At 32.4% G+C, this 53,922-nt stretch carries 52 protein-coding genes and 1 rRNA gene; 20 read left to right on the top strand and 33 right to left on the bottom strand.

Translation table 11 applies throughout. The features are described 5' to 3' along the window. From N4A31_02320 to N4A31_02295, 6 genes are all read right to left on the bottom strand, one after another. The coding region (locus N4A31_02320) for a hypothetical protein (GenBank protein ID MCT4635069.1) at window positions 1-955 on the bottom strand (955 nt) is incomplete at its 3' end. Further along, window positions 942-1,949 carry an L-histidine N(alpha)-methyltransferase gene (locus N4A31_02315; GenBank protein ID MCT4635068.1) on the bottom strand — a complete coding sequence of 336 codons (1,008 nt, stop codon included), beginning with the start codon at window positions 1,947-1,949 and terminating at the stop codon, window positions 942-944. The genes N4A31_02320 and N4A31_02315, both read right to left, overlap by 14 nt. A 374-nt stretch (window positions 1,950-2,323) precedes the next feature. Next, window positions 2,324-2,668 carry a divalent-cation tolerance protein CutA gene (locus N4A31_02310; protein ID MCT4635067.1) on the bottom strand — a complete coding sequence of 115 codons (345 nt, stop codon included), beginning with the start codon at window positions 2,666-2,668 and terminating at the stop codon, window positions 2,324-2,326. 6 nt (window positions 2,669-2,674) lie between these two features. After that, entirely contained in the window at window positions 2,675-3,421 is a 747-nt protein-coding gene (gene lepB, locus N4A31_02305; GenBank protein MCT4635066.1) for a signal peptidase I, read from the bottom strand. Between the two features lie 2 nt (window positions 3,422-3,423). Next, window positions 3,424-4,971, bottom strand: coding sequence for a 2,3-bisphosphoglycerate-independent phosphoglycerate mutase (gene gpmI / locus N4A31_02300; protein MCT4635065.1), 1,548 nt, complete (start codon window positions 4,969-4,971; stop codon window positions 3,424-3,426). A gap of 1 nt (window position 4,972) precedes the next feature. Continuing rightward, a complete protein-coding gene (locus tag N4A31_02295; protein ID MCT4635064.1) occupies window positions 4,973-6,373 on the bottom strand; it encodes a nitronate monooxygenase in 1,401 nt (466 codons plus the stop codon). Window positions 6,374-6,592: 219 nt separating this feature from the next. Between N4A31_02295 and N4A31_02290 the strand changes: the two genes are divergently transcribed. The 5 genes from N4A31_02290 to N4A31_02270 all read left to right on the top strand — a co-directional run bounded on the left by N4A31_02290 (window position 6,593) and on the right by N4A31_02270 (window position 13,272). Next, on the top strand, window positions 6,593-7,420 hold the full coding sequence (locus N4A31_02290; protein MCT4635063.1) for a peptidylprolyl isomerase: 828 nt from the start codon (window positions 6,593-6,595) through the stop codon (window positions 7,418-7,420). 71 nt (window positions 7,421-7,491) lie between these two features. Then, complete coding sequence (locus tag N4A31_02285; protein ID MCT4635062.1) at window positions 7,492-8,115, top strand: ribonuclease D; 624 nt, start codon at window positions 7,492-7,494, stop codon at window positions 8,113-8,115. 21 nt (window positions 8,116-8,136) lie between these two features. Next, window positions 8,137-9,114, top strand: coding sequence for a KpsF/GutQ family sugar-phosphate isomerase (locus N4A31_02280; GenBank protein MCT4635061.1), 978 nt, complete (start codon window positions 8,137-8,139; stop codon window positions 9,112-9,114). A gap of 2 nt (window positions 9,115-9,116) precedes the next feature. Then, window positions 9,117-10,124 (top strand): hypothetical protein, encoded by a 1,008-nt coding sequence (locus N4A31_02275; GenBank protein MCT4635060.1) that lies wholly within the window; start codon window positions 9,117-9,119, stop codon window positions 10,122-10,124. Then, window positions 10,117-13,272 carry an FAD-dependent oxidoreductase gene (locus N4A31_02270; protein ID MCT4635059.1) on the top strand — a complete coding sequence of 1,052 codons (3,156 nt, stop codon included), beginning with the start codon at window positions 10,117-10,119 and terminating at the stop codon, window positions 13,270-13,272. Before N4A31_02275 ends, N4A31_02270 begins: the two co-directional genes overlap by 8 nt. Window positions 13,273-13,275: 3 nt before the next feature. Here the strand turns inward: N4A31_02270 and N4A31_02265 are convergent, their stop codons facing one another. From N4A31_02265 to N4A31_02255, 3 genes are read right to left on the bottom strand one after another with little or no spacing between them, the layout of a single operon-like run. Further along, window positions 13,276-13,593 carry a cell division protein ZapA gene (locus N4A31_02265; protein ID MCT4635058.1) on the bottom strand — a complete coding sequence of 106 codons (318 nt, stop codon included), beginning with the start codon at window positions 13,591-13,593 and terminating at the stop codon, window positions 13,276-13,278. Beyond that, a complete protein-coding gene (locus N4A31_02260; GenBank protein ID MCT4635057.1) occupies window positions 13,580-13,852 on the bottom strand; it encodes a DUF4164 domain-containing protein in 273 nt (90 codons plus the stop codon). Before N4A31_02260 ends, N4A31_02265 begins: the two co-directional genes overlap by 14 nt. A 15-nt stretch (window positions 13,853-13,867) precedes the next feature. Then, window positions 13,868-14,017 (bottom strand): DUF1674 domain-containing protein, encoded by a 150-nt coding sequence (locus tag N4A31_02255; protein MCT4635056.1) that lies wholly within the window; start codon window positions 14,015-14,017, stop codon window positions 13,868-13,870. 27 nt (window positions 14,018-14,044) lie between these two features. Between N4A31_02255 and N4A31_02250 the strand changes: the two genes are divergently transcribed. After that, window positions 14,045-14,758, top strand: coding sequence for a 16S rRNA (uracil(1498)-N(3))-methyltransferase (locus tag N4A31_02250; GenBank protein ID MCT4635055.1), 714 nt, complete (start codon window positions 14,045-14,047; stop codon window positions 14,756-14,758). Between the two features lie 5 nt (window positions 14,759-14,763). Here the strand turns inward: N4A31_02250 and glmS are convergent, their stop codons facing one another. Further along, window positions 14,764-16,590 carry a glutamine--fructose-6-phosphate transaminase (isomerizing) gene (glmS, locus tag N4A31_02245; GenBank protein MCT4635054.1) on the bottom strand — a complete coding sequence of 609 codons (1,827 nt, stop codon included), beginning with the start codon at window positions 16,588-16,590 and terminating at the stop codon, window positions 14,764-14,766. Window positions 16,591-16,939: 349 nt separating this feature from the next. Between glmS and N4A31_02240 the strand changes: the two genes are divergently transcribed. Further along, window positions 16,940-17,434 carry a hypothetical protein gene (locus tag N4A31_02240; protein MCT4635053.1) on the top strand — a complete coding sequence of 165 codons (495 nt, stop codon included), beginning with the start codon at window positions 16,940-16,942 and terminating at the stop codon, window positions 17,432-17,434. Here the strand turns inward: N4A31_02240 and N4A31_02235 are convergent. The 6 genes from N4A31_02235 to N4A31_02210 form a co-directional block, all read right to left on the bottom strand. Next, complete coding sequence (locus tag N4A31_02235) at window positions 17,431-18,069, bottom strand: 3-oxoacid CoA-transferase subunit B (GenBank protein MCT4635052.1); 639 nt, start codon at window positions 18,067-18,069, stop codon at window positions 17,431-17,433. The two genes, N4A31_02240 and N4A31_02235, sit on opposite strands and share 4 nt — an antisense overlap. 17 nt (window positions 18,070-18,086) lie before the next feature. Further along, window positions 18,087-19,055 (bottom strand): NAD(P)-dependent glycerol-3-phosphate dehydrogenase, encoded by a 969-nt coding sequence (locus tag N4A31_02230; protein MCT4635051.1) that lies wholly within the window; start codon window positions 19,053-19,055, stop codon window positions 18,087-18,089. 91 nt (window positions 19,056-19,146) lie between these two features. Beyond that, complete coding sequence (locus N4A31_02225) at window positions 19,147-20,058, bottom strand: MBL fold metallo-hydrolase (protein ID MCT4635050.1); 912 nt, start codon at window positions 20,056-20,058, stop codon at window positions 19,147-19,149. A 315-nt stretch (window positions 20,059-20,373) separates the two neighbouring features. Beyond that, on the bottom strand, window positions 20,374-21,189 hold the full coding sequence (locus tag N4A31_02220) for a hypothetical protein (GenBank protein ID MCT4635049.1): 816 nt from the start codon (window positions 21,187-21,189) through the stop codon (window positions 20,374-20,376). Window positions 21,190-21,301: 112 nt separating this feature from the next. Beyond that, window positions 21,302-22,756, bottom strand: coding sequence for an NADP-dependent isocitrate dehydrogenase (locus N4A31_02215; protein MCT4635048.1), 1,455 nt, complete (start codon window positions 22,754-22,756; stop codon window positions 21,302-21,304). A 177-nt stretch (window positions 22,757-22,933) separates the two neighbouring features. Continuing rightward, the gene (locus tag N4A31_02210) at window positions 22,934-24,130 is read right to left on the bottom strand and encodes a pyridoxal phosphate-dependent aminotransferase (protein MCT4635047.1); all 1,197 of its coding nucleotides are present in this window, start codon (window positions 24,128-24,130) and stop codon (window positions 22,934-22,936) included. A gap of 120 nt (window positions 24,131-24,250) precedes the next feature. Between N4A31_02210 and N4A31_02205 the strand changes: the two genes are divergently transcribed. From N4A31_02205 to N4A31_02190, 4 genes are read left to right on the top strand one after another with little or no spacing between them, the layout of a single operon-like run. Continuing rightward, window positions 24,251-25,264, top strand: coding sequence for a methyltransferase domain-containing protein (locus N4A31_02205; protein MCT4635046.1), 1,014 nt, complete (start codon window positions 24,251-24,253; stop codon window positions 25,262-25,264). 42 nt (window positions 25,265-25,306) lie between these two features. Next, window positions 25,307-26,041, top strand: coding sequence for a VacJ family lipoprotein (locus tag N4A31_02200; GenBank protein ID MCT4635045.1), 735 nt, complete (start codon window positions 25,307-25,309; stop codon window positions 26,039-26,041). Window positions 26,042-26,048: 7 nt separating this feature from the next. Beyond that, window positions 26,049-26,675: an ABC transporter substrate-binding protein gene (locus N4A31_02195; GenBank protein ID MCT4635044.1), complete on the top strand. Its 627-nt coding sequence runs from the start codon at window positions 26,049-26,051 to the stop codon at window positions 26,673-26,675. Window positions 26,676-26,700: 25 nt separating this feature from the next. Beyond that, window positions 26,701-27,222 (top strand): winged helix-turn-helix domain-containing protein, encoded by a 522-nt coding sequence (locus N4A31_02190; GenBank protein MCT4635043.1) that lies wholly within the window; start codon window positions 26,701-26,703, stop codon window positions 27,220-27,222. Between the two features lie 10 nt (window positions 27,223-27,232). On the opposite strand, the gene N4A31_02185 is transcribed toward N4A31_02190, so the two are convergent. From N4A31_02185 to rnhA, 7 genes are all read right to left on the bottom strand, one after another. Then, the gene (locus tag N4A31_02185) at window positions 27,233-28,876 is read right to left on the bottom strand and encodes a YABBY transcription factor (GenBank protein MCT4635042.1); all 1,644 of its coding nucleotides are present in this window, start codon (window positions 28,874-28,876) and stop codon (window positions 27,233-27,235) included. A 50-nt stretch (window positions 28,877-28,926) separates the two neighbouring features. Next, entirely contained in the window at window positions 28,927-29,088 is a 162-nt protein-coding gene (locus tag N4A31_02180) for a hypothetical protein (protein ID MCT4635041.1), read from the bottom strand. A gap of 55 nt (window positions 29,089-29,143) precedes the next feature. Continuing rightward, window positions 29,144-30,619 (bottom strand): UbiD family decarboxylase, encoded by a 1,476-nt coding sequence (locus tag N4A31_02175; protein MCT4635040.1) that lies wholly within the window; start codon window positions 30,617-30,619, stop codon window positions 29,144-29,146. Continuing rightward, window positions 30,620-31,693 (bottom strand): LptF/LptG family permease, encoded by a 1,074-nt coding sequence (locus N4A31_02170; GenBank protein MCT4635039.1) that lies wholly within the window; start codon window positions 31,691-31,693, stop codon window positions 30,620-30,622. A 63-nt stretch (window positions 31,694-31,756) separates the two neighbouring features. Further along, window positions 31,757-33,262 carry a hypothetical protein gene (locus N4A31_02165; GenBank protein ID MCT4635038.1) on the bottom strand — a complete coding sequence of 502 codons (1,506 nt, stop codon included), beginning with the start codon at window positions 33,260-33,262 and terminating at the stop codon, window positions 31,757-31,759. 95 nt (window positions 33,263-33,357) lie between these two features. Further along, window positions 33,358-33,729 carry a nucleotide pyrophosphohydrolase gene (locus N4A31_02160; GenBank protein MCT4635037.1) on the bottom strand — a complete coding sequence of 124 codons (372 nt, stop codon included), beginning with the start codon at window positions 33,727-33,729 and terminating at the stop codon, window positions 33,358-33,360. Then, the gene (rnhA, locus tag N4A31_02155; protein ID MCT4635036.1) at window positions 33,726-34,163 is read right to left on the bottom strand and encodes a ribonuclease HI; all 438 of its coding nucleotides are present in this window, start codon (window positions 34,161-34,163) and stop codon (window positions 33,726-33,728) included. Before rnhA ends, N4A31_02160 begins: the two co-directional genes overlap by 4 nt. 136 nt (window positions 34,164-34,299) lie before the next feature. On the opposite strand from rnhA, the gene N4A31_02150 reads away from it, so the two are divergent. Both N4A31_02150 and N4A31_02145 read left to right on the top strand, forming a co-directional pair. Beyond that, window positions 34,300-34,947 carry a hypothetical protein gene (locus N4A31_02150; protein MCT4635035.1) on the top strand — a complete coding sequence of 216 codons (648 nt, stop codon included), beginning with the start codon at window positions 34,300-34,302 and terminating at the stop codon, window positions 34,945-34,947. 3 nt (window positions 34,948-34,950) lie between these two features. Then, window positions 34,951-36,240 (top strand): ATP-binding protein, encoded by a 1,290-nt coding sequence (locus tag N4A31_02145; GenBank protein MCT4635034.1) that lies wholly within the window; start codon window positions 34,951-34,953, stop codon window positions 36,238-36,240. A gap of 234 nt (window positions 36,241-36,474) precedes the next feature. Here the strand turns inward: N4A31_02145 and N4A31_02140 are convergent, their stop codons facing one another. From N4A31_02140 to N4A31_02115, 6 genes are all read right to left on the bottom strand, one after another. Next, window positions 36,475-37,698, bottom strand: coding sequence for an MFS transporter (locus tag N4A31_02140; GenBank protein MCT4635033.1), 1,224 nt, complete (start codon window positions 37,696-37,698; stop codon window positions 36,475-36,477). 141 nt (window positions 37,699-37,839) lie between these two features. Beyond that, window positions 37,840-38,562, bottom strand: coding sequence for a metal ABC transporter ATP-binding protein (locus N4A31_02135; GenBank protein MCT4635032.1), 723 nt, complete (start codon window positions 38,560-38,562; stop codon window positions 37,840-37,842). Window positions 38,563-38,630: 68 nt separating this feature from the next. Beyond that, window positions 38,631-40,862 (bottom strand): NADP-dependent malic enzyme, encoded by a 2,232-nt coding sequence (locus N4A31_02130; protein MCT4635031.1) that lies wholly within the window; start codon window positions 40,860-40,862, stop codon window positions 38,631-38,633. Window positions 40,863-41,001: 139 nt separating this feature from the next. Continuing rightward, window positions 41,002-41,754 (bottom strand): class I SAM-dependent methyltransferase, encoded by a 753-nt coding sequence (locus tag N4A31_02125; protein ID MCT4635030.1) that lies wholly within the window; start codon window positions 41,752-41,754, stop codon window positions 41,002-41,004. Further along, window positions 41,744-43,339 carry a phosphoethanolamine transferase gene (locus N4A31_02120; protein MCT4635029.1) on the bottom strand — a complete coding sequence of 532 codons (1,596 nt, stop codon included), beginning with the start codon at window positions 43,337-43,339 and terminating at the stop codon, window positions 41,744-41,746. Before N4A31_02120 ends, N4A31_02125 begins: the two co-directional genes overlap by 11 nt. Then, window positions 43,309-44,289: an RluA family pseudouridine synthase gene (locus N4A31_02115; GenBank protein ID MCT4635028.1), complete on the bottom strand. Its 981-nt coding sequence runs from the start codon at window positions 44,287-44,289 to the stop codon at window positions 43,309-43,311. The genes N4A31_02120 and N4A31_02115 overlap by 31 nt, the downstream gene beginning before the upstream one ends. A gap of 48 nt (window positions 44,290-44,337) precedes the next feature. Between N4A31_02115 and N4A31_02110 the strand changes: the two genes are divergently transcribed. Beyond that, window positions 44,338-45,102, top strand: a complete 765-nt coding sequence (locus N4A31_02110) for a uracil-DNA glycosylase (GenBank protein ID MCT4635027.1) — start codon at window positions 44,338-44,340, stop codon at window positions 45,100-45,102. A 20-nt stretch (window positions 45,103-45,122) separates the two neighbouring features. Here N4A31_02110 and N4A31_02105 read toward each other — a convergent pair whose 3' ends face one another. Both N4A31_02105 and N4A31_02100 read right to left on the bottom strand, forming a co-directional pair. Continuing rightward, window positions 45,123-45,368, bottom strand: a complete 246-nt coding sequence (locus tag N4A31_02105) for a hypothetical protein (protein MCT4635026.1) — start codon at window positions 45,366-45,368, stop codon at window positions 45,123-45,125. Window positions 45,369-45,453: 85 nt separating this feature from the next. Further along, window positions 45,454-46,431 (bottom strand): lipase family protein, encoded by a 978-nt coding sequence (locus N4A31_02100; GenBank protein ID MCT4635025.1) that lies wholly within the window; start codon window positions 46,429-46,431, stop codon window positions 45,454-45,456. Between the two features lie 131 nt (window positions 46,432-46,562). Between N4A31_02100 and N4A31_02095 the strand changes: the two genes are divergently transcribed. After that, window positions 46,563-46,829 carry a DUF1467 family protein gene (locus N4A31_02095; protein ID MCT4635024.1) on the top strand — a complete coding sequence of 89 codons (267 nt, stop codon included), beginning with the start codon at window positions 46,563-46,565 and terminating at the stop codon, window positions 46,827-46,829. On the opposite strand, the gene N4A31_02090 is transcribed toward N4A31_02095, so the two are convergent. Together N4A31_02090 and rsmI are read right to left on the bottom strand one after the other, a co-directional pair. Then, window positions 46,826-47,842: a hypothetical protein gene (locus N4A31_02090; protein MCT4635023.1), complete on the bottom strand. Its 1,017-nt coding sequence runs from the start codon at window positions 47,840-47,842 to the stop codon at window positions 46,826-46,828. The genes N4A31_02095 and N4A31_02090 overlap by 4 nt on opposite strands. Before the next feature lie 75 nt (window positions 47,843-47,917). Continuing rightward, entirely contained in the window at window positions 47,918-48,754 is an 837-nt protein-coding gene (rsmI, locus tag N4A31_02085) for a 16S rRNA (cytidine(1402)-2'-O)-methyltransferase (GenBank protein ID MCT4635022.1), read from the bottom strand. 47 nt (window positions 48,755-48,801) lie between these two features. On the opposite strand from rsmI, the gene N4A31_02080 reads away from it, so the two are divergent. From N4A31_02080 to N4A31_02060, 5 genes are all read left to right on the top strand, one after another. Then, window positions 48,802-49,929, top strand: coding sequence for a penicillin-binding protein activator (locus tag N4A31_02080; GenBank protein ID MCT4635021.1), 1,128 nt, complete (start codon window positions 48,802-48,804; stop codon window positions 49,927-49,929). A gap of 11 nt (window positions 49,930-49,940) precedes the next feature. After that, window positions 49,941-50,708 carry a diaminopimelate epimerase gene (gene dapF, locus N4A31_02075; GenBank protein ID MCT4635020.1) on the top strand — a complete coding sequence of 256 codons (768 nt, stop codon included), beginning with the start codon at window positions 49,941-49,943 and terminating at the stop codon, window positions 50,706-50,708. Then, window positions 50,668-51,930, top strand: a complete 1,263-nt coding sequence (mtaB, locus tag N4A31_02070; GenBank protein MCT4635019.1) for a tRNA (N(6)-L-threonylcarbamoyladenosine(37)-C(2))-methylthiotransferase MtaB — start codon at window positions 50,668-50,670, stop codon at window positions 51,928-51,930. The genes dapF and mtaB overlap by 41 nt, the downstream gene beginning before the upstream one ends. A 43-nt stretch (window positions 51,931-51,973) precedes the next feature. Then, complete coding sequence (locus N4A31_02065; GenBank protein ID MCT4635018.1) at window positions 51,974-52,582, top strand: phosphoglycerate mutase family protein; 609 nt, start codon at window positions 51,974-51,976, stop codon at window positions 52,580-52,582. 499 nt (window positions 52,583-53,081) lie between these two features. Continuing rightward, a 23S ribosomal RNA gene (locus tag N4A31_02060) occupies window positions 53,082-53,922 on the top strand; the annotation flags it as partial.

The following is a 53,922-nucleotide window of genomic DNA, read 5'->3' as shown; positions in this document are numbered from 1 at the left end:
GATTGTTAAAATAGATTTGAATATTTTTTTCATTTAAATACAAATCGTTGCATTCGCTAATCATATTTTGAATGTCTTCATTGAGATCCATTTCGTTGAAATCCATAATCATTTTATTGGCATTAAATTTAGATAAATCTAGTAATCCTCCTACAAGGGATGCTAAGCGTTTAGCGCTACTTGATACTTGTTGAGCTATATTAATTTTCTTGCTTTCTGAGAAGTTTTTCCAATGTTCAACTAACCCTTCAGACAGGCTTGTGAAGCCCTGAATAGGAGTTCTAATTTCATGACTCATATTATTGAGGAATTCTGTTTTAGCAGACAAAGCTTTTTCAAGCTCTAAGGTGCGAACTTTAACTTTCTTCTCAAGTTGAATATTAATATCGTCTTTAGCTTTTTGCATAAAATCATTATATATTTCTTTGTTTCTTGTAAAAATAGTTCCTAGAACAACAATCCAAAAAAACATATAAAGAAAGAGGGTAGTGTATTCATTATTAGGGAATGTTGGTAGCTCATTTCCAGAGGCATAAAATATGAGGGTTCCAAGGGCTATTCCAGATAATTGTATAATCAAAAATGAGATAGAATCTGTTAGTAGGATTAGTATCATTACCCCTATATTAAAATTTATTAACCACTCTAAAGAGAAGTTGTTTTCTAATAACATCACTATTCCTAGCGTTGGTAGAGCTATAGTAATAGTTATATACCAGTAGATAGGTAGAAATTTCTGGAGTATATTAGGCCATTTATTTTTTAATAAAAGTATGAAGCATAAGATTCCTGATAAAACTCTTAATAAAGATCCTTCGGGGATATTTGCATAAACTTCGTAAATATATGCCAATGGATAGTTAATTATCCCAAATATAGCGAAGGTGTAGTATTGTGCTCCGTATTTTTGAACTTGATTGGCAGATATTTTTATCAGTTTATTAAGTAATTTCATAGTTGTCTTTTTGGCAAAGGAACATTTTTATTTTATTAGAGTTTGTAAACGTGTCAATAATAGAGAAGCCATTATTGTTTAGTAATTTTATCATGTTGTCTGTTGTAGGTTTTCTAGATTTAACTCCTCGCAACTTCTGCCCCTCTCTTATCATTATATCACCGTAGTTATCAAAGTGAAAAGAAAAACTATTTTTAGCTATAAAGTGAGTATCAACAGTGCTATGCTCTTTTTCCCAATTAACTCCAATTCTAAAAGAATCAATATATGGTGTAAAATCAGGAATAGTTTTTGATAAGTGATGTAGGGCTCCCATTATAAATTTTATATTATGTTCTCTAGAATAAGCTAAGCCTAAAGATTCCTCATCTTGGTTTGTGTCTACTGTTAAGATAAATAAATCATCGTAATCTATTATATTGTATATCTTCTTTATAATCTGTTTTTGCTCGTTAATAGTAAAGTTTTCAAGGGTGCTTCCTAATAGAGACAGGGCTTTCTTTCCAGTTGTTTGTGTATTTACTTTTATAGGTTTTGTTTGTAATAAGTTTGCTTCTATAGTGAATATATTTAGTTGGGGAATTTTATTTGAGATGCATTTATAAACATCAGTGAGATAGTCAATAGAATGATCTATAGCATAATAATTCTTAAGATTTGGTGCGCAATTCAATATTGGAATGGTTTTATTATTAACGGCACGGCTAGACCCTGGTCCTATCTCTATTATTTCTTCAATTTCAGATAAATATTGAGAGATTTTGTGAAAATTACTCTTTATTAAAGAAACCTCATCACTAAATAGATAATAAGATGGGTTTTTCTCTAGAAGTTCATCGTAAAGGTTACCGGATGCTAGATATGCATAAGGTAGAATATCAGCTCCATGTTCAGTTGTAAAAAAATCTACATAATTGTTAAAAGTTTTTTGATCGATGGTTTGTTTAGAAAAATTCGTTTGTTTGTTGAAATTTGTATTATGTTCTTTTGCCATTATAATTTATATTAAATATTATTTCTATAATAGCGCAGATTAACAGATTAATAAATATTAATCAATATATTTTGATTTATTTACACAAGAAAATATTGTATAACAATATTTAACGGTTGTTTTACCTTGTTTTAAGGGTTTTTGTCCTTTATGGCGGTTTCAATTGCTTTAAGTACTATATCTTTTTTATATGGTTTGCTTATAAAGCTTACTATTCCCATATGATAGGCCTTTTGGATTTCAATTTGATCTGAGGTTCCACTTTGAAGAATAACAGGAATTTTAGCTAGTTTTGGATCTTTCTTTAATTTCTTCTAAAATAGTTAATCCATAGATATCTTAATAACCACTAGTTGTAAGTAAAAGTTGAAGAGTTAATTATTACCTGTTGATAAGGTATTATTTGTTATCCAGTTTAGAAAACTAGAATCTCCGTTATTAATGTTGAATGAAAGGATGCAGGGGGAGTCGTATGGATGGAGTTCTTTTACTTTGTTAAATGTAAGAATTTCTAGGTCTTTAGTAGTTTTTGCTAATATTAGAACCTCTTTACTTTGAGTTAGTTCGCCGTTCCAGTTATAGAAAGATTCTATTTTTCCTAATATATTTACGCAGGCCGCTAATTTTTCTTTTACCAATTGGCTAGCAATTTCTGATGCAGTGGATTTATCAGGGGCTGTAATATAAATAAGCCGTGGTTCCTTTGAGTTTTGCTTCATAAGTTTTTACTTCACTTTCATAAAGAAGCGATCAGAATTAAAGCTTGTTGGAAAGTCTATAAGATTTATTATAGATTTTGGATTTGAGAAAATAATCATTTCAGCTTTTCCTACTAATTTATCATGTGGAACAAATCCAATTGGGCCATTCATAAATCTACTATCAGCTGAACGATCTCTATTATCGCCCATAAAGAAGTAATGTCCTGCAGGAACTTTATATATTTCAGTGTTGTCCCAAGAATTATCATCATTTTCTTCTAATATATAATAAGAAACACCATTTGGAAGAGTTTCAATATATCTATTTAGAACTGTTCCATCATCGGGATCAGTAAAAGTTCCATCTGATTTTCTATCAACAGCCTTGCCATTGATATGTAAAATTCCAGATTTAACCTGAATTTCATCTCCTGGCATCCCTACTAAACGCTTTATATAATTAATTCCAAAAATACGATTCATAAATCCACCATAATGATCATGTTTAGGTTTAAATACTATAACGTCTCCACGCTTAGGTTTTTCAAATTCTAGAATTCTTCCCTGGATTAAAGGAGGCTCAAATATAATAGAAGTATTACTTATTCCATATTGATATTTAGAGACAAATAAATAATCTCCAATTAAGAAGTTAGGTTTCATTGATCCCGACGGAATACTATAAGGTTCAAAAATTACTGTTCTTATTATCAAGGCAATTAATATGGCCCATAATATAGACATAAAGTTTTCTGATTTGGTTTGTTTCATTTTTATTTATTCCTTTTGAATAGAGATGTGCCGGTCATTTCTATAGGCTTGGTAATGTTCATGGCTTTTAGAATGCTTGGAGCAATATCACTTAAATTACCCTTGTTCAAGGTTACTTTGTTTTTTTCTAAATCATTTGCAACCATAACTAACGGAACTGGATTTGTTGTGTGTGAAGTATGCGGTACTTTATCTTTTGTATTAAACATTTGTTCCGCATTTCCATGGTCTGCTGTTATCATTAACATTCCATCAGTTTGCTTAATTGTTTTATATAATTCATCTAGGCAAGAATCTATGGTTTCAACCGCTTTAATAGCGGCCTCCATTTTCCCTGAATGTCCAACCATGTCGGTATTGGCGTAATTTACAATAATTAAATCGTATTTTTGAGATTTAATAGCTTTGTTCAGTTCCTCAGTTATTGGATATGCAGACATTTCTGGTTGCAGGTCATAAGTATGAACGCTAGGTGATGGAACTAGAATTCTGTCTTCTCCAGGATAGTTTTCTTCTCTTCCACCATTAAAGAAAAAAGTTACATGAGCATATTTCTCTGTTTCAGCGATGCGTAATTGTTTTTTCTTATTATTACTTACAAGTTGTCCTAAGTTATTTTCAATTATTTGCTCTGGAAATAAAGATTTTAGGGTTTGGCTCAGTTCGGTTGAGTAATCAGTCATTCCAATTTGGTGACTAAGATTTAACTTCTTTTTAGAGAATTTGTTGAATGTAGTTAATAATAAACTTTGAGCTAATTGTCTAATTCTATCTGATCTAAAATTTGTAAATATTAATGAATCATTCTCTTCTATTCCCTCGTAATCATCCATTGCCGCGGGCATAACAAACTCATCATAAATATTATTTTGATATTGAGTTTCTAGATAACCTTTCCAGTTAGATATTTTAGTTCCTTGGCCTTCGGCTATAGCTTTATAAGCTAATTCGCAGCGTTCCCATCTATTATCTCTATCCATTGCATAGAATCTACCTGATATGGTAGATATTTTGATATTTTTGTTAGATAATAATTCATCTATTTGTTTTAAGAAGGTTGGTGCAGAGGAGGGGGGAGCGTCTCTACCATCTAAGAAAAGATGTAGTCTAACTTGGATATTGTTTTTGCTTAATAATTTACATAAGAAAATTATATGGTCAATATGTGAGTGAACTCCTCCATTAGAGCATAATCCAAGTAGATGGACGCATTTATTATTCTTTTTGTGGTCTTGAATTAACTGTTTTAAAGTAGGGTGATTTTCTAATAAAGAGTTATTGATTGATTGATTAATTCTTAAGAGGTCTTGAAAAATAACCCTTCCGCTGCCGATTGTCATGTGCCCAACCTCAGAGTTGCCCATTTGTCCATGGGGGAGTCCTACGTCTTCTCCCGACGTAAATAATTCAGTATGTGGAAAATTATTTAGCAAAAAATCCCAACAAGGAGTGGACGCTTGCTCTATGGCGTTATACTTATGGTTTGGGCTTTTGCTGATTCCCCAACCATCTAGAATGCATAAGACTATAGGTTTGTATTTCTTGGCCAAGTTAATATCCTAAAAGTATACGATCTACCAATTGTTTTACTGTAGGAATAAATCCATTTTTATAGAATTCATCATCTGCGAATCTATATGCATTATGACCGGAAAACATCAACTCGTTATCAACATCAGCGCCACAAGCCATATTCTGTAGGGTCTTCTGTATGCAAAAACTACGAGGATCAGCTTTTTTACCTATAGTATAATCATCATGGTCTTTCCAGTTGCTAAATTTACAGTGACTTAAGCACCCCATGCAGTTTATTTGATCTGTTAAAATATTATGAGCTTGATCTTTTGTAACAAATATTAAGGTAGAATCTGGGGTTTTCATTGCTTCATCATAGCCTTGAGCTGTCCATGTTTTTACGTTTGCCAGATCTGAGGATTCAATATATACAGGGCGCCCTCGGGGGCCTAAAGGTAGAGCAGTGTCATAATGTTCGCCTGGGCTGGTAGCATAAGATACTTGTCTTATTTCTCTACCCTGTAACTCTTTTATGAAATTATTTTCCACCGCAGAAGAATAGAATCCTGTTGGGCTGTAGCGATTAAGATAAATTTCTCCTTTTTTAAGAGTGAGTAATTTTTTCTTCCATTGGTCAGAAACAGGGCTTTCTTGAGTTAAAATAGGACGAGTGCCAAACTGGAAAGCAATTTTCCCAATTTCAGGGTTGTTAAGCCAATGTGACCACTCATTTAAATGCCAGACCCCTCCGGCCATAATAATTGGCACATTAACTAGCCCAACTTCATTCATGAATTTACGTAATTCTGCTACTCTTGGGTATGGATCCTCTGGTGCTGTAGGGTTTTCGCTGTTGGATAGGCCATTATGTCCTCCTGCAAGCCAAGGGTCTTCATATACAACTCCCCCCAATAACTCGGGAGTTTTACAATATGATCTTTTCCATAATGCTCTCATGGCGCGCATTGAAGAGACAATGGGGTAATAGTAAATGTTATGTTTTCTAGCTATATCAGCCAATCTATAAGGCATACCAGCACCGCAAGTGATACCATTAATTAAGCCTTTTGCTCCATCAAGAATGCCTTGTAAAATAGTTTCAGCTCCCCCCATTTCCCATAATATATTTATATGTATAACTCCTTGGCCTCTGGAAACTTCATGGGCTATTTGGGCTTGAGTGATGCCACCTTTTATAGATAGGTCAATTAACTCTAAGTGACGGTCTTTTCTGGTTGCTCCTTTGTATTCGTAAGGAATTCGTACATTATTTTCGTCGTAAGAAGAAGCATTAACTCCTGAGAATGTGCCTACGGCACCTGCTGCTGCAAAGGCACCTGAGGACTCTCCGCTGCTGATTGCAATACCCTTTCCCCCTTCAATAATAGGGTGAACCTCTTTGCCTGAAATTAAAACAGAATCTAATTGAAATGACATTTTGTTTCGCTATTTAAGTTGGACATATTTTTGAACATTATATTTATATTATCCCTTTAAGTATAGGAAATTTTTGTTAAAGTTGATTATTTATTTTATTTAAGGTATCGTAGACTCATATATTTTATATTCAAGAAATAAATAATATTTATTGCAGAATACTACTAACCAGAGTATTTTAGGTCTATCAAAAGTAACCCTAATTGTATGGATAAAATCATGATAAAAAAAATTTTCACTTCAATTCTTATAATTACTTTAACTCAGTTTTCTTATGCTAAGGAAAATACAAAAAAAGGTGATGAAGTTGTTGCTAATGTTAATGGTAAGCCTATTTACGAATCTTTTATTAAGCAAAAGATAGAAAAATTTATAGAGTTTAATGGCTTAGGAAGTGATCCTAATTTTAGTTATAATAGGCTTGATCCAGAGATGAAAAAAGATATCATTCAAAATGTCGTTCTGGGCGATTTAATCATAGATGAAGCTCGTAAAGCTAAAATTAACGAGACTAAAGAATACAAACAAGCAATTAAATTTACAGAGAATCAGTTAATGCAGAAGGTTTTTTTAGAAAAGACTATTAAAGATGCGATCACTGAAGATAAAATTAAAGCTGCATATGATGATATTGTAAAAGAACAGTCTAACGTTGTGGAGTATAAAGTTAGTCATATTTTAGTGCAAAAAGAAGCGGAAGCTAAAGAAGTTAAAAAGAAGCTTGATAAAGGTGCCGATTTTGTAGCCTTATCTAAAGAATATTCTATAGATAATAACAAAGATAATGGTGGTGATTTAGGTTATTTCTCTAGTGGTCAGATGGTGCAGCCATTTGAACAGGCTACGGAAAGACTGAAGGTTGGTCAGATTTCTGATCCTGTAAAAACAGACTTTGGATATCATATAATTTATCTTGTGGATAAACGTAAAATGAAGGTTCCAAGTCTGGAAGAGTTGCGCAGTAAAATAGAAGAGGAACTTTCTTCTCAGTTTGTTCAGGAATATATTACAAAATTAAAGGAATCTAATAAAGTTGAGTTCTTTTAAGTGCCCCAGTACTTATAGAATAGGATCTTTTTAGCTCCTATTTTTTGCTATTAAAGGTGAAAGAGAGTTTTATGTCTCAACAAAAAATAACTTTATATAAAAATGACTTGCCCGATAATCTAGTAATTAAAGGTGATATAGCTGTCGATACAGAAACTATGGGTTTGAACAATAAGCGTGATAGGCTTTGCTTAATACAGATATCCGATCAAAATGGTGTTGTTTATATAGTTCAGATGGAAAGAGGGGTTACAAGGGCTCCTAATCTTGAAAGGTTACTTACAAACCCAGAGACTCAAAAAATATTACATTTTGCTAGATTTGATATTGCCGTTATTTATCAATATTTAGGAATTATGATGAATAATATTTTTTGTACTAAAATTGCTTCAAAATTGACGAGAACTTATACAGATTCTCACGGACTTAAAGATATTTGTAGAGAGTTTCTTTCTGTTCAGTTATCAAAACAACAACAATCTTCTGATTGGGGAAGTGATAATTTAACGAAAGAGCAACAAAGTTATGCGGCTAGTGATGTCTTGTATTTGCATAGATTAAGAGATCACTTTAGAATGTTATTAATAAGAGAAAACAGAATAGAGCTGGCTCAGAAATGTTTTGACTTTTTACCAACTAGATCATTGTTAGATTTAGCAGGTTGGGAAAATGTTGATATTTTTGCACATAGCTAAAATATAATAAAGATATAATTTATGATAAATAATTCTAGTGAAATAAAAACTGCTCAGAAAGTTATAAATTCAGCTATAGATGGGCTGAAGGCTTTATCAAGTTGTTTAGATGATAAGTTTGATAATTTAATTAATGAAATTATTAATCACAAAGGTCGTATTATAGTTAGCGGTATGGGAAAAAGTGGTCACATTGCCAGGAAAATTGCTGCTACTTTGTCTTCTACAGGAACTACTTCTTTTTTTATTCATCCAGGTGAAGCAAGTCATGGTGATTTGGGGATGATCCAACCAGATGATATGGTATTATTATTATCAAATTCTGGTGAAACAGAAGAACTAAAAGATATAATCAATTATTGTAAGCGATTTCATATCTTTTTAATATCTATGGTTAGGAAAGAGAATTCTACTTTAGGATTGTCTTCTGACATCTGTCTATTATTACCTGCTATTCCTGAGGCTTTAGAGTTTGATGCTCCTACTACCTCCACTACCATGATGTTAGCACTTGGAGATGCAATTGCTTTAACTCTGTTAGATAGAAAAGGGTTCAGTAGAAAAGACTTTCAAACCTACCATCCTGGAGGAAGGTTAGGAGCATCATTTTTTAGAGTGAAAGATATTATGCATGTTGATTATGCTCTGCCTATAGTTCATCTTGATGATAAAGTTTCTACTGCCATTGAAGTCATGAGTCAGAAAAGATTTGGTTGTACAGCCGTTTTAGATCAAGAGCAAAGATTAGTGGGGGTGTTTACAGACGGAGAGTTAAGAAGAAACATAGCAAGTATAGATTTATTAAATAAAAATATCTCAGAAGTTATGAAAGCAAATCCTCTAATTATTACAGCACAGAGTTTAGTAGTTGAAGCTCTAGAAATAATGAATAGGAAACTAATTACAGTGCTGTTTGTGGTAGATGATAATCAACATTTAAGAGGTTTAGTTCATATGCATGATTGCCTTAAAGTTGGAGCAAGTCCTGAGTTAAAATAATTATGCCAAATAAAACAAATAGTCGATATAAAATTATAAAATTAATAAAATATTTTTGTGTCATAGTCGCAGCTGTTACCGTTGTGGTGATTAGTTATTATGTTTTTGTTAATAAAGATAATAAAATACGTCAAGATAATTCCATTCAAGTTCAACCTTCTGATAAGGAGGAAATAAATTCTAGAGTGAACAACCCTGATCTTGTTGGTTTAAGTTTTACCAATGGCCCTTATTATATTAAAGCTGAACAAATGAACGAATTCTCTGATTATGCATCTTTTGTAAGTCCTAAAGTGGAATTAATGTTAAACCATATTGACTGGCTTAATGTGGCTTCTAATACAGCCAAATTAACAAAAAGTGATAATCATTTGCAGTTATTTGATAATGTAAAAGCAAATTTTAATAAATTTTACTATTACAATGGCAATCAAGCTGAAATTCTAAAAGATGAATCTATAATTAGGTCTGATAGTTATTCCAAACTTTTTACAGATGAATATAATTTAGAATCAGATAATGGTTTTATTTTAAATTACCAGAATGAAACCATATTTTTTTACGGGAAGATAAATGCTAATTTTAAGCAAGTTAAGGATGAGAGCATTACTAATATTAAATCAGATAAGTTTGATGTTTTTTGGTCTAAGAAAACAGGACATTTCTTGGGTGATGTGATTTTAACAAAAAATGGAACGGTGGTTGAAGCTGATAAAATGATAGTTATACTCAACCCAAAAACTGATAAGTTAGATAAAGTTCGTGCTTATGGTAAGGTTAGAATTACTGACAAAGATATTATAGCAACAGGGGAATATGGAGAATATTTAGTAGCTACAGAAATTCTAACTTTAAAAGACCATGTTAAGTTATATAAAGACAATAATATTTTATCTGGGGAATTATTGCATTATAACTTTGCTACTAAGAAAGCAGATTTAGTAGGAGCTCCTAAGATTAGTAAAAATAGAGTTAGCGCTGTTATTATTCCAGAAAAAAAGCATGATTAATTTAAAGTTTCACTTCCAATTTTCAGATCTATATAATACTTCTAAGCTAAAAGAATTAGACAGTTACTTTCTTGATTCTTTGGATCTTTCTTTGAAAGAAGAGGTGATTCAAGCAAGGTTGAATTTTAAGGAGTGGAAAATTGAGCATTCGAATTTAGCTATTTCTTTAGCTCCACACTTAGAAAAATTTGTAAGTAGTTTTTTTAATATAGAAAATGAACTAATTATAGATAAACAACAGTACACATCACTGGCTAAGATATATGAATGTAAGCGTTTATTTGTTCAGCGTTATGCTTTAAAAAGTAGTCAGAGCCCTAAAAATGTTTTAGAAGAATTATCTCAATTAATTTCGCCTCAATTATCTAAATATGACATAAATCATTTTGAACAAATTTTTGCTGAATATGCTTTAAGCTGGTTGTCTTCTAAAGATCAAGAGAAATTAGATATAGCTTCTCAATATGCTATTTGGGCATGTTTAGATTCTGATGGGATAAAGAAACATCAATCTGGAACATTGTTTAAATTTCCACATAAACTTGATGCTGATTGTTTGATTCCTGCAGAAAATGATAAAAATACTTGGAAGATTCCAGCCGATCAATGTCATGAAAGGGATGGGTTCAAACTTACTGACCCAGGATGTGAATTAAATTTTGCTGTTGATCAAAGTCATTATTGTATTCATTGTCATAGGCAAGATAAAGATTCATGTTCTAAAGGATTCAAGAAAGAAGAAAAAAATGGTTGTCCATTAGATGAAAAAATATCTGAGATAAATTATTTGAAGTCTCAAGGTAATATCATAGGGCCATTAGCTATGGCAATTATTGACAATCCAATGCTGGCTGCTACAGGCCATAGAATATGTAATGATTGTATGAAAGCTTGTATTTTTCAAAAACAGCAACCTGTTGATATCCCACAGATTGAGACTAGAGTTTTAAAAGACGTTTTAAAGTTATCTTGGGGATTTGAGATATATAGCCTTCTTACTCGTTGGAACCCTTTGTCCTTTGCAAAGCCTTTACCAAAAGAAGACACTGGAGCTAAAGTTTTAGTGGCAGGTATGGGGCCAGCTGGTTTTACCTTGGCTCATTATTTGCTTAATGAGGGACATATTGTGGTTGCAGTTGATGGATTGAAAATAGAGCCCTTAGCAGAGTTTCTTCATCAGCCAATTAAGGAAGTTGATAATCTTTTTAAAGAATTAGACAAAAGAGTTATTGGTGGTTTTGGTGGAGTAATGGAATATGGAATTACTAACCGTTGGAATAAAAATTTTCTTCTTCTAATTAGATTATTGTTAGAACGTAGAGATAATTTCAAGTTATTTGGTGGGGTAAGATTCGGTAGTAATATTACTCCTAAACAAGCTTTTGAAATGGGATTCCAACATGTGGCCCTAGCCTTAGGTGCCGGCAAGCCTAGGTTACTTTCTCTTCCAGATGGAATGGCTAAGGGGGTGCGTACTGCATCAGATTTTTTAATGTCTCTACAGTTAGGTAAAGCTTATGAGAAAGACTCATTAACTAATTTACAAATGAGAATGCCAGTTGTGGTTATTGGTGGTGGATTAACAGCTTTAGATGCAGCAACAGAGGCAATGGCATATTATCCAAAATTGGCTAAGAAATTTGCAAGTAAATATAAAGAAGGACCTTTAAATGAAGAAGCTAAGGAATTACTTAGAGATAATAAGTTATTTGAAAAATCAGATTCAAACTTTTCTGTAATGAAGTCTTTAGGAGGAGTAAAAATACTCTATCGTAATAAATTACAAAAAGCACCGAGCTATCGCCTTAATCATGAAGAATTGAGTTTAGGCTTAAAAGAAGGAATAGAATTTGTTGAAAATATTACCCCAAGCAAAATTATTTTAGATGAATTTGGTTATGTTAAGGGATTGGAAGCTGTTCAAATAATAGACGATAAAGAACAGTTAGTAACTTTAGATGCTAAAACAATTTTAATTGCAGCTGGAACTGTGCCAAATGTTGTTTTGTCTCAAGAGTTTCCAGAAATTTTAGAAAAAGATGGGGCGTATTTTAGAAAATTAGATAATCATTTTATTACGTATAATAATTGTGATAATTCAATGAGTTTTTTTGGAGATTTGCATCCAGATTATGCAGGTAACGTAGTAAAAGCAATGGCCAGTGCTAAGCGTGGTTATCCATCTGTTTCTAAGTTGTTAAAAAAAGATAAAACAAATGCTAAAGAATTTTTTAATCATTTAAGTACTCAGTTAATGTCCAGCATAGTAGAGGTTAATAGGCTCGCTCCAAATATAGTTGAGTTAGTTGTTAATTCTCCATTAGCTGCAAAGAACTTTGAACCAGGGCAGTTTTTCAGGTTGCAGAACTATGCTCATTATGGACTTCCTCTTATGGAAGGAATAGCTCTTACTGGAGCAAAAGTTGATAAGGTGAAAGGCACTATCTCTACTATCGTATTAGAAATGGGTGGCTCCTCTAATTTATGTGCCAAACTTCAGATTGGTGAGAATATAGTGTTGATGGGCCCCACCGGAACCCCAACAGAAATAACTTCCAATGAGAAAGTTATGTTAGTGGGTGGGGGGCTTGGTAATGCAGTGCTTTTTTCTATAGGTCAGGCATTAAGAGAGAAGGGGAGCGAGGTATTGTATTTTGCGGGTTATCGTAAAATTGAAGACCGTTATAAAATAGAAGAAATTGAAGCAGCTGCTAATCAAATTATTTGGAGTTGTGATGAGGATGAATTGCAAATAACTCGTGATCAGGATAAAACATTCCATGGAAATATTGTAGAATCTATAGTCAATTTTGCTAAAGAGAATCCTGCTGTTTTAAAAACCATTGATAGAATAATTGTTATTGGATCTGATAAAATGATGCATGCAGTTAAAAAAGCGCGTTCTACAGTGTTATTACAGTATTTAAATCCAGAGCACACTGCAATTGCAAGTATTAACTCTCCCATGCAATGTATGATGAAAGAAATTTGTGGTCAGTGCTTGCAGAAACATATAGACCCAGTCACTGGAGAAGAGAGTTATGTATTTAGCTGCACTAATCAAGATCAAGAAATGGATAGAGTGGACTTTCTTCATTTGGAAGCAAGATTATCTCAGAATCATATTTTAGAAAAGCTTTATAAGTGAGTTTTAAGATAGTTTTTTTGAAAGATGTTCAACTCGTTCTGCTAACTTATCAATAAGGTAGTTTGAGTCTTCATCATTACAACTAACACCTTCAGCAAGTTTTTTTTGTAATATAGAATTTTGCTCGGACAAATCTTGAACTGAATTTTCTAAAGTTAATGCAGTTAAGATGATTAACATCATTTCATTAGCCCCTCTAAAGGCTTTAGAGTTTTCTTGGGCGCGTTTATCTAATTTAGATGCCAGATCAAGCAATTTCTGCTCCTCTCCTGGGCCACAAGATATTTGATAATCGCGATTTAATATTCTAATTACTGGCATTTTGTTTCTTAAAGTAATCCTCTATAGTTTGTATGGAGCTATTAAGTTCCTTGATAACATCTTTACTGGTTTCTTGTAGTTTTTGGTAATCTTTTTTTAATGATTTTAATTCATCTTGAAGTTCAAGATTAACTTCTTCTAGATTGCTAACTTTGGCAAGTTCTTCTTTAGAAGGTTCTTGAGGGGTGGTTATTCTTTTGTTAATTAGCTCCTCAAGATTATCTATGGATTGTGTTAAACGTTGTAAACTATTAGTCATTTAAAACCTTTTTTTCTAGAAGTCAGATACTCGTCCTTTAACTTCCCATTCTGGTGAATTATTTGCGCCATATCTAGTGGGTTCCAACCCCTTAGGTCCACCAATCTCAGGTGTTGTAACTTTATCTTTGTTGTCTTCTTTATCTTTTGTGATAGTATCTTTCATATACACTCCAATGATCTAAAAGGTTATATGAAATATCACCAAATGACAAGGCTATTTGTAGAGGATTCTTTAGAAAAGGAAAATATTATTTTGAATAATTCTCTAGATGTGAATTATCTTGCCAATGCTATGCGTAAGAAAGTAGGGCATCAGTTGTTGTTGTTTAATCCTCAGGACGGAGAATATATTGCAAAAATACTTGAGATTAATAATAAGAAAGTCATTTTACAGCCTATTGAAAAGATAAGAGAATATAAAAAAGAGAAAGAGTTAACTCTTATTTTTGCTCCAATTAAACAGGCTAGAATGCATTTTTTACTGGAGAAAGCTACAGAACTTGGGGTAACAAAGCTAATGCCAATTAGAACTAAACATTCTGTAGTAGATAAAATTAACTTCAATAAATGGTATATTTACACCAAAGAAGCTTCAGAACAATGTGGAAGGCTATCTATGCCTGAGATAAAATCATTAGAAGCATTAAATCAATTTTTGTCTAATTGGCCGAAAGATCAGCGTATAATATTATGTAATGAAAGGGAAAAAGATTTATCTTTGGCAAATTATCTAACATCTACTAATAAGGAAGAAATAAATATTATGGTTGGTCCAGAGGGAGGGTTCTCCGATCAAGAGTTAGAACTTTTATTATCTAAGGACTTTGTAACTTCAGTGCATTTAGGACCCGGAATACTTAGGGCAGAAACTGCCTCTCTTTATGCGTTATCTTTGTCTAATTAGATAAATTACTCAACCGTAACTGACTTAGCTAAATTCCTTGGTTGGTCAACATCAGTGCCTTTCCCAATGGCTGCATAATAAGACAATAATTGCATGGGGAGAGAGTAAATAATAGGGTCAATTAATTCATCAGCTGTGCTTATATGAATTTGTTTTTGAGATAAGTCTTCTAAAACTTTGTTTCCTTCTTTAGAGCTTATAGTTAATAGCCTTCCTCCTCTGGCTGCAATTTCTTGAGCATTAGATGATGTCTTATCAAATAACTTATTTTTAGGTGCTAGAACTATAATTGGCACATCTTTATCAATTAGGGCAATGGGACCATGCTTTAGTTCTCCTGCAGCAATTGCTTCTGCGTGAATATAAGACAATTCTTTTAATTTTAATGCTCCTTCTAGAGCAACCGGGTAGATATAATTACGTCCAATAAATAAAGCAGTTTTAGCAGGAATTATATATGAGGCCACTTCTTTTATTTCTTCAGAGTTATTTAGAATTTCAGCTATTCTTCCTGGTATTTCGGTGATAGAAACAAGCATATTTTTTAGAGTGTTTTGATCAATTTTAGAACGCTTAGACGAGATATATAAAGATAATAAAAGCAGAACAGTTAGTTGAGTAGTGAACCCTTTGGTGGAGGCTACGCTGATTTCTGGGCCTGCAAGACATTGTAGAGAATAATCTGCTTCACGATCAAGGCTGCTTTCTTTAACATTTACGATGCTTAAAGTTTTTTGTTTTCTTGTTTTAGCATAACGCAGGGCTGCTAAAGTATCTGCTGTTTCTCCTGATTGAGAAAGAAATATACATAATCCATTTTCTGGTAAATAACCATTGCGATAACGAAATTCAGAGGCAATATCTACCTCAACGGCCACATCAACATATTGTTCTATCCAATACTTACTAACCATTGCAGAATAATAAGAGCTGCCGCATGCAACTAGGGTTATTTTACTTAAATTTTTCCAATTAATATCAATTTCATCAAATAGCAATTCTTTGGTTTCTATGTCGTAATACCTATTAATTAAGTCTGCTATAATACTTGGTTGTTCAAAAATTTCTTTGAGCATGTAGTGATCAAAATTTCCTTTCCCTAGGTTGGTGTTTTTATGATCAATAGTAATAATATCTCTCTCAACTATATTTCCATTTATATCATGAATTTTTATACGGTTAGAGTATATCTCTGCTAGATCTCCTTCTTCTAAATAGCTGATTTTATTGGTTAAGAATGTCAATGCATAAGCGTCGGAGGCGACAATCATTTTGTTCTCGCCATAACCAATAACAAGGGGAGATCCTTTGCGTGCTGCAATCATTAGTTCTGGTGTTTTATTAAAAATTACGGCAATAGAGAAGGCTCCATCTAGCCTTTGTATTGTTTTTTTAACGGCGTCTAATGCTGTGCTTCCTTGATCTAAATAATAGGTTATTAAATTTGGAATAACTTCACTATCAGTTTGTGAGAAGAAGAGATATCCAGCTTGAATTAGCTCCTGTTTAATTGACATAAAATTTTCAATAATGCCGTTATGAACAACTGAAACCTGGTTTGTTTTATGTGGGTGGGCATTAATTTTATCTGCAGCGCCATGGGTTGCCCAACGAGTATGCCCAATTGCTATATTAGATTTTATAGGAAATTTTTTCAGATCATTCTCTAAGTTAGTAATTTTTCCTGAAGCTTTAACAGTTTCAATTTTATTATCAACAATTCCCGCGATTCCTGCTGAGTCATATCCACGATATTCTAAGTTTTTTAGTCCCTGTACAATAGACAGCACAATATCTTCATCTTGAGAATTAATTCCAATTATCCCACACATAATTTATCTCTAATATTATTAATATTTATTATCTATAAAATTATATGTTATTCGCTTAAAACGCAATCGATAAAATATTACTAAATAATACAATATCCTTTAAGAGCTAGATGAGTAGGATTCTATAATATATTCGGAGTAACATAGATTATGTATAATTTCATATTTTGTATTTTTTGATGTAATAGTAACACAGTTATGTAATTTAATGCTAGTTAATCTATTGATTGAATAAATATTAAAATATTCATTTTTTGTTTGACAGTAAGTTAAAAATAATGTATAAATATATTACTGTATAGAAAAACTTAGTAGTTTTAAGTTTGGACAAGTCAAAGGAGAGGTTTTTATGAGATTTAATATATGCCAATATAACGTACAAGATAGAACATACAGCAAAGCTGAAGTATTGAGCTTGATAAATAACGAGTCATATAAGCACAACTTGTTGTCAGGAAATTCATATTGCTACTCAGTTGGTACAGCTCTCGAAGCTGTTATGGCCGCAACAAAGACAGTGGTTCAAATTTGCACTTTATCTTTAGATTTATCAGGTAAAGCAAATGAGGATTATGCAATCACTGATAAATTGGTTGAGCCTGGTGAAGATTATAATTACACAGGAAGAGAAGTGGCTGCATTTCTAAACAAATACTACGACTATAGTTATGTATTAGACTTTCATGCTAAGGCAAATTACGACAATATGATAATCCAGTTTTTGCAGCATGAATACATTGATGCTGAGGTGCCAACGCAAGATCATCACAGCATTTTTGATGTAGCTATTTTAAATACAACTGAAGTTATGGGTGACTCTTCAGGCTATGAAATGGTTGACTAGCAGTTAACTGTAAAATTTGCTTCTGTTTTTGCTTTTATCTCATCTAGGGTAGTTCCGTTAGCTATCCTGATGAGATGCATTCCATCTTTATCAATATCCATAATTCCTAAATCAGTAATAACTCTACTAACACAAGCTTTGCCTGTTAGAGGAAAGCTACATTCTTTAAGTAATTTAGGGGATCCATTTTTTGCAACATGTTCCATTAAGATAACCACTCTGTCAACATTGGCAACTAAATCCATTGCTCCACCCATTCCTTTAATTATTTTACCTGGAACTGTCCAATTAGCCAGGTCGCCTTTTTCTGATACTTGGAGCGCACCTAAAATGGTTAGGTCAATATGTCCTCCTCTGATCATTGCAAAGGAATAAGCGCTATCAAAATAGCTGCTTTCTGGTAGCTCAGTTATAGTCTGTTTGCCAGCATTTATTAAATCAGCATCTTCGTCTCCAGGATAGGGGAAGGGTCCCATTCCTAACATTCCATTTTCACTTTGTAGTAAAATGTTTACATCTTTAGGAACAAAGTTAGAAACATTTGTTGGAATACCAATACCTAGATTAATATAATATCCTGTTTTAATTTCTTCTTCTGCTGCAATTTTGCACATTTGATCAGTGGTCCATGCCATATCATTTGTTCCTTTTTTTAATATTTAACTGGTCGATCAAGTAAGTCTTGCACTACTCTATCAAGTGAAAGCTTCTCATGGGCTATTTTATATACTGCTTGGCAAACAGGCATTTTAATATTTAGTTTTGCTGCTAACATTATTATAGATTCAGATGTATAAAAACCCTCCACCAAATCATTTGGATTAGTTGTTTTGTTTTGTCCTAATAATATGCCATAAGAAGTGTTGCGTGACATGGTGCTGCTGCATGTTAGGTAAATGTCACCTATTCCAGCAGGGCTTAGCAGGGTTTCTATTTTTCCACCTTTTGCTAATAATAAATTGCTAATTTCATTTACTCCTCTTGATACAATAGCAGCTTTGGCATTTTCACCATATTTATTGCCAATTGCAGCTCCTATTGCAATTGCTAAAACATTTTTAGCAGCTCCAATAACTTGCGTTCCAATAATATCAGTATTAGGGTAGATGCGGAAATTATTAGTTCCTAAAAATTTAGATAAAGCGTTGGCTAGATCACGATCAGTACTTGCAATGCTAGTAATAGCAGGCAAGTCTTGAGCAATTTCAATGGCAAAATTAGGTCCAGATAAAATAGCAATAGGGTTTTTAGGTAACACCTCAGACACCACTTCGCTCATTAACTTAAGAGACTTTTGTTCAATGCCTTTAGAGCAAATTACTATAATTTTATTAGGGTCTAGATCAAGGGATTTTAATTCCAAACATAATGCTCGAATGGTTTGGGCTGGAACAGCTAGTAACAAGGCATCACTATCTAAAATTTCTGATAAATCTGAATAGGCAATTAGCTTTGTTGGCAGAGTAATATTTGGTAAATAATGGTAGTTAGTGTGGTTTTGATTTATTTCATCGCATATAGTTTTGTTTCTAACATAAATTTGGGTTTCCTGAGAGGCTCTATACGAAACCATGGCTAGAGCTGTTCCTAGGGATCCTCCTCCTATTACTCCTATTTTCATAATTTTCCTACCTATTGATTTTTTTTCTCATTATATAAAAAAAAAATCGTTGCTGCTATGTTTTTATATCAATATTTAAAATAATTATCCTTCAATAAGGAAATTGCCAGCTTTGTCCTGGGCTAAGAATATGAAATTTATCATTTTCTATTTGTTGTTTTATTGTAGCTTGTTCTAAATCAATAAGCGGATCTTTATATTCTTCATCTGATAGCTGAAAAGTATCATAATGCATGGGTATTGCATATTCACTTCCCAATATTTTAAAGATTTTTACTGAATCTTCAGGAGAAGTATGCATGTTTTTGAAAAACCAGTTTGGTTTATAAGCTCCAATAGGTAATAAGCTTAAGGTTATATTAGAAAACTTATTTTTAATTTGAGTGAAAACTTTTCCGTCTCCAAAGCCAGTGTCACCAGCAAAATAAATACTATTTTTATTGTTTTGGATTATAAAACCTCCCCATAAAGAAGTATTGTAATCAAATAAAGCTCTGCTAGACCAATGATAAGCCGGAACAAAGTGAAACTCAATATCTGAACTTTTATTCTCAATATGATCCCACCAATCTAGTTCCTTGCAATTATTTGTGGTTTTGCAGTAATCTATGTATTTACTCACTCCAAGTCCCATAAGGATCTTAACATTATCATTATTTTTAGTTAAAGCTTCAATGCTTGGCAGATCTAAATGATCATAATGAGAATGTGAAATTAAGATAAAATCTATTTTAGGAAGCTGTTCAATATTAAGCCCTGGATAAATTGTTCTTTTTACCCCAAATTTGCCAAATGGACCGGCATATTCTGACCATATTGGATCAGTTAGAATATTTAAACCATTCATTTGAATTAGAAAACTAGCATGGTTGATGTAGGTAACTACGGCTTCATCACCATTAATTCTATTTTGTAATTTAACAGGAGTAACATTATTTACTTTGGGTAAACTTGGCCATTGCGCTTTCTCTCTGGTTAATTTCCATTTAATTAAATCAGACATGTTTGGAGTTCCACCTTCTGAAATATTTTGGTATCTTTTTTGAGTAAATATATAGGCACTCAATATAACTATTAAAATTATGGATATAAGTTTAAATAATCGCATTAGAGTGCCTTTTATTATTCTCCTTGTGCTAATGAGAATCCACGTTTGTCATCAAATTAAGTATAGATTATTTACTCTAACAAAATCAAGATTAACATTATTTAAATTGCGCAGAATCTTTGTAATAGCTAAATGGGTAAGAGTTTTTCTTCTGCGGTTGGCATGAAACTTGTATTCCATTCATCGCCTAATGTTAAAAAAGTAACATCTTCAATTGATAGCTATAAATACTCTTTGTTGTTTTGATTCAAGTGGAGCGGCATGATATGCTCCCTTTGTAGATTTTAGAAAAGCAACGGCATACCCTGAGGGAGCTCTCTCAAACTCATCTCCTATTATATTGTTATATCTCTCTAATCCAGAGTATGTATAATTTGAATCAAGAGTCTTATATAAATCGATATTCTTTTTAGTAAGAAGTGTTGACTCCCCTATTGGAACATATGCTATTCGAACGTTATTTATGCTACTATGGTCTTTATACCAGTTTGGGTCTAGATGCCAAAGTACATGCTTAGGGTAATCCAGGTAATCCATATTTTTCTTATTGCCTATATTTTCTTCTCTAAGTTTAAAAGAGGCCGTGGTGTCGTAAGGAGTTCCTTCATTTGATAAACATTTAAAGAATTCTTCGGTTAAATTTGATATAGTTTTCATTAGAAAAGATAAGTGTCCAGAATCTTTAATTCCTAAAGTTAAGAAACCTAGATTGTCTTGGATGATTTCTTCTTTCTCTTTATTACAAAGACTATTTGTTTTTTCACTATCTGAGCAATATTTAGCTATGTTCACGAAGTCTCTTTCTATAGAGTCTTTGCTATTTATATAGATCTTTAGATCATTTAAAACTTCTAATTCTTTTAGAGTATGCACTGGGAAGAATTGATGTCTATGTGTTTCATTTAAAGAATTTATCGCTTCGCACATTGTTAGAGTTGTGTTTACAATGTTGCTATGTGCATTATTGTTAATAGATAATGTAGCTAATCCATCTAAGATACTAGAAAATTCTCCTTCAAGATGCATGTTAATTTCCTTGCCTAAAAGTTAAAAAGAATTAACTACAAAAAGGAGGGTGTTAATTGTCAATAACTTTCTAAAGGTTATAGCCTAATGAATTGTAAGAATGAAAATAATATCATTCTCCCTGTGCTAATGAAAATCCAAGTTTGTCATCAAATAAGTATAGATTATTTACTCTAACAAAATCAATATTACCATTATTTAAATTGCGCAGAAGTTTTGTAATTGCTGAGTGGGTAAGAGTTTTTTCTTCTGCGGTTGGCATGAATCGTAAGTTCCATTCGTCGCTTAAGATGGAAGAATTGGCATCTGAAGGCCATACTTTCAATCCTTTTACAGAAATAAGTTGCAATCCTACTTCACTTCCGTCAATTAGTTTAATAACCTCTTTTGCTAAAATTGAGGATTGTTCTCCTCTCCAATTAACTACCACATCAACACCTACTAAGGTCTTTTCTTCTTTGCAATTTATTGAATCTATTTTTTCTTGGCTCACTGATTTTGAATTATTATATTTGGCGACTTTAAAGCTACTAGGTCTCTTTCCGAGCCTGGATATTACTTCTTCAGTAAATTCAGTTGTGCTGAGTTTCTTTTTGCTATGCTCTGGGTTATATACATCTCCTGTATGCATTCCATCTTCAATGGTTTTTAGCCAAGCATTATGCACATTTGCTGCCGTCTCACCCTGTCCAATATGAGCTAGCATCATTACTGCCGCATTAATTAAACCTGAAGGATTAGCCATGTTCTGCCCTGCAATATCAGGTGCTGAGCCGTGGATAGCTTCAAACAACGCATATTCATTGCCAATGTTTGCAGATCCTGCCAGGCCTACTGAGCCAGAAATTTCTGCAACCACATCAGATATAATATCTCCATATAAATTACTAGTTACAACCACATCAAAAATTTGTGGTTTATTTGCAAGTCTTGCTGTTCCAATATCTACAATAAAATGATCAGCCATAATATCAGGATATTCTTTAGAAATTTCATCAAATACTTTATGGAATAATCCATCTGTGAATTTCATTATATTGTCTTTGCTAAAGCAAGTGACTTTGCTGCGATTGTTTTTTACTGCATATTCAAAAGCATAACGTATTATTTGTTCGCAGCCAGTTCTGGTAATTAATTTTAGAGATTGATATGTATTATGACTTTGGCGGTATTCAATTCCAGCATATAAATCTTCTTCATTTTCTCTAACTACTACCACATCCATTCCAGGGTTGTTGGTAGCAATAAAAGGGTGATATGACATGCAAGGGCGAACATTAGCATATAACCCTAATGCCTTACGCATGGTCACATTTAAACTTTTATACCCTCCTCCTTGAGGAGTTGTTATAGGGCTTTTAAGCAGGATCTTATTTTCTTTGATGCTTTTCCATGCTTCTGGAGGAATTCCACTAGAAAAACCACGTTCATACATTAATTTACCAACTTCAATAGTTTCTATGGTAATTTTAGCTTTAGCTTCTTTTAAAATGGCTAATGTTGAATCCATTATTTCTGGGCCTATTCCATCTCCATAAGCCACGGTTATTCTTTTATATTCTTCCATAGGTAACTCTCCTTTTAGGTATGTATATCAATTCAGTATTCTGATCCTTTTCTAACAATAATTCAATCTTTTTATATTATTTATAGTGTGCTGTTTGTTAGTTACTTATAGATCAAAAATAATTTTACAATTATTAAAATAACAGAGATATTTAATTAAATATCTCTGCAAGGGAATCTAAGACAACATCTCGCAGGCTTTTTTCATAAGCTCACATCCTTTTCTTAATTGCTCATCGCTTGTTGCGTAAGAGATTCGGAAATATCCTTCAACTCCAAAAGCAGTTCCGTCTACCACTGCAAGATATACTTGCTCTAGTAGGTATATGACAAAATCATTACTATTGTTTATAATCTTTCCATCTGGTGTTTTTTTTCCAAATAAATCAGAGCAGTTAATAAACATATAGAAGGTTCCTTGTGGAAGGTCGCATTTAAGACCGGGTATTTCGTTAACAAATTGGTGTGCTATGTTACGACGTCTAGTGAAAATTTTGCGTGTTTCCTCTATAAAATCTTGCGGTCCATTCAATGCGGCAATCCCTGCTTTTTGGCTAATAGAACAGGGGCTTGAAGTACTTTGAGATTGGATAGTGGTCATGGCTTTTATTAAGCTTGCAGGGCCGGCAGCATAGCCTATCCTCCATCCGGTCATTGCGTAAGTTTTAGAAAGCCCATTCACAATTAATATACGGTCTTTAAGTTTAGGTTCTATTTGAGCAAGATTATAAAACTTAGTTTGGTCATAAACTAAATGTTCATAAATATCATCGCTAAGTACATGAATGTTTTTGTGTTTTAATAGAAGATCAGCTAAGTCTCTTAACGCTTGTTTGCTATAAGTTATTCCAGACGGGTTGCTAGGAGAGTTAATCATCATCCATTTTGTTTTACTAGTAATAGATTTTTCTATTTCTTGAATATCAAGATTAAAATTTTTTCCTTTTAGAATTACCGGATTACCTCCGGCAATCTTAACCATTTCTGGATATGATACCCAATGAGGAACGGGGATAATTACTTCATCTCCTGGATTTAGAGTTGCCATAAAAGCATTAAAAATGCTTTGTTTTGCCCCAGAGCTGGCACAAACTTCATTTAGTTTATAGCTTAAATTATTTTCACGTTTAAACTTATTTGTTATTGCTTCTTTTAATTCGCCACCTCCTCCAGCTGCAGTGTATTTCGTATAACCTTGATTTATAGCATCAATACCAGCGCGTTTTATGTGTTCTGGGGTATTGAAATCTGGTTCTCCTGCGCATAAGCTAATAACAGGGTATCCTCGAGCTTTGAGTTCATTTGCTTTTGCCGTGGCTATTAATGTTGGAGACGGTTTGATATTGTTTTTTAAATTATTGGAAATAAGTTCCATGACGATCCTTTGTTTGTTTGGTTTAGTTGGTGACTAATAGTAGTGAATTCTCTATTGCTATAATGCATAAATTATGTGATTATTACATAAATATATTATGAAGATACACGAAACTATATAATGAAAAATAGAATATTACAATTAGAAGAATTTATTGTTAGTCTTCCTCACAGAATTAGAGAATTAGCTCTTGAGATGATAAATCAGTGTTCTATTGCAATAGAAAAACTAAGAAATTTATCTCAAACCAATTATAACCTTGGTATTTATCATATGGATAAGGGGAATATAAATGATGCAAAAATGAGGTTTAGTTTCACTATTAAGTTAAATCCTAGTTTAGCTTTAGCTCATTATCATTTGGCTAGATGCCATTTGTTTTTCTTAGATTTTGATAAAGCTAAGCAAGAATTAAATATAGCTCTTTCTTTAGATGATAGTCTTACTGCTGCTAAATATCGTTTAGATATGATGGATAAAAATATAAAACTTCAACCCATTCCTATACAAATTATTCAAGAAGATTATAATAATTTCGCTAATAGCTATGAGAAATATCTAGAAATTCAACAAAAATATAAAGCACCTGAATTATTATCTAAGGCCATAGCAAAGTATTTAGAAGATTTAGAAGAAGATACTGAAGACATGTTAGCCTTAGATTTAGGATGTGGTACAGGGTTAGTGGGAATTTATTTAAGACAAATAGTGGCTATTAAATCACTTTCTGGAGTTGATATTTCAAGAAGTATGTTGGTTTTAGCCAAAGAATTAGAAATAAATAATAATTCTGTTTATGATTATACGGAAGAGCGTGATTTTAACAAACTAAAAGTAACAAAGAAAAAGTATGATATTGTTACTTCTTGTATGAGTTTTGGTTATAATAGCGATTTATCAGCTATTCTTACTAAAATAGATAGCGTAATAAGTGGGGACGCAATTTTAGGGGTGGTGATTTTAAAATCACCAGACTCTGATGTTGTTTTCGATTATAATAATGGTTGCTTTGCATTTAGTGAGAAGTATTTGTTGAAAATTTTTAAGAAGTTTAAGTGGAAAGTTGTAAAGCAAGAAGAAATAAAGTTATTTGCAAATGGTTCTAAAGGCCTGATGTTTGTTCTAAGTAAATAAAAAAACAGGAATATTATGGGTATTAACTTGAGGATTATCATAATGTTAACTTGCATAATGGCGTGTAATGCAAGTGCTGTGAGTCCTCCTTCGTATTCGTATAGCGAAATGTACGTATATGATAATCAAGATGATGAAGGTGAGGATCTAAATTCTTTATATTCAGAGAAAGTTTTAATAGCTGATCCATTTGAGCCTGTTAATAGGCATATTTTTAATATAAACTCTATAATAGATAGTGGGCTTATATCTCCAGTAATAGAGACATATATCGCTGTTACTCCTAAGCATTTAAGAAAAAATGTAGGAAATTTTGTAAGTAATATGGGGGAGCCAATTAATTTTATTAATTTGATGCTCCAAGGTAATTTCAGTCAAGCAAGAGTGACGTTTGGTAGATTCATAACTAATACTTTATTAGGTTTTTTTGGTATTATGGATGTTGCAAGTGGATTTAATATGCCTTATAAAGGAGAAGATTTTGGTCAAACTTTAGCACATTATGGTTTTCCAACAGGACCATATCTGGTAATGCCAATTTTTGGATCAAGCTCAACTAGGGATACAACGGGGAAAGTTTTTGATTTTTTTGCTAATCCAATTAGATATACTTTAGATAGCGATGAAAGAATTATTGTTAATGTTGCTTGGTTGGTTCATAAAAGAACTCAGGCTAATGGGGTTATCAAAACAGTTAAAAGGAGCTTAGATCCATACGAAACTGCAAAGATGCTATATATACAAAATAGAATCAAACTAATTAATGATGCAAAATAGGTGAAAAATGAATTTATCTTTAATTAATTTAAGAGCAATAAAAGTTCTTTTAATATTATTCTTAACAATTTCTATGTTTATTAGTTTTTCAGCTAAGGCTGACGAGAAAGAAGCGGCTAATTTTATTAATGACTTAGCCAGTAGGGTTATTGGTATTGTAAAGAGGGAAGACTTGAGTGAAGCGACTAAAGAAACTAAATTGAATGAAATTTTCTTTAGATCTGTTGATACCAAATGGATTGGTAGATTTTCTTTAGGAAGATATTGGCGCGTTATTACACCCGAACAACAAAAAGAATTTCTTGATGTGTATAGTAAGTATTTAGCTGGTTTATATGTACCTAATTTTCGTAAATATACAGGTGATGTTATTAAGGTAACTAATTCTAAAGAAATTAGACCTAATGAATATTTTGTGCAAACCTTGTTAATAAGTGGAACTAATAAGGCTGGAAACATTCAAATTAATTATATGATCAAACAAGATTCTAAAGGTATAGAAAAATTTATCATTTTCGACATTATTGCTGAAGGAGTTAGTTTGATCACCACTCAAAGAGCTGAGTTAGGTTCGGTAATGGCTGATAATGGATTCAATAAAATGATGTCTTTACTAAGAAAGAAAACTCCATAAAAAGAATGCTTACTTGAGGACGCTTGTGCCAAAGATTTTTATAATTAGTGATAATACTTGGCTGGAGATTTTATTAAAACAACACTTTGCTAATCTTATAATAACTACAGGTTCTCAAGCAGTAACAGATGCTGATATTATTATCAATAATGACGTTAATATAAACATAAAATCTTTAGAAAGAACATGGCTTCTAGCTAAACCTATATCTATTATTAATATGATCAATATTATTGAGCAAGCGATGCGTTTGTTATCAGATAATATTATTACAATTGGTCCAATTAGTTTTTATCCTAGAGAAAAAATTTGTAAGTTTGCAGAGGAAGAAATTGCTTTAACTCAAAAAGAAAGTGAAATTCTTTTGTATTTATCAAAGCAAGATAAGGGAGTTGATAAACTCACCTTGCTTCACTCAGTTTGGGGATATTCTAGTGAAATATCTACTCACACTCTGGAAACACATATTTATAAACTGCGCAATAAATTTTCCGATAAGTATGATATCGTTGTCTCAGATGAAAATGGCTATTCCCTTTCTTTCTAGAGCTAAGGTCCTATTGTCTAACTAGAGTTGATTTCTGCATTGATGGTGAACGACGTACAGTATTATTTGATAGAGGTGTTCCTTTTTGAAGTTGAGATCTCATTCCGCTTATTAATTTTTGCTGTTTCTTTTCTGGGGAGTTTCCCATGCATTTTTTTATCAAATTAACTATAGCAGATAGTTTCGTGGTAGACTCAGTCTCTATATAAGAAGTTAGTTTTTTATTGAAATCTTTAGAAAGATCTGGACTAATTCCTTGGGGAACAATAAGTGTTATTATTGTCTCTTCAGCTTGGTTAGCTATTTCTTTTGCAGAAAATTCTGGGTTATTAGCTTTTATTTGTTTGATTTCTTTTTTTATAAAACCTTCAATTACTTTGTTTTTATTTTCTTCATTAAGAGTTAAAGCTCCTTGGCATAATGATAGTAAAGTTGATCGTTCTAATTTTTTCTCAATATTATGCTGCGTTCCTATGAAATCATTAGCTAATTCTGAATCTTCTCGGGTTATTGCTTGTAGTATAATTTTATCAATTGCTTTTTTTTCAGCTATTTCGTTTTGATGTTTTCTGGGGGCAGCAATTGTTTTACTTTGTAAAGATGTGGGTAACTGAACTCTTCCTTCTGGAGAAAGCTCTTGAATAGTTACAGTTCTCTGTGGAGTCCCATGATTAGGTGATAATTTATAAGATATATCAAATAAAGGGGTTTGAATGGGTTTATTTGTATCATCATCTATTATAGGCATACCATCTGGTCCTATTTTGTTAGAGACAATTCTTTCTTGGTATTCCATTGATTTTAATTCTCTATTGCCATTATCATCTACGTGAACATGCAAGATATTTTTCCTTTTAGTTTGGTTTGGAGTTTTGCACCCAGCACTGGCTGCAAATGCAGATCCAACACCCACCATAGATCTTTGAGTGTAATTTTTACTCATTAGATCATATTCTTTGTCAGTCATACCAGTTTTTTCTTTTAAGCAATCTGTATATCTTTTTTCATAATCTTCTTCATTTGTTATATTGCTATCAGAAAATAAATTAGATCTTTTTGAGGAAATATGAGAATAATCACTTTCTATTGATGCTGTTAAATTTAACTCTCTTGGTATAGTCTTAGAAAGATCTTCCTCTATTACCTTTCCATGTTGATCCATTATTATAAAGGGAGTTCTAGTAATATCTTTATTAAATTGAGTTTGCATCCTACCAATCATGCCGATTCGTTGAGTTCCATTATATTTATAGCCCTTCATTACCTCATCTAAATTATGATTATTATTAAGCGCTTGCACTACGAAAGCAAGATGTTTAGGTATTCCAGAAGTGCTTCCACCATAATTTAAACTATAGTCTGTTATGTTGTCAGATGGCTCTAGATTAAGACTTGAAGTCTTATCAAAAGATTCTAATTGCTTTTCCAGTTGACTAGATATTTTTTTTACTCTTGGGTCATCTATTTTTAGTTCTGAATTTTCTTTGTATAATTTATCTAATTCTATTAGCGCAGGATTATCAGCTTCAACAACAAGCTGCTTTAACATAGTATCCATTTTACCAAGATCATCTACAACTTTCTGGTCTGACATGCAGTTTGTAAGATCTAGAATTGTAGTTTGTGGTAAAGATTCTTGTTTCTTTTTAGGCATTATAAGTTTCTCATTTTTATCTTTAATGATAGTAATATAACTTATATTAGTTAATTTTGTTTTAAGATGATATCTTTAACTAGATAATATAAATTCGGTAACACCAATAAAGTGAATAGTGTTTCAATTCCAATATCATGCCCTGCTTTTGAGCCTTCACTATTTAAAATTATTAAAGGAATACTTACTGTTATTATTGCTTCTGTAGTCATTAGGACGTATTCTTAGTTTTGCATTGGCTATAAATATAGGGTTTCTGCAGAGTGTTTAGTCTATTTTATAAGACTGCCATTTTTTATTAACTAAATCTTCGACATCTTTATTCATTGATATTTTCTTTCCCCAGTTTCTATTAGTTTCAGGAGATATTTTATTAGTTGCGTCAAAACCTATTTTGCTACCTAATCCAGAATGTGGGGAAGCAAAATCAAGATAATCGATAGGGGTATCTGCAATGGTGGTAATATCACGATCTGGGTCCATTCTTGTGGATACAGCCCACATGACTTCTTTCCAGTCTCTACAATTTATGTCTTCGTCTACTATATAGACAAATTTGGTATATATAAATTGACGTAAGAACGACCAAACCCCCATCATAATTCTTTTTGCATGGCCGGGATATGATTTTTTTATTGATACTATAGCTATGCGGTAGGAACATCCTTCTGGAGGTAAATAAAAGTCTACTATTTCAGGGAATTGTTGCTTTATAATAGGCACAAATATTTCATTTAGGGCTTCCCCTAGAACTGAAGGTTCGTCTGGTGGACGTCCTGTAAAAGTGCTGAGGTAAATAGGTTTTTTTCGCATAGTAATTGCGGTGATATGAAATACTGGGAATTCTTCTATATCGTTATAATATCCTGTATGATCCCCATATGGCCCCTCTGGTAGTATTTCTCCTGGATTTATATATCCTTCTAAAATAATTTCAGCTTCAGCAGGAACTTTTAAGGGAATTGTTTTACAATCGACTAATTCAACAGCCTTATTACGTAAAAAACCAGCAAATTGATATTCAGAAATAGTTTCAGGAACAGGAGTTACTGCTGCAAGTATTGTCGCTGGATCAGCTCCAATTGCAACAGCCACAGGCATTTTTTCACCTTTGTTATAACCATTGTAATGCCCAGCACCGCCACGATGTTTAAGCCAACGCATTATGGTGGTTTTTTTATCCACTACTTGCATCCTATAAATACCAAGATTATAGTCACTGATTTTAGACCTATCTTTTGCTTTAGTTACTACCAATGGCCAGGTAATTAAAGGCGCAGGTTCATTGGGCCAACAAGTTTGAATGGGTAGAGATTTTAGATCAATTTGTTTGTCGGTTAATACAAGCTCTTGGCATGGGGCCTTAGAAACTAAATTAGGTTTCATTGAGAGAATAGTTTTTAAAATGGGCATCATAGAAAAAGCTTCTTTCCAACCTCCAGGAGGTTCAGGCTGTCTTAAGAAAGCTAATGTTTCACCAAGATCTTTTAATTTTTCTGGCGTGGTATTTAAAGCCAAAGCTACACGATTAACTGTACCAAATAAATTTATTAGAACAGGGATTGGATTTTTACCATTTTCTGTTGTAACCTGTTCAAATAATATAGCTGGTCCTTCTTTGGAGAGCAAACGACGCTGGATCTCAGTCATTTCCAGCACAGTGGAGACGGGAGTGGTTACTCTTTTTAATTCTCCAATACTCTCTAAATGTTTTGCAAAACTAGCTAGGTTTTTGAATGTCATTTATCCTTCCCTGTAAAATAAGAAATACAATAATGTTCCAAACACACCTAAAGTAAATAGGTAACTCAATATAATAATTCCAGTATGATTAGCACTTAAGTTAATTAGGCTAGTGTTTATAATAACTATAACACCAGAAAGTATTGAAAAGCCAATTATTCTTTTAGTTTTTCCAGAGCGATTAAATTCTCCTTGTAATAAAGCTGAAATAGCTAAGAGAGTTAATATAATATTATAAAAGGGCAAAATTATTCTTTGATTAGCTTCTGCAAACATTTTCTTCTTTATGTTGGAATCTTGGGGTAAATCATTAAATAACAATTCTGGTAGATGTTTCTCCTGGATTCCTATGGTTCTATTTTTATCGGCGGTACTATTTGCACTTAATTGCCATAATAAAGTATCAAAGTTTAAGATGTTTAATTCCCCATTTTTATTTAATTCTTGGCGGTTCCCATCTGTAAGACTTAAGAAAACTTTGTTGTCTTTTTTTGTGATCTTACCTGATTTAGCTACAATAGTTACTGGCATTCCTTTGTTTTTATCTTGGAAGAAAATATTTTCAAATTGATTATTATTAATTTTATTTTTGATATAAAAAGTTAAGTCATTAGTAGGGTGATTAAAGACTTTTTCTTGCAGAAAGAAAGTTACATAACTTTCTTTTACATGCATCATAAGATCTTTAAATTTATGATTTACTTCTGGCATCCAGTAAAGGGTAACGAAATAATGAAATATAGTGACAACTAAAGATATTTTTAGAATAGGTTTGGCTATTTTAAAATTATTTATTCCAAATCCTTTTAGGATGTTGAGCTCTCGGTGAGAATTTAATTTGTTAAGGCTATATAGTATTGCTATAAATAAACAAATTGGAATTATTATAAATAATAAGGAAGGCAATAATAATACTGATAAGTAAAGAAAATCTAGGCTGCTTATACCATGAGTAACTACTAAATCAATGTATTTTAGTGATTGAGTAAGAAGTATAATAGCGCTAAGAATAGTAATGATAAAAAAGGTTGGATAAGCAATATTCTTGCTGAGATAATTATTTATTAGCTTCATTTTTTACATCAGTTACAAAATTATACTATACAAAATTACTACAAATTTAGCAAAATGCAATGTTTATGCTTCTATAGCAGTGGATGTTTCTAGCCCTGTATTAGCATCTCTTCCCATTAAATCCTGCAATATTTCTTCATAACATTTAGTTTGATTGTGTTGTTTATTGTATTCTAGTATAGAGATGGATGTTCCATCAAGTTTTTCAAGGTTTTGGTTTAGGTGGCTTTTTAGGCCAAGTTTTTCAGTATAAGTTTGGTTTGACAAGTTATCTAGCAAACTACTAGCAAGATAAGATTCACTGGGGTAGTGGTGGAATTCTTTTGTAGCGGCATAAATATACCCAGCATAAAAATAAGATAGTTTTTCTTGGCTGTCTGGGGTCAAATTTATAAAACTGTCAATAGTGCATATACTAATTTTACAGCTAAAACTTTTCGCAAGTTCAGGGTAGTTTATAACCTTCTTATCATTTTCTTCCACATATAATTCTTTAACACCGTAAGCTACAGAACTAACTATTTTTAAAGCATCAAGTATATTAAATATTGGAGATACAGTGGATTTAACTCCTATTATTCCAAAATCTAACAGGAGCTTAAGAGTGGATCCTACTCCTGAGCCGGTTACTTTAGTATGCTTGAGGTTTGTGTCGCTAAACACAGTTTTTCCTATATTATCCATTACAGAGCTATCTAAACTCGTTAATTTTTTTCCTATATTTAGGCACATTCTTTCTGTAAGAGGTTGTATGGTTAAGTTTTTTTGATATAGATATTGGTCACATTTATCTGGGGTATCAAAGATTTTTTCAAGATTTGCAAATTTTTTGAAATATGACATTTCTTTTATATAAACTGGGTCAAATTCTTCCAGTAGTTTTTGTTTTGCTTTATAGACAAGCTCTGATGTCATTTTTTTAAATTCCGCGCTTCGCTCTTCTTGACTGTAATTTCTAAATCTTTCTTTTAGAATTTCTATAGCTGAGTTATTTGGTTCTTCCCCATATTCTGGTGCATATCCTATACGTAGGATGCATTCTCCATTTTCTTTCAAAACATCATATTCATCTTCTAACCAAGATAGTAATCTTATGCTAATATCTTGTTTCCATGTTGGAACAGTTTTTTCCATCATGTCTTCTGTCATGTAGGTTAAAGAAACGCTTAGTAAGTCAGATGCTTTCGTAGATATATTGTTATATATGTGATAAAGATAAGCGATTACTTGTATACCATTTTCTGTGATTCTTAGGATTTGTTGATTTTCTCCTTGTAACACTTCTCTGTATTCGTGTTTAGCTTCAAATAGGTTTAATATTTTATTTAAGCTAGATAAGTCGGGGTTGTTTCTAAACTCTAAAGATACTATTTGATGATCACCTTTGTCCAATACGATAGAATAAAATTTAGGCCATTGAGCATATAGTTCAGCTGATATTTTATAAGGAGTTTGTTGCTTAAAAATTATACTTCCATCAGGTGAATTAAATATATTGATAGTAGGTTCATTCGAAACAAATATTTCGCTTGAAGAGAAATTTGTTATAGAATTATTTGGTTCAGACATTACTATTACCTTTAAACAATTATATTGTATTAGTGTTACATTTATCTATGAAGTCAATAGTTATTTTGAGAGGAAAGAGTGATTTTTTATTAAAGTTATCCAACGGATCTCTTAGCCATGTCCCAATATTTCATCATTTTATCCATGTTTTGGCCATGCATATTTTGATATCCTGCTTTTTGAGCAAAAACTTTAGTCATATTAAAACGTTTTTCAAATTTATTCAATGCTTGTTCTAAAGTAGTTTTAGTATCATAACCGCAATAAATACATAAAGAGATTACAGCATGTAGTAAATCTCCTATTTCTTCTTGTAATTCAGTGGAGTTAGTTTTATTCAGCAATTCTTCTACTTCTTTACATTCGCTAAGAATTTGTTGCATTACTGCATCAGAGTTAGGCCAATAAAACCCATAATCTTTAGCTTGATTTTCAACTAGTTCTACTTTTTTCATAATATTATTCATATTTTGTATTCCTCGCAAGCAAGTCTAGCTAATTCATCAACAAATTCATTTTCGGGATGTCCATTATGAGCTTTTACCCAGTGAAATTCTATTTTATGTTTTTTCAGTTCAATATCTAAATCTTGCCATAAATCTAGGTTTTTGATTGGAGTTTTGCCATTTCCACGCCAATTGTTTTTTTTCCAATTATCCATCCATTCGGTCACTCCTTGTTGTAGATATTTACTATCAGTATATAATTTACCTTTGCATGGAACTTTGAGATGTTTTAGAGCTTTTAATGCTGCCATTATTTCCATGCGGTTATTAGTGGTTTCTGCTTCTCCTCCGCTAATACTTTTACGTGATCCATTATATATTAGTAAGGCCCCCCATCCTCCTGGTCCTGGGTTCTTTGAACATGCGCCATCTGTATATATGGTTATTTCTTTCATCTTAATATCAACTCTTTATATAAAATAATTTAGTTTATAGAGGAAAATTAATAGCATTGTATGAGAAAATATTTACATAGGGAAGTACATAATGGTATGATCTTTAAAGAAAAGTCTTTATATGAGAAATATTGTTATGAAAAAAGTTATATTTACTTTAAGTTTAATTTGCTGTTGTCATGCAGCGGCAACAGTCCCTGTGGATCAAATGGTATCTATTTGTAGTCCATATCCAGATATAAAAACTGTGAATAAACCTTTAGAGTTTAATGGCACTAACAATCTTGCTCGCCCTCAAGACAGTGGTTTTTATAAAGCTGAGGGCGATGTAATCACTATTTATGGAAGGTTAATGGGGAGCGATTGTGTGCCTATTAATGATGGTAAAATATATATATGGCAGAATAATAGTAAGGGCTATGCTCAGTATAAAAGCAAGTCTGCTGTGAAAGCCAAGTGGATTGATCCAAATTTCACAGGTACTGGTATTGTTAACAGTGATAATTTAGGTAGATTTAATTTTATTACTATTAAGCCAGGGAGTGCTAATAAAACTACACCTCATATAAATATAGAAATAGAGCATCCTAAGATAAAAACATTTTCAAGTAAAATATATTTCCCATCAGAAGGAGGTTATATTTATGATAATGGAAAAATAACAGATCACGCTAAAATAGCAAAAATTTCTGCTGTGCCTGGTGCAAAAGATAGAAACGGAAAAATTGCTACATATTATATTGATATTACCTTACAGCAGAAGATAGCTTATAAGGAATATTAGCATATGCTATCTAGATTTATTCCTACTTCATTATTCATTCGTTTTATTTTAATTATAATTTTACCAATAATTTTTGCTCAATTAATTATTACTTATATTTTTTATAATAGACACTGGGAAAGTGTCAGTAAAAATATGTCATCATCTCTTGCAAATGATATTAGAACTGTATTTGCAATAGAGAGGCAAAAAATTGATCCTGATGAGAGGTATAAAATATATGGAAAGTTGGGGATTAAATTTGATGTTAAATCATATGAAGGTAAAAAAATAATTCCTGATATTTATGCACCAGAAGCTGAATTTCTTTATTATCAATTAAAAGAACATTTCTCTCGTCCAATACAAATTAAATTTACTCATGATGGAAATAATATTGTAGTTGAGATTTTTAAAAATAATCAAATTTTTAGTTTTATGGCAAATAGCAAAAGAATAGATAATCCAACTACTTATATTTTTATATTATGGATGACAGGTACCAGCCTTGTTTTCATTTTCTTATCAATTATTTTTGCTCGCAACCAAATAAGGCCAATTATAAAGCTTGCTAGGGCGGCTGATAAATTTGGTAAAGGGCAAGAAATTTCATTTTTGAAGCCAGAGGGAGCAGCTGAAATAAGAAAAGCTGCTGCTGCTTTTTTAAAAATGAAAGAAAGAATAGAAAGACAAATAAGCTATCGTACTGAAATGTTGGCGGGAGTTTCTCATGATTTAAGAACACCTCTTACCAGAATGAAACTTCAGCTTGCAATTAGTAAGAAAGAAGAAGATATGGAGATGTTAGAAGATGTTCAGGATATGGAGAACATGATTAATACATATCTTGATTTTGCTCGTGGAGATGCGCAGGAAAACACCAAAGTTATTTCATTTCGTAAGTTTCTTAATAAGATAATTGATCCATATCTTAAGCAGGGTATGAATATAACTATAGATCATAATTCAAATGTGAAAATACCTTTGAAAGTTGATGCAATAAAAAGAGGTTTGCAGAATTTATTAGATAATTCTTTTAAATATGCTAAGACGGTTATAATAGATAGTCATGTTATAGAAGATAATTTATATATTGAGATTCATGATGATGGACCTGGTATTCCAGAATCAAAACGAGAGGAAGTGTTTAAACCATTTTTTAGATTAGATGAATCAAGAAATAAAGAAACAGGCGGAGTAGGTTTAGGTCTTGCTATTGCTCGTGATATCATTGGAAATCACGGGGGGAAGATTCGCTTTGAGTCTAGTGAAATTCTATCAGGACTAAAGGCTGTTATTAATCTTCCGTTATAAAATAAGGGGCTGACACCTAATAAAATTCTTTAAGGATAGATTTGAGATCTTTGAAGGAGATGTTTGAGAGAGTTGATACTACTATCAGTAACGTTAGTACTAATACTGTAGTTATGATTTTTAATATTCTGCCATAATACTGATACCTAAAATTACAATCTTAATTTTTAAAAGGCGAGTATGCTAGGCTTGTATTATAATTATAATAAACACTTCCATTATATAATAAGGCGTTTAAAACTCTCCATAGGCATTTATTTCTTCATGGGCTCTTCTTTTGGCAATTTTTTTCTCAATTATACTTAATATGAAAGGAGCAATTATAAATAATATGCTTGCAATAATAGCAACTATTTCCATGTTTTTTAATTGATCATTAACTTCTACTAAAATTAATGCTGCTAAAATGGCTCCTAGAGCTGAGGCTAGATGTTGAAAACAAGAAATAATAGACATAAAACCAGCTCTGTCTCTTAAAGTAGGCACCTTAGAATATAAAGTGAAACTTGAAACATTGCGTATAGCCATACCAATCATGAATGGAGCAAATATTGTTAGTATAGGTATAGACTGAATTATAAATATCATTCCAGCCACTAAAGAAAATAATATAAATATATTGGAAATCCAAATTATAAGGGTGGAAGAGGTTTTATCAGCAAGTTTTCCAGCAATATGTAGTGCAAAAAAGCTACCTATTCCTCCTATGAAATATAGGTTACCTATATCAGATCTAGGATAATCTAAGTTAGATTGAAGAAAAGGTGATATAGATGGAATAATCATAAACGATGCTATTGAGCCAATTGCAACAACGATAAAGGACAACACATAAGAAGATTTATTGAATAAGCTTAAATAAGTTACTTTATTCTTATGAACTTCTGATAGATGTATAGTTATTTTAGGTAGATAGAATATTATTAATATAATAGCTATGATAGATAATGTAGATACCATATAGAAACTTGAAGGCCATCCGAAGTGGGTTGACATGGCTAGCCCCATAGGAACACCAAAGATTGCGGCTAATGAGAATCCACTCATTACTTTTCCCATAACGGATCCACGTTTTTTATCATCAAATAAATCTGCAATGATTGCAAAGCAGATTGAAGTGGCAGGGCCACCAAAAGCTCCGGCTAGAAATCTAGAAATTAGCATTGATTCTATATTCCAAGCATTAGCTGAAAAAATATTTGCTAAAGTTAATCCGGATAGAGCAAAAATTAGAACAATTTTACGTTCAAAGCGGTCAACAAAAGTTGAGCTTAGAATTCCAGAAAATGCAGCCGCTATAGTATAGCTGCTTGCAAGCCATCCTAGATTAGATTCTAAAATACCTAAATTTGCAGCAAAATCTGGGCCTAATGGCATTACAACCATGAAATCTAATACATCAATAAACTGTACTAAAAATAAGATTAACACAATTAAGGCTTCAGGAGTTTTTGTCATGGTGGTCTTTCTTATTATTAGCTTTTTGAATTACTTATATTAGAGGTTTTTAATTTTAAATTTTGAAAGACCCAGGTTAATCATTGTTAATACAATTGTCAACCTTTGATTTCATATTATTGTAAGGTTGTTTATAAAATATTAGGGATGCGTATGATCGTGATTATGATCGTAGACAGAGAAAGTATTTAGAGCCTCATAGCCAAATAATTTTTGGAAGTTTTCTTGTTGGTTAACATAGTTTGCTGTTCCTTCACAGCATATGTGTTGGTTAAGACATATTACGTGGTTGGTGCTTTTCATTACCATGAATAAGTCGTGAGAAATGATGAGCATACTCATATTTTTTTCTTTGCAAAGCTTATCAATTAATTTATATAAATCTAATTGACCATTAATATCAATCCCTTGGCTGGGCTCATCTAAAACTAATAAATTAGGTTTTTCTAATAAAGCTTTTGCTAAGAGAACTTTTTGCATTTCTCCCCCAGAAATTTTTTGTAGAGGAGTATGCAAAATATGCTGGATTCCGATTTCATGAATAGTTTGCAATAAAAGTTCAGAATTTGGTTTATGGTTGATTGATAGCTTTAAGAAAGTGATAACATTTATAGGAAGGTTAGGGTTTAAAGAGATTTTCTGGGGCATGTATCCTATTTTTATATTTTCTTTTACCCATATTTTTCCAGAACTTGGTTTAATTAGTTTTAGAATACATCTAGCAAGAGTGGTTTTTCCTCCCCCATTAGGTCCGACAACTGTGATAATTTTACCTTCGTCAACATCAAAGCTAACTTTGTCTAAAATTAATTTTCTATCTATATTAACGGATAAATCTGTTATTTTTAAGATAGGAGAGCTCATGTTTTCTCCTTTTTGTCAGGAGTATTTATGGCCGCAAAAGCTGTTAAGTTTAGAATATCATTAACTGTTTATCCCATTTCTATAATTTGCACTGATTTTTCTAACCCATATAAAATAGGTCCAATTACTGTTCCTCCACCTAATGATTTTAGCAATTGAGAAGAAATGTTTGCTGAATTTAAAGCTGGCATAATGAGTAGATTTGCTTCCTTAGTCAGTCTAGTAAATGGATATAAGCTTGATATTAATTCATAATTCACTGCAACATCTGCAGTCATCTCTCCATCATATTCGAAGTTCAATTTTTGTGAATCAAGGATACTTAAGGCTCCTTTTACATGTTCATTGCGTTTTGCTTCTGGATTGCCAAAATTAGAGAACGATAATAAGGCTGCTCTAGGAGTGTATCCAAGCTTTTCAACTTCTTTTGCAGCTTGAATAGTAATGCTTGCTAGTTCTTCTGCATTGGGAGATTCATTAACAGAACTATCGGCAATAAAAATAGTTTTTCGTCCGAAGATTATCATAGATAAACCAAATACAATATTTCCATCTATTGTGTTAATAACATTACGAACTTCTCGTAAGGAAATATGATATCCTCTAGTGGCTCCAGTTATCAATGCATCTCCATCTCCACATGCTAACATACAAGAAGAGAATGCATTTCTTCCTCCTTTTGCCATTCTTATGCAATCTCGGTATAAAAGTCCCTTACGTTGGTTTTTTTCATAAAGATAATCAATATAACGATTTAAACATTCTTTGCTTATTATTGCCGCATTACGAATTTCTAGACCTTCTATTTCATCAGATCCAGTTATTATTTTAAGCATTTCTCTGATGTTTTTCTCTCTACCAACTAAAATAGGAGTTCCATATCCACTGTCCCTCCAGGATAAAGCGGCTCTAATGATTTGTTCTTCTTCTCCTTCGGAGAATATTATTCGTTTGGGGGTTTCTTTTACTTGTTGATATACAAGGCTCATTCTACTATAGGTAGGGTTTAATCTAGCTCCTAATTCAAATTTATAGTTCTCTATATTAGTTGTTTTTCTTGCTACTTTCGTTTCTATTGCAGCTTGAGCAACTGCAGCGGGAACATTAACTATTAGTCTTGAATCAAAAGGTGTGGGGATGATATATTCAGGACCATATTTCAATGTTTTATCAGCATATGCGCTTGAAACTTCTTCAGGAACTCTTTCACGTGCTAATCTGGCAATAGCTTCTGCAGCTGCAATCTTCATCTCAGTATTAATAGTAGATGCCTGAACATCTAGGGCTCCTCTAAATATATATGGAAACCCCATTACATTATTTACTTGATTAGGATAATCAGAACGACCAGTTGCCATAATTGCGTCTTCTCTAATTTCCTTAACTTCTTCAGGAGTTATTTCTGGGTCGGGGTTGGCCATAGCAAAGATGATAGGATCTTTAGCCATCGACATCACCATTTCTTTAGAGACCGCGCCTTTTACAGATAGTCCAATGAATACGTCAGCACCATTCATTGCTTCAGCTAATGTGCGTAGTTCAGTATCAACGGCAAATTTTTCTTTCCATGGATTCATTCCTTCCGGACGATTTTTATATATTACACCTGAGGTATCACAAAGGATTATATTATTGCTTTCCACTCCGAAAGTTTTAAGCAGCTCAGCACAAGCAATACCAGCTGCTCCAGCACCATTAACAACTACCTTAATTTTTTTTATATCGCGGTTAGTTAAATGAGTTGCGTTAATAATTCCAGATAGGGTAATGATAGCGGTTCCATGTTGATCATCATGGAAAACAGGAATATCCATTAATTCACGAAGCTTATCTTCAATTATAAAGCATTCAGGGGCTTTAATATCCTCAAGATTTATACCACCCCAAGTATTTCCTAGGTATTTTACACAATTAATAAATTCATCTGGATCTTCGGTGCTAACTTCTATATCAACAGAATCAATATCAGCAAAACGCTTAAATAAAACAGACTTTCCTTCCATTACTGGTTTGGAAGCTAGTGATCCTAGATTGCCAAGCCCTAATACAGCAGTACCATTTGAGATAACCGCAACGTAATTTCCTTTTGAGGTATAAAGATAGGCATCAGATGGTTTTTTATGTATATGTAAACAAGGAACTGCAACGCCAGGTGAATAGGCTAATGCTAAATCCTGTTGAGTCATAAGAGGTTTTGTAGGTTTTAAACTAACTTTTCCAGGGGTTCCTTGTTGATGGAAATTAAGAGCATCTTCATCTGTAATTTTCTTTAAATCATCTTGTTTATTTTCTTTTGCCATTTTGTATAAAATCCCTTAATAAATACTAACCTAGTTATTATACTATGATAGTATATTAATTGATTATGTCCACTTAAGTCTGCATTTAAGAAGATAAAAATGATATATAAATTCCTATACTAGTTAATTATAGGAATATTTAAGGTCCTACTACTCTGGGAGTGTCGCTGGTCTTTTTGATATGAATTTGATAATCTTTGTATAGTAATTCATACATTGTTGAATAAGCATCAAGAAATCCATTGATAGCTACTTTAGGTTCCAGCCAAGGTTTTTTTGGATAAGGATGCCATTCGTAGTCATCAAAGAACATCATTCCTTCAGTCTTAAGAAGTTCCCAGGATAAAACAGCATCCATCAAAACATCTTTGGCCAGATGAGAAGCATCGATATAAATAAAATCATACTTCTCTCTTTTTCCATCTCTAACTTCTTCTATAAACCTCATTAGTGTCTCTGAAGATGGCCCTCTATATGCTGTCACTCTGTTATTTTCTATATATGATTTTAGATTGCTAATAAAGCGATCATACAAGTTTCTCTTATCATTCGGAGTATGTTCTAAAGAACCTTCCCAAGTGTCTATTGTATCAACAACGCTTCCCTCGCCATTACAGTAATTTTCGGCTAAATATAAAGTAGCTTTTCCTTCAAACGCTCCAACTTCTAGGCATCTTTTATTTTTTAAGCTATAAAATAAGTTTTTATAAGTGTCCCATATCTTAATATTTTTAGTGAACCAATCATGAGTGAAATTTTTATCAATGTATACATCATTCATAATATGGTTTTTACTAATATGATTTTTACGGAAAATTACGGCTGTAACTACACAAATGGTAAGAGCTATTATTATTCCTGCTAAGGTACTTAAGAGATATTTATTTTTCATGAATATTAATGTTTTTATTTTTATTATACTCGATGAATTCATTATTTCCATTTAATTCTGTTCCATGGATATAAAAAACGCCATCTTTTTTATTGGGATTATATATTTCAAACCCTAATAATTTTGTAATAAAATTTCCTATTTCATAATGAAATATAGGAGTAGGGATAGATTTTATTTCTTCAATGTTAGCATTCATTACGTAAGCTAAGAAGGGCACTTCAGCCACTTCTTCTTTTAAATCTGCATGTCCAAAAGCAACCTTACTAGAATCTAATACCTCTCCATGATCTGAAGTGAATATGATATAAGTTGGGCCATTAAACTTATTTTTATAAAATTGAATCATTTCGTAGATTAGATAGTCATTATAGAGCATAGCGTTATCGTAGGCGTCAATACGAAATTGTTGATAGTTAATTCTATCGGGTGTAAAACGATGAAATGCTGGATTATGCTGATAGTTTTCTTCATAAGGAGCATGTGCATTGCGTTGATTGATAACGATGAAGTTTTGTTTGCTATAATCAAGTGTAGGTATTATCTTTAATAAAGCTTCATCTTGATATTTATTAAACAATAATAGTTCTTTTTGACGAAATAATTTAAAGTCAATAAACTCAGTTCCTAGATTAGTAAGGAAAGCTCCTGATTGAGCTGAGATATAGAAGGTTTTGAATCCATGTTCTTTTGCTAATCTAAATAAATTTACTTTCTTATCTTCGATGGCTTTCATGTTATTGGGTTCATAAATATTGTTTATTAACAGGGGTAATGAAACTGGAGTTGAAACTCCACCTGATAATCCTTCCAAATATACAAAATTAGGGTCTTCTTTTAGTGATGATAATAATGGATTGGTATCTCTTTCATAACCAAATAAAGACATATGTCTATAGCTAGCACTCTCGCCAATTATCAGAATCACATTAACGTTTTCTGTTTTTCTATTTGTTGGTTTCACTTGATAATCTAGATAGTTATATTCGGCTATATTTTTGGGAGTTACTATATTATATATACAGTTAGTAACTGCGTATAGAGTATTACGCAGAGAGTGGTCACTAGGGTCTGGGTAGTAATTTTTGCCATGATATGCTTTGTCTACTCTATAAGGTATAATGCTTAAAAGAAGTAATACAGGTATTATTGCCAATTTAGTTTTAATTTTTTTATTATCTAATTTCTTATATGAAAATATTAGAATTCCATATGGAATTAATACAATAAAAGGTACAAAATAAAGGAAAGAAAGAGCTTCTTTTCCTGTTGTCCATACTTCATCAAACTCATCAAATAATAAACGAAATTTATTAGAAGTTATTAAGGTTCCATAATAAAATAAATTACAGAATTGGATTAATTCTAATATCAGAAATATACCTAGAATTATAAAAATAAATCGCTTAGGAGTAAAGCTTAGAAAGATAGCAAATCCAGTTAATCCTAGAATAAATTTTCCACTTAGGGCAGCTTGGTTATTATCGGTAAAAATTTGTGCTATAAAATCTGGAGCTATTAAAGATAATACTGTTAATAAGCTTAAGAATAAATTTAAACTGAGTGCTTTTCTAATTCTTGACATAATTCTTGTATATCTTGCGGTAAATCAATTTCAAATTCCATTAACTCATTAGTTATAGGGTGAATGAACTCTAGTTTATAAGCGTGTAAAGCTTGGCGTTTAAAATTATTTACCAAAGTTTTTAAGTTTGGAGACAATTTAGCCAAATATTTGCTTTGCGCTGCATTGTAGAGTTGATCTCCCACTACAGGAAATCCTTTGTAGTTTAAGTGTACTCGAATTTGATGAGTTCTACCAGTGTCTAATTTACATTCTATCAGGCTAAATTTTTTATTAAGTAAAGTATTTTTTACAACATAGTGGGTAATTGCTTCTTTGCCGCTTGCTTTAGTTACTATCATTTTACTATGATCATGCTTATATTTTGCAATATGGGTTTTGATAGTGCCAGCTAGAAGTTCAGGGCAGCCAAAAACTAGAGCCAAGTAATGGCGCTTAATATCACGCTCACTTAATGCTGCGCTTAGTACTTTATGAGTTTCGTCATCTTTTGCAATAATTATTAAACCGGTAGTGTCCTTATCTAATCGATGGACTATTCCAGGACGAAAATCTCCACCTATTTTGGATAAACTATCCTTTGCATAATGCACTAAGGCATTAGCTAAAGTTTTATCATAGTTTCCTGCACCAGGGTGAACTATCAAATCAGTTGGTTTGTTTAGTACCATTAAATATTCATCTTCAAAAACTATATTTAAAGGATAGTCATAAGGTAATAAATGTGAGGGCTTAGGTTTTATATAACCAGCATTTATTTCATAACTCTTAAGTTTAGTTTTAGTAGAAGGATTGGTTATGGCTTTTCCTTCACACATCACTTGCTTCTTTGTGATTAGTTCTTGAACTTGAGAGCGAGATAGATGATTTAGTTGGATGGTTAGAAATTTATCTAACCTTATACCTTCTTCTTCACATTCAATAATTTGTTTTTCTATGTTTTCTTGCATATAACTATAAATAATATATTCTTGAATCTAATATATACAGTGATTACTATTAAAATGGAAGAAATAAAAGGTCTGCTTAAGTGGTATCAACAAATGGGTGTTAGTGAAATTATAGTGGAGAAGCCTGGAAACTTAAAGAAAAAGCTTAAAAAAAGCGAAGTAACTTCTCTAAAAGAAGAGTCTGTGGTGTTTGCTCATAGTGATTTATCTATACAAGCTAGAGAGATGGCCGATAAATGTCAGACTGTGGAAGAGCTAAGATCAGCTCTTGAAAGTTTTGAAGGACTGTCTATCAAAAAAACAGCTACTAATTTAGTGTTTTCAGATGGGAATGTTAATGCTGATGTAATGGCTATAGGTGAGGCTCCTGGAGCTAATGAAGATGAAACGGGGGTACCTTTTTGTGGGGCAAGTGGTAAACTTTTAGATCAGGTATTAGCTTCAATAGAATTAACTAGAGAGAAAAATCTTTATATTACTAACAGTGTTTTTTGGCGCCCTCCAGGAAACCGCAAACCTACTCCTGAGGAAAATTCAGTTTGTTTGCCTTTTGTAGAAAAGCATATTGCACTAATAAAACCAAAATTAATTTTATTAGTGGGATCCACTTCTGCTAGTGCATTGTTAAATAGCACTGAAACAATTTCTAGACTTAGATCAAAATTTTATCAATATCAGAATCAATATCTTTTAAGGCCAATTCCTGTGGCAGTTATATTTCATCCATCTTATTTGCTGCGTCAGCCACTGCAGAAAAAAACAGTGTGGTATGATTTATTGAAGATTAAAAAGATTTTTTTGGTTAATGAATAATAAATCTGTGTAATATTTGTCTATATAGTATAATCAAATAATGAGTTTCCAATGGCGCATGTTGTTATAGAGATGCCAGCACCAGCAACCATATATGAAAGTATATCTTCTTCTGGATTAGATTCTGCTTCAAATATATAGTCGTAACCTAGTTTTGTGCTTGCGAGAGTTGCTCCCAAGAAAGCTCCGTTCATTGCTAGGCCCACTGGAATATATGCTAGTAAAACTCCTTTAGGAATAACGTCTAGTGAGGGATATCCAACCATCTTTTCTTCTCCTTTATATTTTAAAATGTTTTTATATCAGTATTGTAACTTATTTCCAATTTTAAATAAAAGCAATCAAAACCACCTAACGAGTTAAAGAAGAAAATTTAGTTCTGGATTTATTGTTGGGAGTGTTATAACCATAAAACTTTTTGCGCATTTCGTTAAGGTTTTTACGTATTGTAAAGGCTTTATCCATTGCTTTAAGGAATGTGTTTTTGTCTAGTTTGTTTACTATATATTTATAGACTACGAAAGAATTATAGTCTTTTGAAGGTTTTTGTTTTGCTAGGTCTTGATCTGTTAAATTATCTGCAATTTTTTTATATATACCACTTCCGTGAATTAGTGAAAGAGAAGGGGCATCGAGCTTTATGCTATTACCAACATGCTGGAAGATGGACTTTGGAGGAACTCTTGGTACAGGATCTAAGGTTTGTTTTATTCTTAGGGTTTTATCACTTAATCCAATAGCTTTATATAATTTAGCAGCTTTTGGAGAAAAGAACCTTGGGCAACCGAAATTTACTATATTTCCAATTTTTACTTCTGAATGGTTAGTGGCAGCATCTAAAGTTGCTATTCCAGCCACGGCCCCTCCAAGGCTATGTCCAGTAAAATCTACAGGTTTATTTTTATTGTCTCTGCTATTAAGAATTTTATAGAGGCTATCTTTTGATGATTCATATTCTTTCTTGAACCCCTCATGTATAAGGTGTTTCTCGTCTCCAAATTTCATATTAGTTAATCTACTATTTAAATCATTTTTTACTTCTTGTTTTCCATGACCTGATAAGGCTTCTCTAAACCTAGTGCCATGGTAGCAGACCATAGTTTTATTATTCGTTTCTATTACATATCCAGCTATATTGTTTTCATCTCCATTTTTATAAAATGGCGTAACATTAATGAGTTCGTCTTCTTCTCTTTGTAATTGCTCTTCTAATTCTTTTCTGCATAAAGTATAATCTTTTCTTTTATCTTTCTCTTTTTTTCCTTCTATTGTTCTTGATAAAGCAACGCCAAGCATGTTGGACTTAATGTGATCAACGGTGATTGGCATGTTTGATTTATCCTAGAAGATTATTATGATTACTTATAATTATATGATGTTATTTAAATAACAGCAAATAAATCTTTCTTATGTTCGGCATTTGATATATTTTCTTTGAATATATATTGTATGGAGGAAAGATGTTAATTTCATATATTGTTGTTTTTACTTGTTTATGGTGGATAATTTTTTATATGGCTCTGCCATTTGGTATTAAAACCATTGCTCCTACAAAACTTGGGCATGATTCCGGCGCCCCAAGAAAGCCTAATATAGGTTTAAAGGTTGCTATAACCACCATAATTACCATCCCCATAACTATAAAGCTGGTGTCTATAATTGAGCAAGGTCATTTATCAAGTTTTATCGACCAATATGTACAGTGGCTTTCTGCGGGATCGGATTAGCGTCCTAAGGACTGTTTACTATTTCTTCTTAAATTCGGCGTAGGGCGTTCTGGAGAATCTGAAATGGAGGGGCGCCTTACTGTTACATCTTTGTTGGAGGCGGTTTCCCTTACTTTCTCTTCTCCTTCTAGAATTTTTGTGCTATTAGGATTTTTGGGATCTTGTGGTATTTGGGCATAGTATTCTCTAATTTTATGAGCTTGTTGATTTAGTTCTGATAATTTATTCATAAGCGGTGATAGGTTTTCTTTATCATTTGCTTTTGCTATATCATTTAAAGTTGTTTGTGTTGTTTTTACAAAATTAACTTCATCTCGATACTTTTTTAGATCAAATCCTTCCCTCTGTGAAACTATAGTTGAAGCTGCATTCTTTTGTTCGATATTATTTAAACTTGTAATGCCTAATAATAATGGATAATTCTGTTGGATGTTTTTTGATATTTTTGTAGCTGATTCTTCATTCATGCCTTTATTAATAAAAAACGCTTTAGTTCCATCAAAACATCTCTGTTCTGCGCCAGTATCTCCTTTATACATTATATTTATACTATTGGCTGTTGTATTTGGAACACTAAGGCTTTCAATACCTAGTGGAGTGAAATTTTCAGTTCTAATTAATTCCTCAGCTGTGTTTTGGGAGATTTCTTTTGCGATGGATATTGCTAGACTGCCGCTTTTAAAATCGCTATTTACAAATGGTTCTAGATATCCCATACCTTTTTCTTTTAATATATCCGGGTATTTTCTTAAAGTTAGCATCGCTGATTTAATTTCTTTTTCTTTTCCGGTTGCAAATCCTTGATTATTTTCAATGATATCTCTTAAGGTTTTTAGTGCCGTGTTTACCTTTCTATTTTGAAACCATTTAAATGGCGATGAGAAAAAAGATGTTGATTGTTTTGCTTCTCTTTTAAAGAGTTTCTTTATTGATGAGAGCGACCAGGTTGATTGTTGCGATTCACTATTTTCTGTTGTTGGATTATTTTTGAAAAATTTATCAAATGGCCACATTATTCATATCCTTTAAAGTTGTTACTGATATATTATAGAATATATGCGACAAGATTGAATAACAAGTTAATTTTTCTACTTTAAAGTTAGAGCAAGCTTATATATTTCTTTCTTGCGTAGTTGAGATTGGTTTGCAACAATTTCCACTGCGTCGCGCAAGGACATTTCTTTCATTAGCGTGTTTAATTGCTTAAGTGTATTCTCTTCGGAATTTTCGCTGTTCTCATCTGGTGGGGAAATCATCATTACTATTTCTCCTCTCAATTTATTTGGATTCTCTTGATAATATTGAGTTATTTCCCTAGCGTTATTTCCAATAGTCTCTTCGTATAATTTAGTGATCTCTCGTGCTATTACAATAGAACGTCCTATAAAATATTGCTCCATCAACTTTAGTGTTTCTAATAAACGATTGGCTGATTCAAAACAAATTAGAGTAGTTTGAATTGAGTTTAGCTCTGAGAATATTTTTTCTTTAGCGGAGTTTTTATGAGGTAAGAATCCTATAAACATGAAGCGGTCTGATGGCAGACCTGATAAAGTTAAAGCAGATATAACAGAACATGCTCCAGGTAAAGTTTCTATTGCTAAGTTTTGTGAGCGTATTTCTTGTACTAATTTATATCCAGGGTCTGAAATTAGAGGGGTTCCGGCATCAGATACTAAGGCTAAGTTTTGTCCTGATTTAAGTTTATTGATAATTTTCTCTCTTGTGGATTCATTGCTATGGTCATTGTAGACAGTTAAAGGTTTGTTAATTAAGTGATGGCGTAATAGAGCGTTAGTGACTCTAGTATCTTCGCATAAAATAAGGTCTACAGATTTTAAAACTTCCAATGCTCTTAAAGTTATATCCAACAAATTTCCTATTGGGGTTGCGATAATGAATAATTTTCCGTTTCTATTTGTCATAAATTCTATTATAATCCTGAGGTGTTAACTTATAAATTTAAAATGATATGTCACGTTTAGTAATATTTTTATTTTCACTTTTTTTTCTAACTTCTTGCAGTAGTTTATATTCAGATCAGTCTAATGGCAATGTTATTCCAGGGGGTAGCATATCTAAAAAAGATCTTAAGGTTGTTGACTCTATGTCAAATGAGAAAGCGCTCAATATAGCTTTGCTTGTCCCTCTTAATAAAGAAAAAGAAAATATTGGTGAATCTTTAGTTAAGTCTGCTCAACTTGCTATGATGTATTCCAATCGCACAGATGTTAACTTAGTTATACTTGATTCAGGTTTATTAGACAATTCTTCTAAAGTTTTGTTAGATAAGTTAACCGAGCAGAAGATAGATGTGGTTATTGGGCCATTATATGGGGCGGCAACCCAGAAAATGGCTGCTTTAATTAGAGATAGGGGAATCACTGTTTTGAGCTTGTCTAATGATTCCAGTATTAAGTCTGATTCAGTGTTAATTATGGGTATTTCTCCTGATAGTCAAGCGGTTACAATGACAAATTATGCTATAAGCCGTGGGGTTGAGCATTTCCATCTTTTATTGTCTAATGATAAATTTGGCAGGTTAGTTGAAGATGCAGTGGGAAACATTGTGGCTAATAAAAATAATATTTCTTATACTGTGAATTGGTATAATTCAAATAATTCAGAACAGATTATTAACCAAGTTGTATCTTCGGTAGATAATAATGCAACTCAGGCAATTTTTATGCCCCAAGGAGGAAGTAACTTAAGTTTATTAAATGATTCTTTAGCCGAACACAAGCTTGATCAAGTTACTTTAATGGGGTTGCAAGCTTGGGATGATCCTAAGGTATTAGGTTTTTCTTCTTTAAATGGCGCTTTTGTCTTAAGAAAAGATCTAGCTGAAGAGCAGTTTTATGATAATTTCTCTAGGGTTTTTAATTCAGCAGTAAGTAATATAGACTTTATTACATATAATACTCTAATAATGATTGTTAACATGCATCGTGATCAATTGCCTTTGAATAAACAAAGTATAATTGACAATAATCAGGTTTATGATAAATATTCTGATGTAATCTTTAACTCAAATGGTTTAAGTTTTTATGATCTTTCTGTGGCGGAAATACGCAACAGATCATTTAAACCAGTGGAATAATTCTTAAAAATATGACTATCAATTTTATAAAAATGCATGGTTGCGGTAATGATTTTCTAATTATTGACACTCGTAATCAAGATGTATTTCTTAAAAAAAATCAGATTGTTAAATTAGCAAATTACAAACAATCAATAGGTTTTGATCAATTATTACTTATAGAAAACTCTGAGATTGCTGATGTTGCTATTAAAATTTTTAATAATGATGGTGGAGAGGTTTCTGCTTGCGGAAATGGTAGTCGTTGTGTAGCAAGATTAATTCTTGAAGAATCTAATAAAGAGAGTGTTACACTAGCTACTAGTGATAGGGTTTTGTCAGCAAAATATGATGGTGATTTAATATCTATTAATATGGGGAAGGCAGAACTTGCTCCTAAAGATGTTCAGTTTTCTAATTTATCTGGAACATTTGTGGAAATAGGTAATCCTCATGTGGTAGTGAGCGCGGAAAGCTTAGATGATTTAGATATTTTAAAATATGGTCCATTAATTGAGAATGATCCAAGATTTCCTAATAAAGTAAATGTTGATTTTGTAGAAATAATCGATAAAGATTCGATAAAACTGCGTACTTGGGAGAGAGGAGTGGGCGCAACGTTAGCTTGTGGTAGTGGTGCTTGTGCAAGTTTTTATTGTCTTTACAGTAAGGATTTAGTAAACGCTAAGTTAGTTGTAAAGCAGTCGGGTGGAGAAGTTATCGTAACTATTGAAAATGAAGATGTGTTATTGATTGGAACTGCAGAGATTAGTTACAGGGGTAGTTTTGAGCGCTGTTGAGGTTTCTACATTTGGTTGTAGATTGAATATATATGAAAGTGAAGCAATAAAAGAGCAATTAAAGGATGTGTCTTTTGATGGAGAAGTTATCGTCTTTAATACTTGTGCGGTGACTCAAGAAGCTGAAAGGCAAGCTGTTCAAGCTATTCGTAGGGCAAAGAGAGATTATCCTAATAAAAAAATCATTGTAACTGGTTGTGCTGCTCAATTAAATCCAGAAAAATTTTCTAAGATGAATGAAGTTGATAAGATTCTTGGTAATCAAGAGAAGCTTGATAAAAAGAATTATGTTTCTGAGGCAGAAAAAATATTGGTTAATGATATAATGTCTATCAAGGAAACTGCTGGACATATTGTTAGTAGCTTTGAAGGAAAAATTCGTAGTTTTGTTCAGATTCAAAATGGTTGTAATCATCGCTGTACATTTTGTACTATACCTTTTGCAAGGGGTAATAATCGTAGTGTAACTATAGCTGCTATAGTTGATCAAATTAAAAAATTGGTGGACAATGGTTATAAAGAGGTGGTACTAACCGGAGTTGATATAACTGACTTTGGTTTAGATTTACCAGGAACTCCTAAATTAGGAGATTTAGTTCAGCGCTTATTAAGATTAGTTCCAGATTTGCCAATGCTGCGTCTTTCTTCTTTAGATGTTGCTGAAATTGATCCATTATTGTTTGAGTTGATGGCTTATGAACTTAGGGTTATGCCTTATGCCCACATTAGTCTTCAAGCCGGCGATAATATGATTTTAAAGAGAATGAAGAGGCGTCATAATCGTGAACAGGTTCTAGAATTCTGTCATAAGTTAAAGGGGGTAAGACCGGATACTGTATTTGGTGCAGACATAATAGCTGGATTCCCAACAGAAACAGAGGAGATGTTTCAAAACAGTTTTAATCTTATTTCAGAAGCCAGTTTGCAGCTTCTTCATGTGTTCCCATATTCTGCAAGAGCTAACACTCCGGCTGCCAGAATGCCACAATTACCAAAAGCTATTCGTAAAGAAAGAGCTGAGAAGCTAAGAAGTGAAGGTAATAAAGAATTAGAAAAACTTCTTATAAATAATGTTGGTAAGAAAGTTAAAGTTATCGTTGAGAAGGATAACATTGCCAGATCTGAAAACTTCCTTCAAGTTAAACTTCCTAAAAAATTCCCCGAAGGAGAAATGCTGGAAGTGGAAATAAAAGGATATGAAGGAAAATTCCTTATAGCTTAGTTATTTTATTATTTATATGACAAAAAATTTAAAGGAGAATATTATGACAAAACTAGTTCTTTTAAGACATGCGCAAAGTTATTTTAATGCTAATGCTATAGTTGGTGGAAGAGGATCGGATCCTGAAATAACAGAAAAAGGTTATAATCAGGCCCTCGAAGCAGGAGAAAAGTTATTTCAGCAATATGGTGGTGATTTTGATTATATGGTGGTTAGTGGAATGACTCGAACTAACCAAACGGCAGCAATTGTGAATCAATTTTTAGGTATAGAAACAATTTCTTATGATAAGGAATTACAAGAAAAGGATTATGGTATTTATGAGGGGAAGAGTCTTAATAGACACAGGGCGGATATTCATTTAGCTGATTATGCGGAAGTTATTCCTGGTGGAGAAAGTGAAAAAATGTTTGTTGAGAGAGTTGCTAAAGCTTTATGTGTTTATCTTCAGGAGAGGGGGTCTTTAGCTCTAGTGGTGTCTCATGGTCATACTATAAAAATGGCTAATAAATATTTTTTAGACAAATATGAATATATAATGAATGCTGCTTACGTAGAAATTGATCCAGAGGAAATTACAGATTTGGTGGGTAAATGTTCTTTAGATAATGACTATTCTCTAGGTGAGTGTCTAGAGTCTAACGTAGTATAAGAAAGTTAAAGGTTTAATATCTCATTACTTTTGTTCTTTAATATAGCTTAAATATAGCTTAGTACCCATAATTAATAACTAATACTTATAGAAAATTTATCATCTTTATGGTGGTTAATCTTAAGAAGTTATCTAAATTCAAATCATAAACTTTCATTTAATTCTATAAAATTCAGGTGGTATTTTTGGTTTTATTTTTACGTGGGGTATAAATAGCTAAGTTTTTTTGTCCTTTAAAATCTAATCAAACCAAGGCTTTTTAAGTGTTTTAGGTGTTTATTAAAAATAAATTGAAAATAATCTAAAAAAAGTAAAATTTGCTGTTGACATGCTGAGGGAATGCAGATATAAATACTTGCCTACAGACATGGCAAATCACAATGAAATGCTGGGTTTGTAGAAGAGATGTATAACATAGTGAATATAACAACAACCGCAATTTAATGAACTGAGTTTATGTAGATTTAATTCTGCATATAAAAGTTATTAGATGCATATGCTAAAAAAAGACAAGAGCAATTGATGGATGCCTTGGCGTTAGAAGGCGATGAAGGACGTGAAACACTGCGATAAGCCCTGGGGAGATGTGAATAATCTTTGATCCGGGGATCTCCGAATGGGAAAACCCACCTGATTTATCAGGTATCATTTAGTGAATACATAGCTAAATGAGGCGAACGCGGCGAACTGAAATATCTAAGTAGCCGTAGGAAAGGAAATCAACAGAGACTCCGCTAGTAGTGACGAGCGAACGCGGATCAGGCCAGTGACTTAAGTGTAATAATTAGAATAGTATGGAAAGACTAGCCAAAGAAGGTGATAGCCCTGTATAAGTAAAAAGTATTTAAGTTCTTGAGTAAGGCGGGACACGTGAAATCCTGTTTGAACATGGGGGGACCACCCTCCAAGCCTAAGTACTCTCTAACGACCGATAGTGAACTAGTACCGTGAGGGAAAGGTGAAAAGTACCCCGATAAGGGGAGTTAAAAGACCTGAAATCAATTGCTTACAAGCAGTCGGAGCAGAACATGATTTTTCGGAGTCATCTATCTGTGACGGCGTACCTTTTGTATAATGGGTCAGAGAGTTAGTTTGTCGTGCGAGCTTAAGCCGTTAGGTGTAGGCGTAGCGAAAGCAAGTTTGAATAGAGCGAAGTAGTACGACGAATTAAACCCGAAACCGAGTGATCTATCCATGGCCAGATTGAAGGGGCAGTAAGATGCTCTGGAGGATCGAACCCACTAATGTTGAAATATTAGGGGATGAGCTGTGGATAGGGGTGAAAGGCCAATCAAACTCGGAAATAGCTGGTTCTCCGCGAAATCTATTTAGGTAGAGCG

The sequence above is a fragment of the Rickettsiales bacterium genome, assembly GCA_025210695.1.
Classification (GTDB): Bacteria; Pseudomonadota; Alphaproteobacteria; order Rickettsiales; family CANDYO01; genus CANDYO01.
Note: the sequence above shows the minus strand (reverse complement) of the source record. Positions and strands in the feature narration are given on the sequence as shown.

Bases quoted from the DNA above. Each gene is read 5' to 3' on its own strand.
- N4A31_02220 (MCT4635049.1), bottom strand. From the start codon at position 21,189: ATGCATCTTGAAGGAGAATTTTCTAGTATCTTAGATGGATTAGCTACA.
- N4A31_02225 (MCT4635050.1), bottom strand. From the start codon at position 20,058: ATGTCTGATTTAATTAAATGGAAATTAACCAGAGAGAAAGCGCAATGG.
- N4A31_02290 (MCT4635063.1), top strand. From the start codon at position 6,593: ATGATAAAAAAAATTTTCACTTCAATTCTTATAATTACTTTAACTCAG.
- N4A31_02105 (MCT4635026.1), bottom strand. From the start codon at position 45,368: ATGGTTGGATATCCCTCACTAGACGTTATTCCTAAAGGAGTTTTACTA.
- N4A31_02160 (MCT4635037.1), bottom strand. From the start codon at position 33,729: ATGAATAATATTATGAAAAAAGTAGAACTAGTTGAAAATCAAGCTAAA.
- N4A31_02210 (MCT4635047.1), bottom strand. From the start codon at position 24,130: ATGGAACTTATTTCCAATAATTTAAAAAACAATATCAAACCGTCTCCA.
- rsmI (MCT4635022.1), bottom strand. From the start codon at position 48,754: ATGACAAATAGAAACGGAAAATTATTCATTATCGCAACCCCAATAGGA.
- N4A31_02090 (MCT4635023.1), bottom strand. From the start codon at position 47,842: ATGTGGCCATTTGATAAATTTTTCAAAAATAATCCAACAACAGAAAAT.
- N4A31_02310 (MCT4635067.1), bottom strand. From the start codon at position 2,668: ATGAAGCAAAACTCAAAGGAACCACGGCTTATTTATATTACAGCCCCT.
- N4A31_02235 (MCT4635052.1), bottom strand. From the start codon at position 18,069: ATGGCATGGACCACTGATCAAATGTGCAAAATTGCAGCAGAAGAAGAA.
- N4A31_02205 (MCT4635046.1), top strand. From the start codon at position 24,251: ATGAAAAATAGAATATTACAATTAGAAGAATTTATTGTTAGTCTTCCT.
- N4A31_02240 (MCT4635053.1), top strand. From the start codon at position 16,940: ATGAGATTTAATATATGCCAATATAACGTACAAGATAGAACATACAGC.
- N4A31_02140 (MCT4635033.1), bottom strand. From the start codon at position 37,698: ATGACAAAAACTCCTGAAGCCTTAATTGTGTTAATCTTATTTTTAGTA.
- N4A31_02315 (MCT4635068.1), bottom strand. From the start codon at position 1,949: ATGGCAAAAGAACATAATACAAATTTCAACAAACAAACGAATTTTTCT.
- N4A31_02100 (MCT4635025.1), bottom strand. From the start codon at position 46,431: ATGCCAATCACCGTTGATCACATTAAGTCCAACATGCTTGGCGTTGCT.
- glmS (MCT4635054.1), bottom strand. From the start codon at position 16,590: ATGTGTGGGATAATTGGAATTAATTCTCAAGATGAAGATATTGTGCTG.
- lepB (MCT4635066.1), bottom strand. From the start codon at position 3,421: ATGAAACAAACCAAATCAGAAAACTTTATGTCTATATTATGGGCCATA.
- N4A31_02295 (MCT4635064.1), bottom strand. From the start codon at position 6,373: ATGTCATTTCAATTAGATTCTGTTTTAATTTCAGGCAAAGAGGTTCAC.
- N4A31_02170 (MCT4635039.1), bottom strand. From the start codon at position 31,693: ATGAAGCTAATAAATAATTATCTCAGCAAGAATATTGCTTATCCAACC.
- N4A31_02065 (MCT4635018.1), top strand. From the start codon at position 51,974: ATGACAAAACTAGTTCTTTTAAGACATGCGCAAAGTTATTTTAATGCT.
- N4A31_02120 (MCT4635029.1), bottom strand. From the start codon at position 43,339: ATGTCAAGAATTAGAAAAGCACTCAGTTTAAATTTATTCTTAAGCTTA.
- rnhA (MCT4635036.1), bottom strand. From the start codon at position 34,163: ATGAAAGAAATAACCATATATACAGATGGCGCATGTTCAAAGAACCCA.
- N4A31_02215 (MCT4635048.1), bottom strand. From the start codon at position 22,756: ATGGAAGAATATAAAAGAATAACCGTGGCTTATGGAGATGGAATAGGC.
- N4A31_02250 (MCT4635055.1), top strand. From the start codon at position 14,045: ATGAAATATCACCAAATGACAAGGCTATTTGTAGAGGATTCTTTAGAA.
- N4A31_02175 (MCT4635040.1), bottom strand. From the start codon at position 30,619: ATGACATTCAAAAACCTAGCTAGTTTTGCAAAACATTTAGAGAGTATT.
- N4A31_02095 (MCT4635024.1), top strand. From the start codon at position 46,563: ATGTTAATTTCATATATTGTTGTTTTTACTTGTTTATGGTGGATAATT.
- N4A31_02200 (MCT4635045.1), top strand. From the start codon at position 25,307: ATGTTAACTTGCATAATGGCGTGTAATGCAAGTGCTGTGAGTCCTCCT.
- N4A31_02115 (MCT4635028.1), bottom strand. From the start codon at position 44,289: ATGCAAGAAAACATAGAAAAACAAATTATTGAATGTGAAGAAGAAGGT.
- N4A31_02260 (MCT4635057.1), bottom strand. From the start codon at position 13,852: ATGACTAATAGTTTACAACGTTTAACACAATCCATAGATAATCTTGAG.
- N4A31_02165 (MCT4635038.1), bottom strand. From the start codon at position 33,262: ATGTCTGAACCAAATAATTCTATAACAAATTTCTCTTCAAGCGAAATA.
- N4A31_02145 (MCT4635034.1), top strand. From the start codon at position 34,951: ATGCTATCTAGATTTATTCCTACTTCATTATTCATTCGTTTTATTTTA.
- N4A31_02275 (MCT4635060.1), top strand. From the start codon at position 9,117: ATGCCAAATAAAACAAATAGTCGATATAAAATTATAAAATTAATAAAA.
- N4A31_02185 (MCT4635042.1), bottom strand. From the start codon at position 28,876: ATGCCTAAAAAGAAACAAGAATCTTTACCACAAACTACAATTCTAGAT.
- N4A31_02080 (MCT4635021.1), top strand. From the start codon at position 48,802: ATGTCACGTTTAGTAATATTTTTATTTTCACTTTTTTTTCTAACTTCT.
- N4A31_02280 (MCT4635061.1), top strand. From the start codon at position 8,137: ATGATAAATAATTCTAGTGAAATAAAAACTGCTCAGAAAGTTATAAAT.
- N4A31_02130 (MCT4635031.1), bottom strand. From the start codon at position 40,862: ATGGCAAAAGAAAATAAACAAGATGATTTAAAGAAAATTACAGATGAA.
- N4A31_02270 (MCT4635059.1), top strand. From the start codon at position 10,117: ATGATTAATTTAAAGTTTCACTTCCAATTTTCAGATCTATATAATACT.
- N4A31_02125 (MCT4635030.1), bottom strand. From the start codon at position 41,754: ATGAAAAATAAATATCTCTTAAGTACCTTAGCAGGAATAATAATAGCT.
- N4A31_02195 (MCT4635044.1), top strand. From the start codon at position 26,049: ATGAATTTATCTTTAATTAATTTAAGAGCAATAAAAGTTCTTTTAATA.
- N4A31_02230 (MCT4635051.1), bottom strand. From the start codon at position 19,055: ATGAAAATAGGAGTAATAGGAGGAGGATCCCTAGGAACAGCTCTAGCC.
- N4A31_02285 (MCT4635062.1), top strand. From the start codon at position 7,492: ATGTCTCAACAAAAAATAACTTTATATAAAAATGACTTGCCCGATAAT.
- dapF (MCT4635020.1), top strand. From the start codon at position 49,941: ATGACTATCAATTTTATAAAAATGCATGGTTGCGGTAATGATTTTCTA.
- N4A31_02150 (MCT4635035.1), top strand. From the start codon at position 34,300: ATGAAAAAAGTTATATTTACTTTAAGTTTAATTTGCTGTTGTCATGCA.
- N4A31_02255 (MCT4635056.1), bottom strand. From the start codon at position 14,017: ATGAAAGATACTATCACAAAAGATAAAGAAGACAACAAAGATAAAGTT.
- N4A31_02180 (MCT4635041.1), bottom strand. From the start codon at position 29,088: ATGACTACAGAAGCAATAATAACAGTAAGTATTCCTTTAATAATTTTA.
- N4A31_02265 (MCT4635058.1), bottom strand. From the start codon at position 13,593: ATGCCAGTAATTAGAATATTAAATCGCGATTATCAAATATCTTGTGGC.
- N4A31_02135 (MCT4635032.1), bottom strand. From the start codon at position 38,562: ATGAGCTCTCCTATCTTAAAAATAACAGATTTATCCGTTAATATAGAT.